Raw genomic sequence first — 57,671 nt, 5'->3', positions numbered from 1 at the left:
GGTATTTATCGGCATAAAAATGCTTGTTGGTCATTATTTTGAGGAGTGGGGATTTGATACCATACACTCGCTGTTTGTTATAGTGGGTATACTGGTAATAAGCGTAGTGGCTTCGTTACTATTCCCAAAAAAGCAGGAAGCCTATAAATAACAAATGCCTCCCGGTGTTCAGGAGGCATCTGCAAAAAAAGGAATATATACCGGTTACGGTACCGAATCAATAATTACAACTTTAATGGTTGATGATGCCGGGCGTGGAGGCTCCGGTGCAGTTGAAGCATCTGCATCATAATATTGCGCCACAAGCTGTATACCACCTGTAAAGGTTACGTATGAGTAAGTGATCTGATCGTACAGAAATGGTACTTGCTCATAACCATCGCCTTCACGGTTCATGTAAACCAATACACCACCATTTTCCTGAATATAGCTGTCTATTTCAGGCATATCTAAATTTACGTACCATGTATTACGAGCTTCATCATACTGCCATGATGCTGCTGTTACCGGGAATACTACGGTTTGGTTGGGCTGTATAACCTGGGTTACCTCTTTACGGCATGATGATGCCAGCAAAACAACTCCAAGTAATAGCGCGAGTGTCAAAATTCTTTTCATATTGTAATGTGTTTATATGGGTAAGAACAAATTAAGCCCGAAAGGTTTAACATAATTTTTGGCAAATTTTATTTGTAGTGTTTAAGTGGATGTATATCTTTATAACTAAATAATTAGTTGTATGCGTTTCTGGCTGTTTATCATATTATTTTTTCCGCTGAGTGGTGTCGCCCAAAATAAGATAATTGGTCGCGTGCTTAATGCTCCCGATAACAAGCCGATTGAAAAGGCGACTGTATTATTGAACAACACAACCATTGGCAACGCGAGCGCTGCCGATGGTAAATTTATATTGTATGATGTTAACGGCGGTAAGTACGAAATTGTAGTATCGGCAGTGGGGTATGAAACTTATACGGGTAGCATTTTTATGGAGAATACGGATGTTGATGTAAAGGACATTAAGCTGATATCCAAATCAATTGTACTTAACGAGGTTAATGTAAGGCCCGATGCCGCCTGGTTTGCCAAGTTCGATATCTTTAAAAAGGAATTTTTAGGCTCATCAAAACTGGCCTCAAAATGTAAGATACTCAACCCGGAAATACTCGATCTGGATTATACCAACAATGGCCGGGTACTTAGGGGTACAACGGATGATTTCCTGATCATTGAAAACCCGGAGTTGGGTTATAACATCAAGTATCTGCTAAAGGAATTTATCAGGGATACACGTAATGGTTTGGTGTTTTATGCCGGTTCAACACTATTGCAGGAGATGAAGGGCACAGCCTCGCAAAAACGAAAATGGAAAAAGAACCGCCAAAAAGCTTACGAGGGCTCGCAGGTGCATTTTTTACGATCGGCCATTGGCAACCGTTTGGCCGATGAGCGTTTTGAGGTACTGCGCCTGGTGCGCGATACCTCAAAGGGCAGCGGGTTTTTAAGCCGCACGCAATACCTGGTAAAACAGCCGTTGAACGTAACCGATTACATCAGGCATACTGATGTGCGCACCCTGTTTGCCATGCAATTTAAGGACTGCCTGTACGTGATGTATAAACGCCGCCGCAATTCGGAGTCGGACAGGCTGAGCATGAACCTTAAGGATGCGCCCCGGCACGAGGCATCTGTTATTAATATTATAGGCGACTTTGCCGCTTTTGACTTGAATGGCGTTATTACCGACCCCCACAGCGTTATTAATGAGGGGGCATGGGCCAAGCAACGAATAGCCGAATTATTGCCTGTAAATTATCAGCCGCCTAATGATAATTAAACGGTATGTTTTTATGCTGATTTTGATTTATTTAATTTCTCATTATCAGGGCTTTTGCATATCTTTATATCCTCTAAGTAATGAAACGATTTGTAAAATACTTCTTTTATCTGGCGGTGGCTTTTTTAAGCCTGCTGTTGTGCGTGGTTTTTTACCGCGACCATCCTGATGTTCAGGCAGTATTTTATATACCGGCGGTAAATGTGCTGCTGTATTCGCTCATTGCTGATAACCTTTTCCCCTACAAAAACGTTAGCGACCGCAAGCGCATGATACAGCGCACCCGTCAGGAATTTTAATTAAAAAATCCTTCGTTTTTTTATTGCCCTTTTATTTTCGGATGGTTTTTGCGTCGCGCGAATCAATTGCAGTATTTGCGTATGGCATCGTAAGCTTCTTTCAAGCCCAGCTCGCCCGATTTGCTGAGGTCAAGGCAACCGCTTTCTTTTTCCTTTTGCGATATGCGCGCCAAACCACGCAGATAGTAGGCTTGCTTATCGCGGTCGTTATAGCTTAAGGCGGTGTTATAATCGGTAATGGCATCGGCATAATTACGCAAACGTGCTTTAGCCTCGCCACGACGAATGTAGGCTTGTTTCAGGTTATCCTGCAAGCGTAAGGCCTCGGTATAATCCTGTATAGCCCCGCGCGAATCCTTCAGTGCGAATTTAGCAACGCCCCTTTGTAAATGCGCCGAAGCATTTTGTGAGTTCAGATCAATAGCGGTATTACAATCCTTTACCGCGGCTATCGAGTCGCGCAGGTTTAGGCGTGCCTTTGATCGTTCTATGTAAATGTTCTCGTTTTGTGGTTCAATTTTAAATGCGGTATTAAAATCATCGAAGCAACCGGCGGTATCGGCCAGCAGGCTTTTTACTATGCCGCGCATCATGTAAGCCTTAATATTGCGAGGGGCTTTCTCAATGGCTAAGCTATAATAATCCAATGCGCCCTGATATTCTTTCTGCTCCATTTTGGCACCGCCAAGCAGCAGGTAATTCTCCGGTGCAGGGTTTAGCTGTATGGCATGGTTAAGGTCAACCCATCCGCCTTCGCTGTCACGGTCGCGCAGCTTTTCTAAACCACGGTTACCGTAGGCCTCGGCAAAATTACTATCAAGCGCAATGGCTCTGTCAAAATCAAGGAATGCCACACGTGAGCCATCCAGATGGCTGCGGGTAATACCACGTTGCAGGTAAAAGAATTTGTTTTTTGGATTAATAGCCAAGCCTGCATTGTACAGTTTAATGGCACCGTTATAATCGCTCAGCTTATCTTTAGCGATGCCGAGGTTCAGTATGGCCGGCTCATTTTTAGGGTTAAGCTCAAGCGCCTTTTCATAATCGAGCATGGCCGCTTTGTTATTGCCTGCACCGGCCTTGGCATCGCCACGCTTGGTATAAATATCGGTACGGCCGGGGTTAATGGCCAGCACCTTGTCGTAATCCTTTATGGCTTCAGCATACTGGCCCATATCGGCTTTAAGGTCGGCGCGGGTATTGTATGCGGTTTCGCTTTGCGGGTTAAGTTCAAGTGCTTTTTTAATATCCTCTAAAGCGGCCGTAGTATCCTGCATGTAATACTTAGCCTTGCCGCGCAGCGCGAAAAGGTTATCATTTTTCGGGCTGAATATTAGTCCGCTATCGGCATCCATCACAGCGGCCTCATAACGCTGACTATCCACATGCAGGTAAGCACGATTCAAATAAGCATCGGCATATTTGGGGTTAAGGCGGATAGCACGGTTAATATCTTCCATTGCCGAATCAGCCTCGCTCATGTTTTTATAAGCTATACCACGATACAAGTACAACTCGGCATTAACCGGGTTAAGCTCAATGGCCTTGGTATAATCGGCAATAGCGCCTTTATTGTCTGATGTATTGCTGCGGGCATTGCCCAGGTAATGATACAGGTCGGTAAGCTTTGGGTTAAGCTTAATGGCCATGTTGTAATCATCAATAGCACCCTTATTGTCGTTAATATTGCTTTTAGCGTTACCACGATAATAAAAAGCTTCGGAGTTGCGAGGGTTAAGTTGCAGGGCCTTATCAAAATCAGCTATCGCTCCCTTAAAATCGGCCAGGTTGCTCTTTGAATTGGCACGATAGTAATACACATCGGCATTACGGGGATTCAATTTGATGGATTGCGTATAATCAGCCACGGCACCATTAAAATCACGAATGTTGGCACGGGCTACGCCACGATACTCAAAAAGCTCGTACTTTTTAGGGTTAAGGCCGATGGCTCTTGTAAAATCAGTAATAGCGCCGTTATTGTCGCCCACGTTCAGTTTGGCATTGGCGCGGTAGTGAAAAATATCGGCATTGCGGCTGTTTTGCAGCACGGCCCTGTCAAAATCGGCAATGGCATCCTTATATTGTTTAAGGTTGCTTTTGGCGTTGGCCCGGTAAAAGTAAGCGTTCGGGTAATCGGCCTTTAGTTCTATAACGGCTGTAAAATCATCTATCGCGCCCTTAAAGTTTTGCATGTTGCCGTTGGCGTTGCCACGGTAAAAATAGGCGGTAATGTTTTTAGGATTAGCCTCAATAGCCTTGGTAAATTCATCAACCGCGCCCTGCTGGTTACCGGCATTGGCCTTGGCATTGCCACGCTGCACATAAGCCTCGCTTGTTTGAGCGAACGCGAACGGGGCATACACGAACATTAACAGCAATAAAAAGTATCTCATATATAATGCAAAACCTGTTTAGGTGATACAATAGTCTTAAAAAATTCCGAATTCATCCATCATCCAGCTACTTAAATAAGTAAATAGGGATGGGGGTACCTCATGCGCCAGCTCAGGATAAACAAACACTTTAGGGTTCGATTTTATATTGTTGAGCATGGTGTATTCATTGTATGGCGGTGCCAGGTTATCCAGCAAACTCACCCCGATCAGCGCCTTGCAATCCAGCTTTCCCGAAAAATTCTTCAGGTCATAATAATCCAGATTATCCAGCAGCTTATTCATGGGTATGTATTTGTTTTTGCTGTAGGTAACAATGGCGCTCATTGGCCAATCGGGATTACCTTGTAAAGCCCTGAAATCGCAAAAAACCGGGTTATTGGCCGAGCATAACTTAACCCGTTTATCCAAACTACAGGTAACTATGCTCAAATACCCACCCATACTACCGCCCGAGCAGATGATGTTGGTTGAGTCCAGCTCAGGCCTTGAGCATATAAAATCAACCGCGCGTATGCAATCCATAATGGCGCCGCGGTATATGTATTTCTTTTTGTTCTCGATGTCAGTTGTCAGGTAGCCATCCTTGGTAGGGTGTACAATATCCCTGCTATTGCCCTGCCCGCGTACGTTGAAAGAGAGTATAGCCAGTTCAGAATTACCGAAGATGGGCTTAACACCAATACCGCCATAGCCCGGTAATACCAGCCACACCGGTAGTTTTTTACCGGGTTTAAGGTTTTTAGGCATGGTTAACCAGCCACGCACCTTCAGGTTGCCTAATGATTGCGCCTCAACCAAATAAACATTGGTACCGCCCTGTGCCATGGCAGGCTGCTCGGTTATTTTAAAGTTGGGCTTAACGGCATTCAGTTCCGCCCTCGCATCCGACCAAAAATCGTCAAAATCAACGGGGCGTTGTGCTGTCGATTTTATTTGTTTGGCGTTAAAGCCAAAAACACGGCGCAGGGTATCATCATACTCGGTAACATTGATCATGAACGCTACCTTGTAAAAGCCCGGATCTTTTTGCTGTGGCAGCGTAAATGAATACTTGCCGTTGCCATGCTTGCCAATTTTAACCGGCATTGATTTGGAGCCGAGCTCCTTATCCTTCAAATCGGTGATCAGGTAGCTTACTGTGCCCTCCTGTACTACATTGTATGAGTTATGGATCTTTAGCTCGTACTCAATTTTGTCGCCGGGCTGAAAAAGGCCTTCTTTCTTTTTAGGTAATGCCTCAAAGGTGAACTCGCCCTCTTGTTCGGGGCCTTCCTGTTCTTCGTCATGCTGTTGCTGCAAAAAACTGTTTACAGCGCAAAAGGCCTGTGTTGCCACAAGCATTAAAACGGCGGTAAAAAGTATTTTGAGTTTGTGCATGTTAAAACTTAGTAATTACTGATAACGAAAACGTAGTGCCCTTACCGGTTGAACGGCCAAGCAAAAACTGATTAACGCCCGCAAAGAACGATAATTTAGGGTTAACGATATAGGCATAGCTGAACGAACCTTGCGTGTACGAAAAATCTTTGTTCAGCACCAGGTTTTGATCCAGTGTTTTGTTGATACTGGTTGAGTAATTACCCGATACGCCTACCGCTACCTGGTTATGTTTATCAAAATTAAGGCCGAAAGCACCGGTGTAGCGTACCTGGAATGGGCCGGCGTTTTGAAAATACTGGCGACCGCCCACCTCGGCATTGATATAATAATTCTTTGAGCCGATCTTCCCGCTGCCCGAACCTATGGCCCTAACCTCGGCACCGCCTGATGAAAAGCCCAGCCCGGTGCTGCTATAAAGCGGCGCTATGGCCATGCCCTGTATAGCGAAGTAATATTTAAAGTTGATGTTGGTAAGATAGTAACGAACGCCAAACTCCATATCGCCCAGGCCTTGCGATGTTACCGAGGGCATATCCTGCTGCTTAAATTCGTTGATGATGTAGGGTAACGATACCACACCGGTAAGCCTGCGGCTGATGCCATACTCGCCGTAAAGTGATAACGAGCGCGACTCGAAATATCCGCCCTGATCATAGCTGCCCAGCTTGCCGCTCTTATCCCACAGTTGCGATGCCCTGAAATAACTTGCCGTTACCGATACCAGGTAGTTACCCTTTTTTACCGGCCAGCCACCGGCCAGCACTGTGCCGGGTAATGCTGCTACTATAAATGCTATGGCTATTTTGTAAAGTATCTTCATGTTATATGTAAAATGTTATCGTAAATAGTTTGCGTGGTGTTTACCGTAGTAAGGCAACTTCATTGAGGCGGCCAAGGCAGCGCCGTAACCCTGCCCGGTGTTGCGGCCGGTTACTATATAAAAGCCACTTAAATTCATGGTGAAGCGTTTTGAGAACGAATGGCCATAACCCGCTGTAACCCGCTGGTAAGCGTAATTGCGAGCGGCAAATGCGTTAAGGGTAAGCCCCTTATCATCGCTTTGCGAGTAGATGCCGCCGTAACCAAAGTTCAGCTGGTTTACATCATCAAGTTTAAAACCCAGCAGGCCATCCCAGGTTAACTGGCGCGGGGCATTGTTGCCAAAGTATTGCCCGCCACCCAAATCAACATTGTAATAAGTTTTTTTACCCAATGGCCCCGAGTTTGATAGTTTGGCTATCATGCCGGTATTTCCTAAGCCAAAGGTTTTTACATCAGAGTTTTTATATAAAGGAGCCACGCCGCCCACATACAAAGTAATGTAGTTGGCATAATTAAAATGCTTAAGCACACCGCTCAAACCCAGTTGCAAGTCGCCGGCGCCACTTTGATGAAAGGTGCCGTATTGGTTGGTGGTGGTTTGGTACGATGCAGGCAGGGTGACTATCAGATCCAATCCCCGGTTAAGGCCGTAAGCGGCATACACACCCAATGATTGCGCCTGAAAGCTGCCATCAATATTTTCAAGCTTACCCGCGTTGTTCCAGCCCTTATCAGCCTTGTAGAACGATATTGTGGTTGATATTACGTAATGCCTTTTGCCCACCGGCCAGCCCGCCCTCGCCGGGATGGCCTGCACCAGTGTTACAAGCAACGCGCTTAAAAGTATGTGTATATTAACTCTCATTTATGGTTCAGGTGTTATGGCAGTAAAAAATATTCGCGCAGCCATTGGTATTGAAAACGGTAGTAATTACCGTCAACCTCGTGGCCTTTGTCGGGGGTTATCCAAAGCTCCTTTTTTTGTGTGCCCAGCTTGTTGTACATGGCAATACTGCAACTTGGCGGACAAAGCTCATCCAGCAAACCAATACCCATCAGCACCGGGCAACGCACCATCGGCGCAAAGTTCAGCGGATCAAAATAATCCCAGGTTTTGAATAGCCGCTGCTCGGTAAAACCTGTTTTTTGGCCTACATAATTATTCATGAACCAAACCGGGGTTTGCACGTTAGGATGCATGGTTTTTGATATGCGCACCGCGTTATGTATATCGCTATACAGTGGCACTTCGGTAGTAACCAGCTTTATACGTTTATCTAAAGCGGCTGTAACTACAGCTAAAGCGCCGCCCTGGCTACCACCGTCAATAGAGATGCGCGAGGTATCCAAACCCATATCAGCATGCGATGCAATGAAGTCGACACCACGCAGGCAATCCATATATACCGCGCGGTATACGTAGCTGTTACGATCGCCAATGTTGTACAGGTTGTATTGTATGCCCTTGGTGTTAATGGCATCCTTGCTGTTGCCGTTGCCGCGCACGTTTATTGAGAATACAGCAAAGTCATCCTCCATCATGCTTGGCTCCATAGTTACCAGGTAACCCGGCACACGGTAGCGTACAGGCAATTTTTTAGGGCGATTTTTAGGCATGGTAAGCCAGCCGCGTATCAGCGCGTTGTTCCACGATCGCATTTCAACCAGGTACACGGTGATCTTCGGGGTCGATAGATCCTTACGCTCCAATACACGATATTTTGGGACGATCTTGCTCAGCGAATCGCGGGTTTTTTGCCAGAATGATACAAAATCAGCAGGGCGGTTATTCTCCGTTACTATCTGATCGGGCTTTACACCGAATACCCGGCGCACGGTATCATCATAAAACGAAAGATTGAAACGGAAGCTCAGCTCGTAAAAGCCGGGTGTTTTGGCGGGAATATTAAAGCTGAGTTTTTTGCTGCCACCGGCGCCTATTTTTACTTTAACAGAATCGGTAAAAACATGCTTGCCATAATCGGTTTTAAGCTCGTAGCTTACCTGGCCTTCCTGTACTTGTTTGTAGGTGCTTTTTACTTTTATATCGTAGGCTATTTCAGCCGGATCATTGAATACCGCGGTTTTTATCTTAGGCTTGATATCCAAAAATACTTCGCCTTCTTCCTCGCCTGATTCTTCGTGCCCATCGGTTTGGCAAAATGCCTGCGCAGGTATGGTCGCGCTGATGCACAAAGCAAAAATAAAAGCTAAAAATTTATTCATTTCAGGCTCAGATATTCAATAGTTGTAATTCGTTATTAGAGTGCGCAATTATCAGCTAAGTATATTTTTACCCAAAACAGGGAAAAAATTACACAGTACCCCATATTGTAGAGCCACAACAAAGGCTTATAAATGTTACTCTGCCTGCTAAAACAGGTTCGCAATCACCTTTTATGTGCGCTTTAAATATTAAGTATTAATTAACCGCTATTTGCGTTGATTGGTAAAATGCAAATTCAGTACCATTAATGCCCATAATTTGTACCTATAACTGTGAAATACCTGCGGATAATGGGCTATAAAGAAAAAACGGTGCGAGAAAATTTCCCGCACCGTGTATGTAATTTAAGCTATTGTTTCGGCATTAACCTTTTGCCGGGCTTCCTGAGCGGAGGCTACCATGTTTTGCAGGGCCGTTTTGGTTTCGGGCCATTTGCGGGTTTTCAGGCCGCAATCGGGGTTAACCCAAAGGTTTCGTGCGGGTAACAGCTCGGCGGCTTTTTCAAGCAGGGCAACCATTTCGGCCGTGGTAGGTACACGTGGCGAATGTATATCGTATACACCAGGGCCTATCTCATTAGGGTACTTAAAGTTGGCGAATGCTTCCAACAGTTCCATTTGCGAGCGTGAGGTTTCAATGGTGATCACATCGGCATCCATAGCGGCAATGTGTTCAATAATATCATTAAATTCGCTATAGCACATGTGGGTATGTATCTGCGTTTCATCGGCCACACCACTTGCCGATATACGGAATGCCTTAACCGCCCAATCAAGGTAAGCGGCGCGGTTGGCTTTGCGCAGCGGTAAACCCTCGCGTATGGCCGGTTCATCAATTTGTATTATGCCGATACCGTTTTGCTCCAATGCTACCACCTCATCGCGTATAGCCAGGGCTATCTGGTTGGTAGTAACCTCACGCGGCTGATCATCACGCACAAACGACCATTGCAGTATCGTCACCGGGCCGGTGAGCATGCCTTTCATTAGCTTATCAGTTTGCGCGGCGGCAAAGCTGCTCCACCTAACCGTCATATCCACCGGGCGACTAACATCGCCATAAATTACCGGGGGCTTAACGCAGCGGCTGCCATAGCTTTGTACCCAACCGTTTTTGGTAAAGGCAAAGCCATCTAACTGCTCGCCGAAGTATTCCACCATGTCGTTACGCTCAAACTCGCCGTGTACCAGTACATCAATGCCAATTTCTTCCTGCCAGCGTATGGCATCAATAGTGGCTTTTTCAATGGCTTGCTCATATTCGGTATGGCTTAGTTCGCGTTTTTTAAATTTAGCACGCAGCTGGCGTATGTCTTCGGTTTGCGGGAACGAGCCTATGGTAGTTGTAGGGAAGGCGGGTAGTTTAAAACGCTGATGCTGTAATTGCTGACGGGTGGTAAATTCGCTTACGCGCTTATCGTCGGCATCGCTTAGCCCGGCAATACGTTGTTTTACGACAGGCTTGTGTACACGTGTTGATGAACGCCGCGCCTCGATAGATTGTTGGTTGGCTTGCAGATATTGCTGATCATCGTTACCGGTAGCTATGGCTTTAAGTTCTTTGATCTCGTTCAGTTTCTGCCCGGCAAAACTCATCCAGTTTTTAAGACCGTAATCAAGTTCTGTTTCCAGGTCGAGATCAACCGGGGAATGCAGCAGTGAGCACGATGGCGTTATAATAATACGCTCGGCACCGATAGCCGCTGTAGCCTTCTCTATCAGTTCCAACGAAGTTTTGTAATCATTTTTCCAGATGTTGCGACCATCAACCACACCCAGCGATAGTTTTAGGCGTTCGGGCAGTTGCGCTAATACGGCATCCAGCTGTTGCGGCGCGCGTACCAGATCAACGTGGAGGGCGGCTACCGGCAGGTTTACCGCCAGCGAAGTATTATCAAGCAAGGCATCAAAGTAAGTTGCTACCAGTATGTTTACCCCGCTAACGCGATTGCTTATCCATTTATAGGCATACTCAATGGCTTCCTTTTCTTTTACCGACAGATCAAGCGCCAGTACCGGCTCATCTATCTGTACCCACTCCGCACCCTGTTGCTTAAGGCGGTTAATAATGTCAACATATACAGGCGCCAGTTTTTTAATGAGGTCGATACGTTCAAAACGGCTGCCTTTTTCCTTGCCTAACAACAGGTAAGTTACGGGGCCTATCAATACGGGCTTGGCCTTGCTGCCCAAAAACTGGCGGGCTTGCTGATACTCGGCAAACAGTTTTTCAGAAAATATACGAAACTCCTGTGCCTGTGTAAACTCCGGTACCAGGTAATGATAATTGGTATCAAACCACTTGGTCATTTCAAGGGCGGTAATATCCAGCCCGTTTTGCTGGTAACCACGAGCCATGGCAAAGTACAGGTCGGTTTCGGTATTGGTTTTAACCTCGGTAAGTACAGGGGCAAAGCGCTCGGGTATTGCGCCCAAAAGCAGGCTCATATCCAGTACCTGATCGTACAAACTAAAATCGTTACAAGGTACCAGGTCGATACCGGCATCCAGCTGGGTTTGCCAGTTATCCTCTCGGATAGTTTTCGCGGCCTGGTTCAATTCATTCAGGTCGATTTTGCCGGCCCAGTAATTCTCACAGGCTTTTTTGAGTTGACGGCGGCTACCAATTCGCGGGTAGCCAAGATTTTGCGTTAGCATGTCTTTTAAAAAATTAATTAAATAAATCTGTTAAAAGCGCTTTAGCCCAGCTTCGCAAAGCGATCACGATAAGAAAAAAAAGGAAATGAGATATGGGCACGACAGTACAGGGCGAGCCAAACCAATACAGGCGGGCTGTTTACATGTACATCAATACCTGATCAAATTGCTTCAAATCGCGAAAGCATTGTCAATTCGGTAACAGGCAGGTCTCCTGGCTTGTAACATTTTTGCCGCCCTTCCCGCCTTTATGGCAGTGGGCATAGTATGGCAAAAACCTTTGAACGTTACTTACAGTTGCGCGACAGCCCGTGATTTTCACACGGTTCCCTATTAATTTAGCATTTGTAAAACCCGTACCGGTTTGATGAAGATAAGTAAAGAACTTGCAGCGGCTAAAGTAAGCAATATAAGTTTAAGTTGCCCTACGCATCAGCAGCAATAGCCCGATAAGGCAAAATGTATTAGCGTGAGCCTGCTTTTACAAATGCCTCAAACTTGAGGGTATGGCTATCATCAGTAAAGGATTTGCCGCCATCAGTGCTGATGGCCGGGTTGGCACCGGGCAGGTTAACCATGTCGCCCAATGCTACTCCATAACAACCCGTTGTTGCGGCCGAGCTTAACACAATAACCAGCTTTGAATTCCTGGCAACCTTAATATTGGGATTTACAACGATCCGTTTAGCCGACCAGCCAATGTCGCCATCTTTTAGTGCTTTGGTAAATAATGCATCTCCGCTTGGATGGCCATCTTTATCCGCTTTGTAAACAGATAAATTCAGGTCAGCATCAGGATTGTTGTTTTTAAAGGCAATTACCGTTAGGCGTGTTAATGTGCCAGCCCAATATGCTTTGAATCTCTGAGCGCGTTGCTTTACGCCTGCTATATCACAAGTCAGGCTATAACTCTCGCTACCCGATCTGCTACCACGAACAATCAGCTTGCCCTTGCCGTTTACCGGTCTTGGGTACGCGTAAGTTTCCAGGCAATTTAGTGGCTTAATAGCGCCATCATCGGTAAAGCTTAGGGGTGCCCAGTAGTAATTGGCAAGCGCCTCGTTTTTGGCGGCATTGTTCCACAGGTCGCTGCCATACAGGTAAACCGTTTCGGAATTTATTTTGATGGTTGATACAAATGATGGCTGCCCGCCGCATGAATTATCGCTGATCTTGATCCCCTCAGACCAAGGCCCCAGCGGAGATTTTGCCGTTTTATATGAAGTACCCGTGCCCGAGCAATAGCCACAATTCGGGTCGGAGTATACTATGTAGTAAGTGCCCTTGCGTTTAAACATGCCCGGGGCTTCGGTGCGACCTTTGGTAACGGCCTTTATGTGTTCGCCGGTACCGGTCAGGTAATCATCGCTCAGCTTTTCTATCACAATGGTGCCATCGGTACGCCAGTCGGTGTAGGCAAGGTAGGCGGTGCCGTCGTCATCAATAAAAGTATCATGGTCGCCATTGTTTAAGCCGGCGGCAGGCATGGTGCTGTTAACGGCCAGTTTAGGCTCGGCTACTTCGGTGAAAGGGCCCACCGGGGTTTTGCTGGTAAATACACGGTAGCCAACCACGTTATCATAAACGTTTATCCACAATACGTATAATTTGGTACGCTTGTTATAAACCACATGCGGCCTGAAACAGCCATATGTTTTACCATCGCAGCGCGATTGCCATACCTCGGTTTTGGCATTGAATAAATAACCACGGTCGGTCCAGTTATTCATATCGGTTGATGAGTATACCTTGAAGCCGCAAAATGGCGCGCCCTTGTTGCCCCATTGAAAGCCGCAATCGTAACTGGTGCCGTACAGGAAATACTGCCCGTCAAAATAAGCTATTTCTCCATCGTGCGCGTCAACGGCATCGCCGGTGGTACTGAAACGGATAAGCTGGCGACCCTTGCTGTCAAAATTCTTTATTATTTGCGCGGAGGCCGGTTTAATTATCACTGTTAATATAAAAATGGCGAACAGTAATTTTAAAAGTGAGATGGTTTTGTTTGGCATAATTGATGGTTTTGGCGATGGCTTGGTTTGCTAAAAGCAATTATAACACTTTTATTACTGATTTATGCCTGAACTAAAAGGTATTATGGTTTGGTGGTTTTGCCCGAAAAATTATATCTTGCTGCCAACCAATTGAAAAACTATGCGAAAAGCTATCCTCCTTGTGTTGTGGCTGTGTCCACTATTGCTTAATGCTCAAACTGCTGTAAATTTTTCCGGATTCAATAAATCAGGGCCGGTAAAGGCTGTGGTGAATAATCAGGTGTTAACGGTTAACTGGCCTGTTGGTGGTAACGAAAAAGGTCAGCTACTGATCGATCTGCGCCAGGGCTCACCATTACTTAAAAGTTTGCAGGTAAGCCAAAACAAAGTTTACAAGGAGGTAGGCAGCGCGCTCGATCCGGCATTTGTACTCACCGTAGGCAAACGCGACCTGATATCACAAAACGGCTGGAACATATTTTTTGATAAGGTGCCGCAAAAGCCGCATCAATCATACCCCGTAAAGTTTGAAAAGAGCAGCAGCAGTGTACGCACCGCGGGTTCACGTACGGTGATCAGGCTGGGTAAGGTGAGCGCCGCGTCATTTAACGGCGCGTTAGAGATAACCCTTTATAATGGCTCGCCACTGATAAACGTAGCCGCGGTTATTTCAACACCGGTAGATTCGACCGCTATATTGTATGATGCCGGTTTGGTTAGTAAAACCCCGTCATGGAAAGGCATGGCATGGTCATCAACTGATGATAAATTGCAAACGGCCAACGTTGCTGCGGGTGATGCCAGCCAAAACCTCGCTGTAAAATATCGCACCATAATAGGGGAGGGCAAGGCCGGTAACCTGGCTGTTTTCCCGGCACCGCACCAATATTTTTATCCGCTGGATGAAGCCTTTAACCTTAAGTTTGTTTGGTATGGCAACAATTACCGCGATATGCTGCCCGGCTACGGCCTCGGTATAAGGCAGGAGCTGGAGGGCGATAAACGCTTTGTGCCCTGGTTTAATGCGCCGCCTAATACGCAGCAACGCCTAAACTTCTTCTGTCTGCTAAGTGCAGGCTCTCCGCAGGATGCCTTAACGGCGGTTAAAAAATTCACCCATAATGATGTTTACCCAAAATTGCCGGGCTATAAAACGCTGTCGAGCCATTTCCATAACGAGTATGTGATGGGCGTTATCCGCAAGGGTAAGCCGGTGCCCGATAGCCCTAACTTTGTTAAGGTGTTCCGCAAAACAGGTATCGATATTATCCATTTGGGTGAGTTCCATTACACGGCACACCCCAAAGGCCCGGATAGTTTACGCTTGCCCGAGCTGAAGGCCCTGCATGATATGTGCGCCCGTTTTTCGGACAGTAAATTCCTGCTGCTGCCCGGCGAGGAACCTAACGAGTTTTTGGGCGGCCACTGGTTGTCGTTCTTCCCTAAGCCGGTGTATTGGGTAATGTCGCGCAAGGCCAATGAGCCATTTGTGAGCGAGGTGCCCGGCTATGGCAAGGTGTATCATATAGGTGATAAGGATGATATGCTGAAGCTGATGGAAGCCGAGAACGGACTGATGTGGACAGCACACCCGCGCACCAAAGGTTCAACCGGATACCCGGATAAGTACAAGGATGAAAAATTCTTCCTGTCTGATCATTTTATGGGCGGTGCCTGGAAGCATATACCGGCCGATCTGTCGCAGCCACGCATAGGCCAGCGGGTGTTTGAACTGCTGGATGATATGAACAACTGGGGACTGAAAAAACACATCATTGCCGAAGCCGATCTGTTTACCGTAGAGCCGGAAAACGAGATGTATGCCCACCTCAACGTAAACTACCTGAAAATGGATAAGCTGCCCGATTATAAGCAAGGCTGGCAGCCGGTACTTGATGATATTAAGCAGGGCAAGTTCTTTACTTCAACAGGCGAGATCATGTTGCCGGTGTTTAACATCAACGGCAAACAATCGGGCGAAACCTTAACCTTGCCAGCCAATGGTAAAGTAGTAGTAAACGCGCAGGTGAACTGGACATTCCCGCTCAGCTTTGCCGAAGTTATATCGGGCGATGGCAGCAAGGTATACCGCCACCGTATAGAATTGAACAGCACTCAGGCCTTCGGCAACAAAACATTTAGCTGGCCGGTTGACCTTAAAGGTCGCAAATGGGTAAGGCTTGAAGTGTGGGATGCCGCCGTTAACGGTGCCTTTACGCAAACCATCTATTTGCAATAAAGTACACTTTTTTACAAAAAACTATTTGAAGTAAGCATAGGTTAATGATATTTGCAGGTGCCCGCCGGGCATCTGCAAATAAACCAATTATGCACAACTTACCAGGCATTCCTTTACATACGCTGCCGTCTATCCAATTTATGGCGACGGATACAAGCACTGCTTTTGGTGAGCATAGCCCCGACCATCGTATTGATTTTTATGCCATGGTTTGGTTTCAGGAGGATGCCGGTACCCATTATATAGATTTTAAGCCCTATCCCATAAAAAAGGATATGGTGTATATGATAGGGCGCAACCAGGTACATTCCATACCCTCGTTAGAGTTACCCAGGGCTAAGAATATCGTTTTCTCGGCGGAGTTTCTGCATCGTATTGAGGAGCCTTATTTGCGGCAGCTGTTTCTGCCTTTTAATGATAATGGCATACAGATACCGCCTGATATGTTGGATGCCTTTAGCCAGCTGTTCAATTTGATATTGCTGGAATATCGCGGCGAAGCCGATAGCAACCTGCTGTTAACTTATACTACCGCGCTGTTTACCCACCTGTATCGTTTTACCCAAAACGCCCCGGCGCTCACTGCCGAGGATGATGCCCGCATGATCAAATTGGTGCAATTAATTGAGGAACATTACCGTGAAAACAAGCCTGCCGATTTTTACGCCGATAAGTTAGGCCTCACCGCTAAACGGGTGAACGAGATACTGCGCTTTCGTGCCGGGCTCACCATTAACCGCCTGCGCGACCAAATGCTGCTGATAGAGGCCAAGCGCGAGTTGTTCCATCGCCAGCACTCTATAAAGGAGATAGCTTACAACCTCGGTTTTTCTGATCAATCATACTTCGCGCGTTTCTTCAAGAAACATACCGGCATCAGTCCCGATCAATTCAGGGAAAAAGATAGCCTGGAATTCATAAAGTAGAATCACCCCCGTTTCATGTTCAAATAGTGCTGATCATCTTCCTGATTGTGCGGCACTTTCAGCCTTTATTAGCGCAACTTTGTAAACGCATTTAAGTTGTTATAATAAAGTTTTTTATAACATGAAAAGATTAGAAGATAAGGTGGCCGTAATTACCGGTGGAGCCGGTTCAATTGGCCTGGCCACCGCGCGTAAGTTTTTGGCAAATGGTGCTAAGGTTGTTTTGGTTGATCTGCAAGAAGAAGGCCTGCAAAATGCCGTTACCGAGTTAGGCGGTAACGATAATGTAAGCTACGTAGTTGCCGATGTTACCAAAAGCGCCGACGTGCAGAATTATGTTGAACAAACAATAGCCCGATTGGGCAAAATTGATATATTCTTCAATAATGCTGGTATTGAAGGTGTTGTTAAACCCATTGCCGAATACCCTGAAGAGATGTTTGATAGGGTTATAGCTGTGAATGTGAAGGGTGTTTGGCTGGGTTGCAAACACGTATTGCCGGTTATGAGTGATGGTGGCAGCATTATCATCACCTCATCAGTAGCGGGTGTTATTGGTAGCCCCGGCACCAGCCCGTACAATACCAGTAAGCATGCGGTTATAGGCACTATGCGCAGTGTGGCTATTGAGGCCGCTCCACGCAAGATCAGGGTGAACACGGTTAACCCAAGCGCGGTTGACAACCGCATGATGCGCTCTTTAGAAGATGGTTTTGGCCACGGCGATGGCACATCGGCAAAAAAGGAACTGGAGAAAACCATTCCGTTTGGCCGTTATGCCCAGCCCGATGAAATTGCCGATATGGTGGTATTCCTCGCGTCAGACGAGAGCCGCTTTGTATCAGGCACCGTTAACCTGGTTGATGGCGCATCGCAGGCTTAACAAAACTTATACATCTAAAATTATACTATAAAACATGGAACGTTTAAAAGATAGGGTTATCATCATCACCGGGGCAGCAATGGGGCTTGGCTACGCCAGCGCGCTCGAAGCGGCTAAGAATGGTGCCTTGTTAACCCTTGTTGATTATAATGCCGAACTGCTTGAAAAAGCTAAGGCTACTATACTGGAGCAATATCCGCAAACTAAAATAATTACCGCCGTTGCCGATGTATCAAGCGAGGCCGCGGTTAAACAATATGTTGATGATACCGTGAACGAGTATGGTCGTATTGATGGCTTTTACAATAATGCCGGTATTGAAGGCCGCCAGGCTCCTTTGGTTGAGTATGATCTGGATGTGTTTAAAAAGGTAGTTGATATTAACCTGATGGGTGTTTACTATGGCTTGAAATACATCATCCCCGTGATGCAGAAACAGGAGTACGGTCGTATTGTTAACGTAGCTTCGGTAGGCGGCATCAGGGGCGTGATGAACCAAACCGCTTATGTGGCTACCAAGCACGCGGTATCGGGCATTACCAAAAACGCCGCGCTTGAGTATGGCCGTTACGGTATACAAACCAATGCCATTGCACCGGGCGCTATACTTACCCCAATGGTTGCCGAGGCATTTAAACAGGTTAACCCGACTGATCCTAAACAGGCCGAAACGGTATATGCGCAAGCCAACCCAACCAAGCGTTTGGGTCTGCCCGAAGAAGTAGGCAAGCTGGTAACGTTTTTACTAAGTGAGGATTGCAGCTATGTAAACGGCCAGATCATCGCTATTGACGGTGGTCAGTCAAACTCATACGGTAACGTATAACTAAAATTTGTCCGTAGCCCCTATTTATATATATATAGAAAAAGGCCTCGCAATTGCGGGCCTTTTTTGCTTTATAACAGATGGGTGTGTTAATAGATTTTAACTATGACCTGCTGTGGCGGCATCAAATACACGGCAAAAATTGCCTCCGCCTATCTTGCCTATTTCCTCGGCGGTAAAGCCTGTTTTCAATAGGGCATCCACCACAACATAGTAAAAGCCGGCTTTCTGATTTTCCCATGCTTCATTAGTGCGTTCGCCCGCCCGCTTTCGGTTGGGCTCACCACCGGGTTTTTTGTCGGGCGGAGGACTTTCAGGGCGCTGACCAGGGGGAGGGGGGCCACCCTGCGGACCCGGCCCACCGGGGCCGGGGCCAAAACCGCTCGCTGCTTTTGAGCGATAAGCCGGTGTAAGTTTAGTATCGGTACCAATGCAAACATGATCAATACCGGCTACGTTAACCATCGCTTTTATATTTTGGGCAAACTCCAATGGTGTATCAGCCAGGTGTGTCCATACGCCTATCACACCTCCGGCATTAGCAACTGTTTTAGCATTCTCTTTGCTGATCAGCCTTGGGCGCATCATGCGGGCCATATTTGGGTTTTGGCCTAACTGCGTATCAAGCCCTGTGTGCGATATAAGCACAGGCTTGGTAGTAACCTTAAGTGCCGCGGCCACGGTATCCGCGCTGGCATGTGCCAGATCAACCAAAATACCCAAACGGTTACATTCCCTGATCACATCAGCCCCAAACTTGGTAAGGCCGCCTAAATTGGGTGGGTTGGTGTAAACATCGCCTAACGGAACTGAGGCATCACTATCGTGCAGTAAACCGAGGTGGCGTAGGCCATGTTTATAAGCCACCTCAACCCGATCCAAATGTCCTTCCAAAAAATGACATCCCTCAATGGATTGTATCACAGTAGGCTGATGCTTTTTATGTGCGGTCTTGATGTCGGCAAAGTTCAGCGCGCGCTTAATGTGATTTTTAGCCAATTGCTTGTCCATAACTGATAGCCCGTTCAAAAAACGCTCGTAAGCCTGGCCGGGTTTATCTAAGCGCTGATAATCGAGCGCGAAGGTCATGCAGATGGCTGACAATCCAGAGCGTTTCATTTCGCCGGAAATATCAATATCAGGCCCCGGTAATTCTGCTGTTATCAACGGTACATCAATATGGTTATGTGTATCGATACCGATGGTGGCGGCTACAATAGCGGCTACCCTGGGGTCAATATCATCAGTAGCCCAGGCTGCAAACGGATTAAGAGCCACAAAGGCACCGGTACCGGCAATGGTGGTCAGGAAATTACGCCGCGACCATATTTTTTGAGTACTCATAATTGTAATGTTGGTGTGTTATACAATTATAACCATAAGCACTAATATAAATTTACGGTATCGACCATATGCTATATAGAGTCGACCAATAGGTGTTTTTGTTTAAATAAAAGGGAGAAGGGGAATCGAAAACTATACTCTTTACATCAGGAGTAAACAAAAAAAGCAGCTCTGTTATTTTTCCCAGAACTGCTCTTTCATCATCGTAAATTATAACGAGTAACCGCCATCAACCGCAATGGCTTGCCCGGTTACGTGTGGTGCCGATGCCAGGTAAACGGCCAGCTGACCCATATCTTCGGGCGTTTGAGCCTCGCCTTGTGGCAGCAGATCCTGCTGGTTACGCTCCCAAGATTGTTCTTCGGTTTCGCCATCACGGGCGTAAGCTTTTGACAGGCCTGTATCGCCACGCCACATGCCTGTGCCCACAATACCCGGACAAAGCGCGTTCACCGTAATGCCCTCCTTGGCAACCTCTTTAGCTAATGAGTTGGTAAAGCCCACCACCGCGAATTTTGAGGCACTGTAAGCAGCTAACAACTGCATGCCCGATTTACCGGCTATTGATGCTACGTTAATAATACGGCCATGCTTTTTAGGCAGCATAACCTCTAACTCGGCTTTGCAGCATAAAAACACGCCCTTGGCATTTACATCCATAATGCGGTCCCATTCTTCAGGTTCCATCTCAACTGTTTTGTGGATGCCAATTACACCGGCGTTGTTCACGGCAATGTCTAACGTGCCGAAGTCGGCGGTTACCTTTTGTACTACGCCTTGTACTTTGCTGTAGTCGGTTACGTCAACCTGGTAGGTGATAACCTTTGCACCGGCCTGTTCAACCAGACTTTTTGTTTCGGCTAAAAATTCAATGCTGACATCGGCCAGCGCTACACTCGCGCCTGCTTTTGCCAAACTTACTGCAATACCCTGGCCAATGCCTCTGCCGGCACCGGTCACTAATGCTACTTTTCCATTTAATGTATTTTCCATTGTATAAGCATTTAATGTTTAAACACATATACAATAGCATTAAAAGGAATAAAGTTTTTCTAAATTGAATAATTATTCAATTTAGAAAAATATCACTGTTTTATTGCCGACCAGTACAGCGAAAAGCTGTTTTCGATAAGAATTTCATCAAAGGTTTCGAGCCCCATGTGTACCGCGGCCGATACCTCATGCCCAAAACCATGCAACAAATAGATGAAGTAATTGGTGGGTACAGGTTTGATCAGGCCGATGCTTTGGCCTTGTTCCAAAATTTGGGTCAAGGGTAAAAACATGGCATCGGTAGTTTGCTGCATATCATGGTTTTTTACCGCGTATGGCGAAAAGTAATACTGATCCTGAAAAATCCACTCCTCACGGTAGGCTTGCAGGTAGTGCATGTAGTTTAAAAATACCTTACGCAGGTTAACATCAACAGCATCATCAAAGGCGATATCGTCATACAAGCGTTCCTCGTACCGGCTGAGGGTTTGTTTGTAGATCTCGTTAATGAGCACCACCTTGCTGCTGTAATAAGTATATACCGAGCCGGTAGCAATGCCCGCCGCCTGGGCAATGTTGGCCATGGTTAGCCCGGCCAAACCAACCCGCGAGGTTAGCGATATGGTAGCCTGGTATATCTTACTGTTTTTTATATCGTCCTTAACCCGCATTTATATGTACCGCATTTTTATGCAATATATTTTATTTGGCGATATAACCGCAAACCTATCAAACTAAAAATGGCAACCTCAATATATTTAAGTTGCCATTTTTTTATGCTGATCATCCCAGTTAGATGCCTTTATCGGGCTTAAAATCAAGCGAGATAGAGTTCATGCAAAAGCGTTTGTAGGTGGGTGGCGGGCCATCGTCAAAAATATGCCCCAGGTGCGAATCGCAACGGTCGCAGCGTACCTCAGTGCGTTTCATGCCGTAAGTATTATCCTCTACGTATATCACACTGTTTTTGCGTACAGGCTCAAAAAAGCTGGGCCAGCCGCACTCGCTCGCAAATTTAGCATCCGACCGGAATAGCTTATTGCCGCACACCGCGCAATAGTAGGTGCCTTTGGCATTGCTGTTCCAGTATTTGCCGGTAAAGGCACGTTCGGTATTGGCTTCGCGGGCTACCTTGTACAACTCGGTAGGGAGTATCTTTTTCCACTCGGCATTGCTCACTTTTATGCGGCGAATGTCGGTATTTGAGTAATATGGGTTTTTAGCATTCTTGTTATCATTCGCATTTTGCGCGCTCACCCTCAAGCCCGATGCAAACAGTATAACCGAAAGAAATAAAATGAATTTATACCTCATGATGCAAAGTTAATTTAGTTTTTAATTGCCGGTGATAGCAGGTAACAGATACCTGGCCCGATCACATATTAATCAACGAAAAACTTATACCAACGGATGTTTGCCTGTATACATTTGAGGCTTGCATGACAATAGCTTATTACTTAACCAGCAAGTAGTAATTACACCTATGGCGGATGCGGGCATATTTAACGCCATTCAACTCACCCGGCGCGGCCTCAAACTTATCCTGCCTGATGATGTATAAACCTTTAATCGGCGCGTAAAAGCGGGCTTCGCCATTGGTATCCAATGTTAATTCCTTCTCCCAGTTATCAGGATTAAATACCCTTAGTTGTGTGCCGGCAGGAGCAGGCTTATTTCGGTTGAAAGCTTTAATGGTCACAAAGCCATCCTTCAGTTCACTGATCATATCAAAAGCTTGCAAGGGCATTGTTACAACAGGTTGTTCGCCCGCTACCTGGTACGCTGCGCACAGGTAATCTACCGGCCTGATGTTCTCTCCGCCTGATGCGGAGCGATCAACCACCGGGTGCTTATCATTCATGCCGATAATGCGGTAGGTGCCTTTAATTTTGGGGGTGAATGTTCCCTGCCAGCTATCCTTTTGCATGGTAAGCGTCAGACTTTCCTTTTTTCCTTCCGGATCAATGATCCAAAATTTAAAATCGCCTGTAAGTTTTAGCTCCGTGCCGGTATCGCGTTGTCTGATGCCTTTATCATCCATACTGCCATAGCACAGAATCACTGTTACAGGCTGACCGGGTTTACCGTTGCCTTTTACCTCCAGCCAGTAAGCGCTTGCTGAGGCCATTTTGCCTGTAAGCATCAGCAAAGCAAGTATTAATAATTTAGTGATACGCATATACATCTTTTAAATACCAAGAGGCTGCCTTATGGGGCAACCTCCTGGTGCCATAGCTTGTTACAGCATGGCTATATTAATTATTTTATGTTAGAATTTAAGGGCAACACTACCTATAAACTGAGCCGGTGCCTGTGGCGTTAACCTAACCGACCATGTTTTTTCGTTAGTCAGGTTGTTCACTTTAAAGCTTACACGGTATTTAGGGTTGTCGTAAAATAACGTGGCATCAAATATAGTGTACGCAGGGATAGTGATCTTGGTGGTTTGGGTATTGGTATGGAATGATTTACTGCCATAGTTACCACCAAAACCGGCACCAAAGCCATGCAGGTTACCTTCAGGTAAACGGTAGCTCATCCAAAAGTTGATCATTTGATCAGGGCCTGATAAACCCGGACGTAAACCATCTACCGATGGATCGGCATTGGTGTATTTGCTGTAGTTATAAGCATAACCCGCAACTATATTAAAGCCGGTGAAAGGATTGGCCGTAACATCAACCTCAACACCACGGCTTAACTGTGTACCATCCTGAATAGAATAGCCGTTAAGCGTTTCGTTCGGGTCATCGCGCAATATATCTTTTACCTTGATATCATAGTAGCTTACCGTTGCTGATAAACGATGATCAAACAGATCAGACTTAGCACCAAACTCTAATTGATTAGCATGCTCAGGCTTAAAGGCGCTGCCATCAGCCGATTGACCGCTGCGGTTAAAGAAACCACTCATGTAGTTACCAAATAACGATAGCTGATCTTTACTTACCTCGTATACCAAACCCATTTTGTGCGATATAGAAGTTTGCTTGTATGGGCCTACTGATATACCGTTAGCGCCCAGGCCACCGGCGGTTTGGCCTGTATTTACGTTGTATACGCCCAGGTATTGGTAACGGTCAACCCTGATACTGGCCATGGCTAATAAATTATCGGTCAGGTTAAACACGTCCGACACGTAGGCCGAGTAGGTATTGTCGCGGTTTTTTTCCTTACGTGGAGTACCGCCACGACTGGCTAACGAGTCGATCTTGAAGCGGCTGATGCGGTATGAAGTAGATGGGTTAAGGAAATTGATATCAGGTGCGTTTACTGATACACGGTCAAAATCGTTAAAGTTGTTATAAAAATCCAAACCAACTACCATACGGTTGCGAAACTGGCCTATCTTGAAATCGCCAACGAAGTTTTGCTGCACATCGGTAGCTATAAAGTTGGTGTTACCCACAATTACCTGCGGACGGATGGTGCTATCGGTACGGCCGGCCAGTGCGGTTATATAACCATTAATGGTTGAGCGTGCACGTGAAATGATAGTTTGCGAGGTCCACTCATCAGATATTTTGTAGTTGGCCTGCGCAAAAATGTTCATCATTTGGGTTGAGTAAGTGAGGTCATTGCTCAGGAAGGTTCTGTTGTACGGGAAGCCCATATTAGCAACCGATACATTTTTTGTATTACCCGTAAACGGATTAAAACGTACTACTGATGTACCTTTTTCCTGGCTAAACTCAACATCTAACAGTATTGATAAACGGTCAGTTACCTGGTACGAGAAACTTGGCGCAATGGTCAGGTTATTGGTAAAGCCCAGATCCTGGAAAGTTTTTTGGTGCGTAGTGGCCGCGTTCAGACGAAACAGGGCGGTTTTATCAGTATTAACCGGAGTGTTTACATCAACCGTAAGACGGTTAAGGTTCCAGCTACCGGTGCTGAATGATACCTCGCCACCAAAATCGTTATAAGGTTTTTTGGTTACACGATTATACAAACCACCGTAGCTGCTTGAAATACTTGTACCGAACAGTGTGGTCGACGGGCCTTTGATAGCCTCGATACGCTCCAGATTTACCGGATCGATAGTTGAAAAGGCTGCACCGGCAACACCGTTACGGGCGTTAGGCTCGGTTTCAAAACCACGTGAGCGGAAGGTTACCCTGCCCTGGTTGGCTATCATTGGTACACCTGCTCCGGGTACGTTTTTTGAAATGCTACCCAGGTCAATAGCTACCTGCTCCTGCATCAACTCCTTTGATACAGAGTTATAAACCTGCGGATTCTCCAGGTTTTTAAGCGGAAGGCGTGCTACATAACGGCTCTCTTTTTTGGAGAACTTGTTGGTATTGGCCGCGATGTTAACCTCCTGCAAGGCCTGTACGTTCTCTTTAGGTAGCTGATAGTCTGAAGTAACGGTTTGTCCGGCTGCTACGGTAACATCCATAATATGCTCGGGCGCGCCAAGTACCTGTACTTTAAGGTGGTAATTGCCCGGGGCTACATTGTAAAAATGATAGATACCTTTTTCGTCGGTTAGCGTACCTTTTTTGTTTTCGATAAGGGTTACTGAAGCTGCGGCGTAGGGCTGACCATCAACCAGTAGAATTTTACCGGTTATGGTGCCGGTGTTTTGGGCATAAGCCAATTGCGATACAATTGTTAATACCAGTATTAAACAATAGTGTAAATGTTTCATCATGGTGTGTTAAAAAAGTAGGGTGAAAAACGCTGCGAATATACGTACTATTTAAATTAAGTCTAAATAAGATTTAAAATTTAACACACGATTTAGCAAGCAAGCCTAAGCAGAGATTAAGTATAAGGGAGGATAGAATTAATGATTTAAGTATCGCTAAGAGATAGCGGTAACACGAACCCTACGTATCAGCAGAAAGAACACCGATGATGCGGCTGTGATGTAGCAAGCACGGGCAATGAGTTTCAGATAATATTTATTGCCATCAAACAGTTGCGGTAATAGGCTGTACAATTGAGTTACATGTGCTATGCGGAACATAAAAGCCGTAAAACCACAGGTAGCAATAGCATATACAGGAATAGAAAGCAGCAGACCGGTTTTTGATAACCCCTTTGCCTGATTCAGGTAAAACAATGTGCCTGCTAAAAAGCACAAATATGCTATACATGGTGCAATAGTTTCCGTCATAACCGCGATGATAGTCTACAATTCTGTAGAAATATTGGAATATTACACACAAAATGTTAATTGCTGTTTAGCTCAGCATTAAATTGTAATAATGATGGGTGAATTATCAACCTTTCCGTTTCCACAGGCGACCGGTATAATCCAGTTCTTCCAGTCCCAAAACTACTTTTTGTCCCGATTCAAACTTGAAAACAGGTTCAAAGGTGTCCGACAGAAAATCCACCATTTTTTGCTCGCTGAAAAACCAGCAGGGGTATGAGGCATCGTAAAAGGCAGGCGGTACTTTTTGTACGGTCAGCCGGTCATCGGGCTCATTGATGTAGGCGGTACGGTCTATCAGCAGATACGGTATCTCGCTGCGCTTTATTTGTTCGAGCAGTTCATAAGGCTTTTCAAGGTATTGCAGCGAGCTGGAGAATAAAGCCAGTTGAGGGTTCGATTTGCCCAAGGCCTCATCAAGCGAATAGTAGAAATGCAGGTGCTCATCCTCAAAATTAAGCCGGCCCTCGTCAACAAACATCTTTTGTTCGATCAGGTTCCACTGCAAATGTTCAAGGTGCTTTAAAAAAGGATAATTCTGCCTGTATGATGTACCCAGCGAACCGCCGTAATCTATCAAGCTTAAGCTATTATTGTTTTGCGATGCTATCCACAACAAGGCCGATAGCAAGGGGTAAAACAACTCAACATGATCAGTAGCTATACCATCGCGCTCGTAACTGGCCTGGCCGTTCTTTACTTTGATGGCGGCGGCTTTAACCCGTTCAAATATGGCATCGGCATTGTAGCCTGTGGTATTTTTCATGGCCTCCTGCCAGTTGGGGTAGCGGCCATGCCATCCGTATTTAAAACTATAACGAACTACGCGTTTAACAATGGCAGGTATAAATTCTCCTTTTTTTAAGGGCATACGGGTATCGGCTGGGTGAATATTGTTTGTAATTAACGAAATACCCGGCTTTTAAGTTTCGTATAAAGAGCATTTGTAGCCGAAACGTTTTGTTATCAGATGCAATAAAGTTAATTAAATAATAGGTAAGAATTTGAAGTTCAGGTTTATTGATTGTGTGTAATATGCACACTTAGTACACAGTATGCTTAAATATTGGCTTCAAAAATACTTGTCGGCTAAATTTGGGCGTTGATTATACGTCTGAACACTGCTTACCTATGCTTAAACACATAATAAAAGGCTTTAAACAGTCGGTTGAACTTAAAAGAAGAATCAAGCGTCGCCATAGTATTTTTTGGCAGGATGAATTAGCCGAGGATATACGTAACATACCCATGAACGAGGCCGACCATCTGCATAAATGGCAGGATGGCGATAACTGGCAACGCAAACTAAGCAACAAGTTTAACGCGCGCGAATTTGCCAAGATGAACGGCTGCAAGGTGCCCGATCTGTACTGGAAAGGATCGGATATTGACGCGTTCGATTTTTCGACCCTGCCCCCGCATTACGTCATCAGACCAACCATTGGGCATAGTTCAAAAATGGTGTTCGTTATGGCCGAAGGCAAAAACCTTTTTGACAGCAAGGAGTACACACCCGAGCAAATAAAACAAGTTTTGAGGGATGAGGTAGCCAACAACGGCAAGCTTGAGTTTTTAATAGAAGAATTTTTAAAGAACGAGAAGAACGAGTACGGCATACTTACCGACTTTAAATTCTTTTGCTTTAACGGCGAAATAGCCACCATTATGGTGATCAACAGGCTGAGCCCGAATACCGGTTTCGCCAGTTTTTATGATGAGCATTGGAACCGCATGGAAATGATGCAGTTGAACTATCCGCAAGCCGAAACACAACAAGCCCCTGCATGCCTGGCCGATATGGTAACCTGCGTAAAAAACCTGAGCAGGGCTTACGGTATTTTTGTACGTATTGATTTTTATGCCACCTACAAAGGCTGCGTTTTCGGCGAATTTACCCCAACGCCATCAATGGGTACCAAGTTTACCCGCCACGGCAAAAAGCGCCTGCTAAGCTATTGGGATAACTATTGTAAAGGGCAGATATAATCCCGATTAATCAACGGCAGGCGTTAAATGCTGCACACCATCAGCCCCGGCAATTACGGCAGCGGTTGCCATTTTGTAGAACAGGGAATGGTCAATTATGCCCGGCCACATCTTTATATTGTTCAGAGTGGTTAGTTCGGGCAGGTTGTTAAAGTATACATCCAGCAATAACGCGCCTCTGCTGTTTTGGGCAAATTGGTTGTCATTATTTGTTCGTACGGTGATGGATCTTATATCAAAATGCTGATTCAATGAATTGCTTACAGCGGTAAGTACAGTGGGCAGTACCTCAACGGTTAGCGAATATTGAGTGTTGAGGTTTTGCGTTAATTTGGCGGCATCGCCCAATAAAATAAACTCCTTAGCCATACCGGCCAGCATCTTTTCATCAGTATGAATACCGGCGCCGCTTTTCAGGGCGTTGAGGTAATTGTCCAGTTGGTCGCAGCCGTCAAAGTAAATATCAATGGTATCAATACTACCTGCATCTATAAGCGCTAACCCATGCTGCTTTATCCGGTCTGCGGTATCGGTGCTTGATGATACGAAGCGCAACGTTGCCGCTAAAGCAGCATCGGCAGCCAAAGTGTCAACCAAAAACGCGATGGTATTACCGGCACCTAAGCCTATCGCCTGGTTGGGTTTTACCAGTTTTGCCGCCGCTGCCGCCGCTTGCTCTTTATAATTCATACGGTGGAATTTGTTGTCCGCTAAATATAGCAAGCTGTTTTAATAAATCCGGATGGTGTTGTCCACCACCCGGATTTTAATAATGTCACAATTAGTTTTGGCCTTTCAGCGATGCCATATCGATCACGAAACGGTATTTAACATCGCCTTTAAGCAGACGCTCATACGCTTCGTTGATGTTTTGCATATCGATCATCTCAATATCGGCAACAATATTGTGCTTGCCGCAGAAATCAAGCATTTCCTGGGTTTCTTTAATTCCGCCAATGGCCGATCCCGCGAAGCTTTTACGACCCACGATCAGGCTGAATGCCGAAACCGGCAGCGGATGCTCAGGAGCGCCAACCAAGGCCAGCGAACCATCAACGCGCAGCAGGCGCAAGTAGGCATTTACATCATGCTCGGCAGATACGGCATCGAGCATAAAGTGTAGCTTGCCTTTGAAGGCTGCCATCTGCTCGGCATCTTTTGATAATACTACCTCATCAGCACCAAGACGCTTAGCTTCCGCGAATTTAGATTCGGAAGTGGTGAACGCCACAACATGCGCGCCCATAGCTTTGGCTATCTTGATAGCCATGTGGCCAAGGCCGCCAATACCAACCACGCCTACCTTTTTACCCGGGCCAACCTGCCAGTGGTGCAGCGGCGAATAGGTAGTGATACCCGCACACAGCAAGGGCGCAGCAGCGGCAAGGTCAAGGTTTTCGGGGATGCGTAAAACGTAGTTTTCGTCAACCACAATACTTTCAGAGTAGCCGCCAAAGGTTGGGCTATCTTTTAAATGCGTATCGGGCGCGTTGTAAGTACCTGTCATGCCCGGCTCGCAGTATTGCTCCAGGTCGTCTTTGCAATACTCGCACTCGCGACACGAATCAACAATGCAGCCAACGCCAACCATGTCGCCTACCTTGAATTTACTGACATGGCCGCCTACGCTTTTTACCTTGCCCACAATTTCGTGACCGGGTACGCATGGGTACATAGTTGGTCCCCATTCGCTGCGGGCGGTGTGCAGGTCAGAGTGGCAAACGCCGCAAAACAGAATGTCGATCTCCACATCGTGCGGAGTGGTTTTTCTGCGTTTAATATTTAATTGTTCTAATTGAGCGTCGGCGGCTTCATTGCCAAACGCTTTTACTTCAGTTGTTTCTACCATTGTTGATTGATGTGTTTTTTTACCGATGGTTATTTAATTGATCTTTGTTAATAATTGTTTGTTTTTTACTTCGCAGCTGCTACATGGTCATTTTAAAAATGCAGATCGAGCACTACAGATTCTGTATTTGTAAAGTATGGAAAGAAGGGTAGCGTGTTTACCAGTTCTTTCACTTTACCCTCATCTGTTTCATTAAAAACGAGGATGGCGCCCGTGCGGTCAGGTTTAGCAAACAGGTGTTCGAGTATGCCTTGTTCTTTCCATTTTCCAATCTGTGCCATCTCTTGCGATAGCAGTTCCTCAAGGTTGTCAACTCCCTCAAAATTTTCGGTAATGGTTACTTGTGTTACTTTTTTCATGGGTAGTGTAGTTGTTGTTTAAGCGGTATAGCCGGGTTGTTTATATAGAATTTCTTTACGAGCCATTATATCATCAGGGTAAACCTTGCCAAACCATTCCTGGTAAGTGAAATCCTCAATAGTTACCGAGTACGATTCATCGCCATACCCAATAACCTTTTGAGCGGCCTTTACTACCTCTGCGGCTAATTGCTGTTTTTGCTCCTCGGTTTTACCTTCTAAAAGCTTTATTTCAAAATGTGGCATGGCTGTTATTTTTGATATTGTTGGTCGCTTACTTTTTCCATCCAGGTCACTACCTCGCTGTTCACTTCCTCCTGTATGGCAATATGGCTCATGGCTTTATTGGCCGATGCGCCGTGCCAGTGCTTTTCGTTCGGCTCAAAGTATATTACATCTCCGGGCTGTATCTCCTGCACGGCCTCACCCTCTTTTTGTACCCAGCCCAGGCCCGATACCACAATAAGCGTTTGCCCTGCCGGATGCGTATGCCAGGCGGTACGCGCACCCGGCTCAAATGTTACCAATGCGCCCGCAGCCTTAGTAGCTTCTTTTTTTCCGAATAAGGGATCGATCCTCACATCGCCGGTAAACCAGGCCTCGGGGCCTTTGGCGGATGGCTGTGCGCCGTTCTTTAATATTTGCATGATGTGTTTGCTCTTTTAAATTGAATAAATATTGAACTATATTGTTTTGGCAGGCACATGGTATTGCCCACCTTACATACAGGCCATGGATAACCTGTCGAAAATGCTTTTCATAAATACAAAGGTCGGCATGGTGATGCTTTACCTGTTTATGAAAATCAAACCAATAGTTATGAAAATCAAACCTCGGCGGCGCGCAGTGCTGTGGGGTTGGTGCCGGTTAGCCTTTTAAAGTAGTTATTAAAGTAGCTTGGATACTCAAAACCAAGGGCATAAGCAATGTCGGCAATGTTCCAGTCGGTGTGTTGTAAAAGGGCACAGGCTTCCTGAATAATACGTTCAGCAATATGGTTGGTGGTTGACCGGCCTGTGGCTTCCTTCACCATACGGTTAAGGTAATTTACGTGGATGGATAGATAGCCGGCATAATCCTGCGCGGTTTTTAAGCCTATGGGTTTATCCGGACTTTCAACCGGAAACTGGCGCTCCAGCAGTTCAAGAAACACGGCCGTTATACGCGATGCCGCGTTTTTATGCTGATCAAAATTTTCAGACGGTTGCAGCTTCATCGCCTCGTGCAAAATAAGGTTGATGTAGTTGCGTATCAGGTCATCCTTATGTGTATAGTCGCTTTGCTGCTCCTCTATCATTCGTTGAAAAAGCGAATTCAGAAACAAGCGCTGCTCATTGGTAATATTCAGTATCGGTGTGCCGCCGATCTTAAAAAATGGCGAATGCTGCAATACATCATTACGGTCAGACGCTTTCAAGAAATCCTCCGAAAAAAGAACCGTATAGCCAACATAAGTTCGAGATAATGTTTCCCATGAGTAGGGTACATGCGGGTTGCCGAAGAAAAGCACCGTGCCTTCGGCCTCAAAGCTACGGTCGGCATAATGGATAGCGCTTTTGCCTGTGGTGAGGCATATCTTATAAAAATCCTTGCGGCTGTAAGTGCGCGTAGCGCAACCATCGCTCTCTATCTGAAAAACATTAAACCCTCGAAGCTTAAGCTCGGTATTAAAGTCAGAAACTGAACGTATGATCTTGCTATCCATAATTCAAAGTTAAGAAAATCAAAACAAAACAGTGTTTAACTTTATATTCGATAAACGGTTCTTTTACTTACTGCCTAACTATTTAACATTGACTTTAACTGTTGTTTATGGATTCTTGATAGATTAGGCCGTGTTTTTTAATTGATTGTTACTGTATCTGTTTGATATTGAGATGGGTATTGATTAGTTACAGATGGCGCAGTATTTATTTTGCGCCATAGTAAACAAATAGCCCGGTTTTACCGTAAAAGAGCATGTGCAACCGATTGTTAAAGGGGCAAAAAAAATCCTTTGACCACTCGCTGTTCAAAGGATTACTATTGATTAAATGATTAAAAATTGCTTGTCTTTACTTCCCCAAGTCAAGACGCAATAAATGTACAAATAAGTATTTGATTTGTAATCGAATAATTATTTGTTGAATAAAAATATTTACAACTGCAATGGGTTTTAAATGGCGCATTGAATTTGTGATTTTTTTTATTTCTGTTATCCAGGGCTCTTGAATGGATAGTGACTTTGTACCAGTTTGCTTAGGTTGCTGATTGGTTAGTCGCTCTTTCAAATTTACAAAGCTAAAGTCGTTTACTGGCTCTGGCTCCAAAAGAGTCTTTTGTATATTAAGATACTGTTCTGTAATCTTCCATTAAGAAGTGAAGCATTAGCATGCTTCGGGTTAACCATTGGTTTCTCAGTGATCCAGAAATTGTTTTTCAGAAAAACATCTGTATTAAGTGTAGTATTCTTGCTGTAGTATATTATTCTAATGATTACAGGATAGGAGCAATCTGATTTCGCTCGTCTTGTATCTAATAAGATTTTGTAGGTAACCATAATTCGGGGTTTGGGTCACCTCATGCGCTAACATTGCGCAAACATTCTGAAAGGATAAAGGCATCTCGCAAAATCTTCATTCAACAAAAAAGCCTTCCAGATAATTCTGAAAGGCTTTTTTTGTGGGAGCAACAGGATTCGAACCTGTGACCCTCTGCTTGTAAGGCGTAAAATATATTGTTTCCGATAGTTTCCGATAATTTCCGTTAGTTGTTATAATGCTGATAGATAGATATTTGAGTTTCATTTGATTTCTTTTAGCTGCCTTTTACAGTTACCTTTGCGATGAAAACGCATTGAAAAAAATCGAACCTGAAATTAAAAGCATTATTAAAACATGCATGTACATCCAAGAATTATTCTTGCCAATCATGAAAAAAAGCAAGGTAAGTTTGCAATTAAAGTGAGGATATGTTTTCAAAGAAAAACTACAGACTACAAAACGGGTCTGTCATTAACAAAGGAAGAATTTGAGAAAGCGAATTTACCCAACCCTCCCAGGTCTCATAGGGGCATCAGATTAAAATTAGATACAATCATTGCTAAAGCAAACGACGTTGTAGCCAATTTAGAAAACTTTTCTGTTCAAAAGTTTAAAGACGGTTTTTACGGCGCAAAAAGAGAGGCATTTAATGTGTATCATATTTTTGACGAATTCATAAACATGAAAATTAACGAGGGATGTTACAAGACATCAGTAAATTATACTACAGCTTTAAATTCCTTTAAAGATTTCAGGTCAAAATTAAGTTTTTATGATGTAGATGTCACGTTTCTTAATAAATATCACAGATGGATGATTGATATAAAAGGTAACTCTGAAACTACTGTGAGCATTTATTGCCGAGCATTGAGGGCAATTGTAAACTATGCAATCAGTAAGAAATATTTAAAAAGTGACTTTGATTATCCATTTAATAAGTATAAATATCAAATTCCTGGAGGTAGAAAAGCCAAAAAAGCTCTATCTGCTTTAGCGCTCGAAGCAATTTTTAATCATCGGCCTATTCCGTATTCTTTGGAAGATAGAGCAAAGGATTTTTGGCTTTTAAGTTACATGTGTAATGGCATGAATGTAAATGACATTATAAGATTAAAAGTATCGAACATTGACGGCAATATGATAAGATATCACCGAGGAAAAACATTTCGAACTTCACAATCTAATAGGCCATTAATATCTATCAGTTTGGAGGAAGAAATACTTGTTATTCTTAACAAATGGGGTAATTTAAATCAAGAGCCTGATGACTATATTTTTGACATTCTGGAAAAAACTGATAAAACAGAGGAATTAATAACAAAAAAAAAGGAGCTATTTACAGACAGCTTAAATAAATACTTCAAGCGTGTCTGTAGAAATTTGCAATTTGAAAATCCCAAAATAACAATGATATATGCTCGACATACTGCTGCAACTATGTTAAAAAAAGCAAATGTTCCCATATTCCAAATTCAAGAATCTTTAGGACATACAAAGCCAGAAACAACTAAGAATTATTTGGGAGATTTTGATGATGAATCGAAGGTTGAATTGACTAAAACACTAACGGGGTTTACGAGAAGAGCTTAAATTGATGTGATATTAGATTGCGTAAGAGCTTGTGAAATTACAGAGGATTGAATTATTAGGTAATTAATAATTTAATCCCTGTATTCAATGAGTTTTTCGTTGAGAATATTCCAATTGGGCATATGTTTAGATATCTCTGCCCAATATTCCTTCGAATGATTTTTAATTTTTGTATGTGCTAACTCGTGAACTATAACATAATCGATTATCGAGAATGGCAGTTTAATAACATTAATATTGATTACAATATTATTTTCTTTTGTACAACTACCCCAACGTTTATCTAAAAATAGATATTTAAGTTTATTATAAGATAGTCTGGTTGTATTTGACCATTTGCGTATTCGTGGAGTAATTTTGTCAATCGCTTTAGACTTATAAAACTGTTGAATAGTTTTTTTTAATTCAACTTGAATATCTATGGAAGGGTTGATGGTAAACTTAAATTTGGAATGGTTGAAATCTAAAATTACACCTTTAACATTAGCATCTTTAATAACCTCAGCATAATACTTCCTGCCAAGGTAGGGTATACGTGAACCGGTGACGATTTCGTCAGAATGAATTTGTTTAACCAGTTCAAGCTTATTCAGTATCCACCGCGCTTTTTTTAATATCATTTGGTCGGCCTTATAAAGGGGTACGGCTTTACCCTTCAAAATTACACCCAAATCTTTTTGTACGCTGATATAATGCGATTTAAGCCCTTCCTTTTCTTCGATGGTATACTGAATGGTATTATTGCCGTAAACTACGTCAGGCATGTTTATTTCGCTTTAAAACCTCAATTATTTCTTTAGCTTTCACCTTGGCGGAGGCGCGGTCAATCTTGTTCTTTAAAACTGAGATGATTTTTTTCTCGATCTCATATAATACCATTCCTTTCGCTTCCCACCCAATAATTCCCATTTCGCCGGTTGTACTATCAAATAACGCATTCGTAGCTGCCTCAGCATCTTCGGCACCATAAATAATTTTCATGGTGTTGTATACAGCAACCTGCTGCTCGGTTATAAAGCCTTTGGAAACACCTTCCCGTTGTTCGTTGACAATTGCATCCTGAATGTCAGCGAACGCCTTCAATAGGGTTATTCGCGTTATTCGGTCTTCTTTACGTTCTTTTAGTAATTGCTCTAACCGTTCCGACAAAGGCCGGTAAAAATCCGGATTTTTCTCAAGGCCAACCTTAATAACATGTATAAGGTTGTTACGCATTTTTAGCTCCTTTGTGGCCGGGGAGGCATTTAATATCTCCTCTTTGAACTTATCTTTATCAATGATAGATACCGGTTCATTAAGTAACGACTCAATGCCTTCCGACTTCAAAAACGTATCAATCAATGTTTGAAGCATCTGGCTCTCGTCCTTAGTGACCTTTAAATCTTCATCGTCAGGGTAAGCGTTCTTTGCCCTTAGCTTTATCTCATTATACAGTTTGAAGTCATCTAAAAATTTCATAGCCTTGACGTCCGGCAACACTACAGCAACCGACTTATTAAATTGCTTTAACAGCTCTTTAAACTTATCTCGCTTGTCTATCGGTTCAATGTAACGAAGGGCTTCGTCAACGTATTGGCTGCGGTCAATAAGTCTATCGGCTTTTAGTGGTCTGAAAAAATCTACGAGCTTATTATGGTTAAGTTCAAGCTTAGGGTATTCTTCGTTAATATTTTTTAGGATATCGTTTGGACGGATGTCGCCAGAAAATATCTCCAATGCTTGAATTAAGAAAGCAGAAATACCATAATAATCAACTATGTATCCTGCTGCCTTACCTTTTCTGCTGCGGTTAACACGTGCTATAGCTTGTAACAGGTTATGCTCCTTTAATGCCTTATCCAGATATAAGCAGGAAGCAATAGGTGCATCATATCCAGTAAGCAACATGTCAGATACTATCAAGATGGCGGTATTATCAAACTTCTTCTTACCTGATTTTTCAACTTCTGTAACATTGCCAAAGGGCAATTTATAATCTTCGGTGACTTGTTTAATATCGTCTGGGGCTACTACCCAAACTGGTTGGGTGTCGTGCGGGTGGTTTTTATTCCATTCAACTGTTTTGTAGTACTCTTCGGCTATTTCGTCGGTTTTAGGTGAACCAATGCTCACCACAACCTTAGTATCAAAATCATGGTACCCCTCAGCTCTTAGTAATTCAAAAGTTTGCTTGTAATGTATCGCACCAAACCTACCATCGCAAACCAACATTGCTTTGTTACCATTGCTATATATTTTTTCCCGAAAATGATTGATGATATGCTTGCTTATCTCATTTATTCGACTCGCTGAGAACTGGTAAGTTTTCAGTGCCTTTTCTTTCAGTAGCTCTTGCTTCTCTTCCGATTCGTGTCCGAACTTTTCGTGAAACTCAGCATCCAGTTCATCTTTCTTTACATCAAGTTTGGCTGTGCCCTCATCATATAGTAACTCAACCGTAGCACCGTCTGCTACTGCTTCTTTTATGGTGTAAGTGTCCAAATAATCACCACCATAGAACTCGCCTAACGTGCTTTTATCGTCCTTAGAAATTGGTGTGCCGGTAAAAGCGACAAACTTAGCGTGGGGCAGCACAGAGCGCATAAACGACGCAAGAAATGAGTATTGAGAACGGTGCGCTTCGTCAACCAAGACATATAGGTTCTTTTTATCAGACAGCTCTTCCAGTTTTATTTCTTCCCGTTCAACCTCTTCCCATCGGCCATCCTTAGCAACCTTAGTGATTTTAAATAGCACGTTGTTACTAATATGCTTTTCAACCCTTAGTCGTTCTTCTTCGGCCTCTGTTTGGTCAGAGGTGTTGGTAGCATCCTTATCAACCTCCTGGAATTTTTGGATGGTAGTGGTAATGATACCTCCATAGTCATTTCTCAATATCCTATCCAGATTCCTAACTGAAGTAGCTTGCCTAACGTTCTTGAGTCCAATATTCCTGAACGTTCCTGTTATCTGCACATCTAAATCCTTGCGGTCAGTCATTACTATTACCGTAGGATTCTCAAAGCCGTATTCTGGTGCCTGTAGTTTACGGGTAATATATGCCATAGTGATAGATTTACCACTTCCTTGGGTGTGCCAGACTACGCCGCCTTGCCCCTTCTGTAATCTCCATATCGTGTTGTTTGTAGCCCTGATTTGCTGATAACGGGGTAGCTTTTTAATTATCCTCCCTTCATCAATTTCAAAAATGACGAAGTGCCGGATAATATCCAGTAACCTTTCTTTACGGAACAGGTTGTAAATGAGTTTATCTTGCTCGGTGATTATGCCAGCGACTTCCTCTTGGGGTTTAAGCCGATAGACAGAATAAAAGGCGGCAGGTGAGTTAATCGCGCCATATTTCCCACCGACCTCCCAAATGGCCGCGCATATTTGATTGTAATAAAATAGCTTCTCCGAGTTGCGCTGATAAAAATCTAAATCGCTATAGGCATTTTCAAATGCATTATGGGAGGTTGGTGACTTACATTCGATAACCGCCACCGGAAGGCCATTAACATAAACTACCAAGTCTGGTACTGAATGCCGGGATATTCCATGAAATTTTAATTGATTGACAACTAAAAAATCATTTTCTTGAATTCCTCCCGCATCGTATTCAATGTACTTGACTGGAATAAATTCCTCTTTGCCGTTTATTACTTGTCTGACTGAAAAAGTAGCTCCTTTTAAAAGCTGCCAAAAATTATGATTAATTTCTACAAGGGATGCGCCTTGAGCCTCGGTAATTTTATCGTAGGCCTTTTGTAAGTTAAAGTCGTCAATCCAAGGGTTGAGACGTTTAATGGATTGGAGTAATCGACTTCTTAATATTATTTCTGAGAGAGTATTGTGCTCAAATAAATCTCGGCCATTCAAATGGCTGTAACCAAGTCGTTTAAATAGCTTTAATGAGGGAATCTCACTCTTAAAGTACTCTAAGCGTTGATTCATTTCTCCTTCCCGTTTAAAATTGAGATTAATATGGGTTTTTCACATTGTTCTTTGTTGAAATATACATAAAAGTTCGATGATATTTTTACAATGTTTGGATACTCGGTTAATAGTTCAATAACGTTTAGAGTATTAAACGCTTTTTTACCAACGTAATAAATAATTAAAGCACCCACTGATGGCTCTTTCATGAAATGATAATGCTTTTCATCGCAACCATTTAAGTACTCTATTAATTGGTTTAGGTCATGAGTAATGTTGCTTAAGTCATTTACTTTTAATTCCAATATTGCTGAAAGGTCATTTGTTGATTTGTACAACACGATATCATACCTACATTGTGCAGAATATTGTTCAGATAGGACTAAATCGTATTGAGTGCTACAATTAGTTAAATAAGGGTATAAAGTTTTGTGAAATCCGTGTTCTTTCTCATTTATGTATGTGTTTTTGTTGGATTTACCACTTTGAATATCAGATTTTCTAAAGGATTCTAAGTCGTTGTATACGTTCAAAAGATAATACTGATTTTTTATCAGATTTGAAACTTCATCAACATTTAGTGTCGTCTTCCAGATTTCCTCAATGTCATCTCTTACTATTTTGGAAGGCATCAGCTGGTGTTCGTCTAATAGATTTCGGTACAGTAGTAACGACTCGTAAGTCACAGTGTCTATTATTGTAAGTGGGGATACATTAGGATTAAAGCTTTCGAGTTCGTTCCAGAAATCTTTTTGGAAATACTCATAAATTTCGTGTTTAATTTGAAAATAGGGTGTTGTTGCGCTATAGATTTCTTCCGTTACGTTATTTTGAATCTCATCTATTAATGCCGAATCTATCATTCCAAATGAGTATGATGAATTGTCATTAACTTGCTTCAAAAATTTCACCAGCCCTATAAGATTCAAAGCAAGTACTTTAACTTTAGAATTAGTTATGTTATTAGTTAACGTTTCCCTTGAGTAGTTGTTGAAAAATATGGTAAGCAGCCGAACTTCATGGAGAACAGCATATATGTTTTTTACTCTTTTAATAATTAACATGTTATGAAGAACGCAAAGCATGTCCTTGCCTTTTTCTTCAATTTGATGCTGTTTATAATTTCTGGTTTTTTTTGCGAAAAGAAAAACCTCGTTGATTAGTATTTCATATGCAATTTTTAAAGCATCCCAGTGATTATCCCGTGATAATAAAAATAATGCATCAGATAATCTGTTATCAATAGTATTATCCATTACAATTTCACTCTTAGTTTTCCTGTCAGAAGCTGTTGGACTATGCCTGTTTTCAAATTTTGATATAATAGTTTTTTATTCTTAAGTAAATCAATTTTGTCATCTACTACATTTAAGATTTCCGCAATTTGGATTTGCTCACTCATTGAAGGCAGCATAATTTTATATTTTTTAAAATAATCCAGTCCTATTGTCTTGATAGTAGAGCCAACTGCAACTCTTTCAAACAGGGGTTTGTTGAATTGTAAATGATAATATAAATACCAGTTGTTAAGTTTTTCTGAGCATGTCCATGTTAAAAAGTGTTGGCTCACCGCCATATCCTCCTTCATTACTGCACTTTTTCCTATGCCTGCATCTCTTGATAGCAATACTGTTCCTGTGGGATGAATTACAGCTGACGAGTTCTTTATACCCAATTGCGAGATTTTGTTTTTCGTTTCTGAAATCCATCTGTTATCCAATTTGCTGGAATCAGCCAATGAAATCCACTTAATATTCCCGTGATAGTATGCTGTGAAGCTTTTGTTTGGAGTATGCCCGCTACCTCTTTTCGCGACATCTTCTAAAAATACTAATTCTGATTTACTTGATAGCTGTTGATTTTCAGAGTTGACAGTTTGTCTATATTGCTCATCTTTTGAAAAGAATTTTGCCATCAAACTATTCTTAAGTTGTATTAGTTGGTCGATATTAGAGGTTATAGTATCCAGTTTATCACTGGCCACTAAGATGATTTTTGCAATTTTTTTCTGTTCGGCAAAAGATGGTAGATAAACGGAAAGGTTAGACAAACTATAACCATACAAATGTACTATGGTTGAACCTTGCGCCAAATTTGCAATCTGTTTCTTCCTAATCTCTGTCAAAAAATAAGCGAGAAATACATTATCATACTTTTTTGTTTTTTTGTCCCTCAGAATATTTATATCTCCTCCCAATCTAACATCATCAACAATTATAGCTGAAGCAATAGCGATATCCAGTGGACTTGTCGTCGTTGATGCGGGTATTAATATATCGTTTGGTTCGGAAAAGACTCCAGAATTTGCATCAGTCCGTGATTTGATTTTTGTTATAACTCTGCCATAGTTAGTATAAAGTTCGCCGTATAAAACACAAGAAGACTTTCCATTTTCTGCCAATTCATTTTTTGAAAGGCCTTTTCCTTTTAAAAAAGTTACAATTTCTCCTAACTTTACAATTTCCCAGCCTTTAGGTAAGTTGGATTCTGACATATTCAAATTTTAACTATATCCCTAATTCAGTTAAATAATTACTTAATTTTGCATCGATTAGCTTCTCTTCTGTCTCTAAAGCTTTAATTTTACTAATAACATCTCTAAGGTCAATAGATTCGGACTGTTGGTGCGTATCAATATATCTGCTTATGTTAAGGTTATAATTAAAATCTGCAATTTGTACAAAATCTACTAATCGCGAATATTTGATTGGGGCTTCGCTTTGTAAAATATTATCAGATAAATATTGGTCATATGTTTGAACAATATTACTTATATGCTCTTCTTCCAATGTGTTTTGACTACTATTTTCTTTGTACTCCCTACTGGCATCGATTATTATGATATGATTTTTTAAATGCGACGGCTTGCATTTGTTAATAATCCAAATTGAAGCAGGTATTCCTGTGTTATAGAACAAAGCAGAGGGTAATCCAACTATGCCTTCAATTAAATCTTCCTTTATGAGTCTCTCTCTTATAGCACCTTCTGCTCCGCCTCTAAAAAGCGTACCGTGTGGCAATATGACGCCGGCTTTACCGTCTTGTTTTAATGATGCTATCATGTGTTGGAGAAACGCTAAATCTGCATAGCTACGTGGCGGTATGCCATATCTAAATCTGCCGTGTCTATCAATTACTTCCTTATTATAATTGGGAGATAGCTTTTTTTCTCTACCATTTTTGTCAAGTTGTACCTCTCTGTTTGCCTCAATAGTTCCCCACCATGCATCTTGTGAAAATGGTGGATTTGCAATAACTCTGTCGAAGAGCATCAGGCTATCATTTTCCAAATGTTGAGGATTAGTTAATGTATCACCCTTACGTAAATCAGCCTCAACAAAATTGTGTAATATCATGTTCATTTTACCAATAGCCCAGGTGCCGACATTTTTTTCTTGCCCATACAGTGAAACGTTAATGTTGTTACCGACTTTTCCATCAGGTAATTGGGCTATATATTTGGCGGACTCAATCAACATGCCTCCACTTCCGCAAGTGGGGTCATATATTTTGTTCTTAGGTTGAGGTTTTATCAATCGAACTATCGTTTTAACAACTCCTTGCGGAGAATAAAACTCACCTCCCTTTTTACCCGCATCGTCAGCGAATTGTTTTATTAAATATTCATAAGCACTACCCAAAATGTCCGGAGTAAATAAATCACTATTAGATAATGAATGTAAATTAAAGTGCCGTATTAAACGTTGTAAAACCTCATCACTTAACCGGTCTTTATCTCCAAACTTAGTAGTTGTAAGGACTCCTTCCAGATAAAGCGAATTTTCACGCTCTATCGATGCAAATGCTTTGTCCAATACTGTACCTATATTTTCAGTGGCTTTTTTTAATTCAGACCATTGGGCTTCTCTTGGTAATTTAATAAAGGGCTCGTTTTCGGCTTCTTCTCGGCTAACTCCCTCTAATTGCATAATGTTCTTTACTTCTTCTTCATAAACATCGTTTGCGCGTTTAATAAATAGCAAGCCAAATATGTAATTTTTAAAATCTGAGCTATCTATACTTCCCCTCAGTATGTTCGCCGAATCCCAAAGCCAAGACTCCAGTTTATCTAAAGTTAATTTTGACATTATAAATGTTGTTTTTGAACACAAACTTGTAAAGGTAATCTAAATTATCAAAATGAAATTTCTTATGCCTTTTTGAGAATTGAAGAAGTTAGATGGCAAATTGATACATTATTAACAATAATTTTAGAGTTGAACAGAAACTGACCAAATTTGAGAATCGCAGGTTTTAATGACTACACTTGTGATAAAATATCGGGATGTTTATTTTTTAAATTTTTTTTCAACATACGCTTTCGCACCTTTTGAAAAAACTTTTCCATTAAATCGATTACCAAAAAAAACTTGATATCGCTTAATTAGCTCCTTAACTTGTTGGTCTCTGCTGGATTTACCGTAGCTAACAACTTCAATTTTTGCGTTTCGCCTGACCATCCTCGATAACATTTGTCTCATTTCGAAATCTGCATATGGTAAAGAGTAACCGATAAAAACTATTTTTGAAGCTTCAGAAATCTCTATAGCCGCGTTTTGCCAAATAACTTTATATTGTGGATTGGAAAAATCTTTAATAAAAGTAGGCATAATTGAATTTGACACTAATTGATGCGCCTCTGATGGCTCAAAATTAGTGTCACAATGTCTGCAATTGCTTGGTGTATTAAACGACTGCATTCCTATTTTTTCATCGAATTTGACATACAGTCTATGACAATTAGGGCACTGTAGCCAGTTAAGCGAACCATGTAATTTAATCAATTTAACATTAAATCCGCCTTTTCCCAACATTTCAAGGCCAGGTAAAATGGTTTCATCATTTTTTTCATAGGAACTTATATGACAACAGTAATCCACAACTGCTTGATTTAAAAAATTATGGTTTATGTAATTTTTTATGGAATTGTCTAATAAAATATCCCAATTAGTGCTAATAACACTTATTAAATCTACTTTTTTATAATTATAATTTTTTCTTTTTGAGGAAACCTCTACCAAGTATTTAGCAAATACATCAATGTATTCTTTGTCGGCGGCCTGTAATACATGTTGAAGTGTAGTCCCTATCAAATAGTAGATTAGTTTTCGTATCTCAACTATTTCTTTGTTGCCTAAGTTCCGGTAGGATATGTTGTCAAGTAAACATCTATCTAAAGGTGTAAATAAATCTTCCAATGGTACTTTCTCATGTAACTCATCGGGAATTAGCATAGTTTCTTTAAGGAAAAGTCTGAATTTTTCTACTGAACCCTTTTTGAAAACATGAATATTCTCTGCATACAGTTTGAATATATTCTTGACTAAATTTTCTTGTGAAGGAGCTTTGGCATCCATAGAAAATCCTGCTCCTAAAACGTAAACCGTTTTTTTCATACGTTATGATTTGGAAAAAAAAATGTTTTAATTTTTTTTATGCTTATCAGCATAGTTCATTGAAACCAAAGGTTTGAGAGCAGATTCTTATCTAAGAAAAGAAGTAGATAGGCTACGGTCTGTCCCGATTAGCTTCCTGAAGCAATTTTCTTAATTAATAATTTAGGATTTGTCGTTAAGCGATAAAACAAACTCTGTAAGATTTCGAGTTTTAGAAACCAGTTTCAAATCTTGCTTATCATCTTTATCAAAGTCTGCTTTTTCAATTATTTCTATGCACCTGTTAAAAGCCAATAGGGAAGTGGCATCATCGCTCAAGATTTTTAAGAGTTGCTCGCAATATTTCTCAATTTTTCGCCCATTATTTAATGCTGGAAGGGTTTCCTTTTCAAATAGAATTCGGAACAACATAAGTATGTGGAATCTCACTTTTTTATAACCAGAATCAATTGTGCGTTTACGGAAATGACTTTCAAGTTTGTAATAAGCAAATGAACTTGTGTAGTAAGGTGCATAAGCGTGGTCATGTATAAATATTTGATGTTTACCTTCATTTAACCTACGTACTATCAACCCGAAAAAACTTGTTACGTTATGGGGTTCATTTAAAAACATAGCCGCAAAAGATTTTATTTGATTAGGAACGGTTATGATTTTTGCTTTGGCCACCGAATTATCATTATTATATTGTTTAGCTCTACGTTCGTAATATAATCTATCATCACCATGATTTGCATTGAAATATTGTTCTAAACCTCTTTGAAATTCAGTGAGCGCAGCAAGTTGTTCTTTTTTGATTGGGGTCTGGTTATTGGTCGCGAGAGTTATTCGAGTTTTAACATCGTCATCATTGGTGGCAATTAATTTTATTGGTATTTGTACCTTTTCTATAAATTCACTATCTCTACTATTATAGAGAACATTGCTCGATTGACATCCATTTACGATTTGATAATCGAAAATTGTGAATTTGTCACCAGTTGGAGATATCGAACTTGCTACGATTGTTACGCCGTTATTTAAGACACTAAAAATTTCTGAATCTGGACTGTTAAGTGTTTTTAAAATCCCGCCATTGACGTCATTATTTTCACCTTGAAAATCTCTTACATTGTCTTCAAAAACATTTAATAAGTTACCTTCATCATCTGAAACGATTTTTCTAAACTCCTCAAAAGGCAATAATCCAATATATGCTTGAGATACGCCATTAATTGGAGGCATTGTAATTCTGTTAGAAAAATTTATCGTAGTACTAATGGATTCTTTTGTCTTTCTGTACGCGCTGGCAAGTTCTCTTGCTCCATAAGGCGTAATTGCTACACTATTAAATAAGTTTTTTTGCTCTAAATTATTTCGGCCAGTGTTGATTATCGCAAGAAGGTTAGCATCATCAGACCATTTTCCCGTTGTTACATAAAATAGCTTTAGGGTAGGGTTATCACGAAATCTTGGAGCTTTGCCGTATAGGTAATCAGATATCTCTGCGAATCGCTGTATATCAAGATTGCGAACTAATTGCGGATGGTCTTCGAAAAAATCGTTTACGCCGAATATGAAGTTGTTGATAGCGCTTCCGTCGAAATTTGATGACGTCTTTGCCTGTATGAACAAGTATGTAATTTCTAACGAACTATTAGTTTCTAATAAATCATTAATTTCATCGGTAGATTCAATTAGTTGCCCATTTACGATTATGGCTATGCCGTCAATACCGGTGTCATTTCCATCACCAACCATTATTGAACTAATATCAAAAGTCTTTGAGTATTCATTTGAAATTATTGAATAATTAACCAATTTTTCGAAATCTTTTGAGTCACCCTCAGATGTTAATTCTTGGTTTATTAGTAATTCTGTAATAAGACTTTTTGTGATTTTATCCATAATGATAAGGTATATTGAAAATTATTGAATTGACAAGTTAAGTACAAAATTCTGTAATTTTTAATTCGAATGAATAATGTACCAAATATAATTTAGCCAACATGGCTTACATTAATTCATGATTTGTTATTACCAAGCTATTAAAATTTAAAATAAAGGAAGCGTCCTTGATTGATGCACGGAAACGGTAAGTAATAAAGCAATACACCTCACTAATCAGAGATAAAGGCAATTTTAGCATATTATTTTACATCAATAAATTTACCAATATTTATATTAAAATTCCATTTATACATTTTTATACCAACAAACAATGGCCTGCCTCGAAATATCTAATTTCCAGTAAATTAGAGGGTTGAATCATGACCTTGAGCAAATTTGAGCAGTATTATATATCTATTACAAATTGAACTAAGACTTATTGCGAGATGGAAAAAGTAATCCAAGAGCTTTTCAAGGCTATTCCTCAGTTTCTAATCAGTTTTTTTACTCTTATCGGTTCCCCCCGACAATTTCCAATTAATAAGTTGCCTAAAAATGAGAACGAGAAATTAAGTCGCTTGACAGAGGCTCTAACATTTGTTATGATTGCTTATGTAATAATCGTTTTATTAAGTGCTCTCAAAAAAGGACATCTAAAGCTTGAAATGATAGAAATCGGAACTAATGCTGTAGTTATTTTGATAAGAATCACATTCAGTGGATTTGCCTTTTATTTAGGTTGGTTAACATTTGGAACTAAACAAGCATTTATAAAATATTTTATAATTTATAGCTACCAATTTGGGTTAGTGTTTTTACTCTACTCTATAGGAGGAGTAATATCAGACGGATTTATAAAAACCTTTGATTTAGAATTGTTTAAGAAACTGATTGAAATAAAAGAAACGAAAAAATGGGATTCACATATTTTAGAAAACAATGTGTTTATAGTAGGACTAACAATCGACCTTTTAACCATAATTATGTGTAGTATTTGGACTTTATGTAGCTGGGGCGCTTATCGAATAATCAATAATGTTAGTAGGTTAAAAAGTCTTGTAATCTTATTTGTAACAGGAATTTACAGCTGGTTAGCTGTAGGATTAGGAATGCTTGTGATATCTGGCCTCAGTTATACATCAAAATAGCTTTGTTGTTATTAATAAATTGTATTATAGGTAATTAACTATAATAGCTACCAACGGTAGATAGAATGTATCGATTAAAGATGAGCTAATAGTAATTGTCCTTTTTTATATTCCTTTTCAAATAATCTGTCCTGATTAACGCAGGTGAATATTCTATTAATCAATTTAAATCGTACTGCATTAACGACTGACATTTTGGGTTTGCCCTCATCAACTTTTCTGACATAATAAGCTTTGATTTCAGGGTCGAAGCGCATCGCACCAAGCGCACATATATGTAGTAATGCTTTCACTTTTTTATTAGCGATTTGAGAGACCCTTGCTTTTTGCGTTACCAAGCCTGATTCTTTTCTAAAAGGTGCAACACCAGCATAACAGGCAAATTTTTTTGCTGTACGTATATCTAAAAATTCGTTGGTTCGAATGATTACTTGAACAGCAGTAACAGTACCTATGCAGGGCACTGAAGTGATTATACTATGTAAACGATTTAACTTTTCATCTTTTTTTATCAACTCAAGGATACGTAAATCAACGTTTTCTATATCTAATTTTACTGCATCCAAACTTCTTTTACAAAGAAGAATGCTCTCGGAAAGGACTCCTTTATTTACAAAGCTACGCTGCTCATTTAAAGGTGTTTTTAAAGCCGATTGAAGACCAATTAATCTAAACCTAAGAGATGTCAGATGTGCAAGCTGTTGTATTTCTTTCCGTCTTGGAGTCCACAATTTTAGTTCGTCCCTGTTTTTATATGCATATTGCGCAATACGAATAGCATCTATCTTGTCATACTTACCTCTTATATTACCTAAAGAATTGCGTATGTGAAGGGCATTCTCTTGAACTATGTGTGCTTTAAATTTCTTTAGTGTTGTTAATATATGATTGCAGTAAAGCCCGGTATTTTCCATGCAAAACACAGTTCTACTTATCATTAGTCTGGGAAGTAACTTCAGTTCACTCACCACCAATGCAATTGCATCAGTTGAATTGGAAACCTCTTTATGTAAAACGAATTTTCCGGAATGCAACACTGCAAAATCGAGTTCGTTGCGTGATACATCGATGCCTATAAAATAAGTGAACTTCTTATCCTTAATAACCATTGCCTCAGCTTAAGAAATAAGTAACGACAGGTTTTTATATTTTGCTTTAGGTCTTTAACCTCAGATAAACTGTAATTCGATATCCTGTCGTAAAGTTTATAAAATAGCAGGGTTTTATTTCCATCATTAGGGCTTGCTCCTTGAAGGTCGATAAAGCACCTGCCATTAATTGTTATAAAACGGCTTATTATTAGTCTTCTGTTAGGACGTTACCCTAATTCTACGGATGATACATTCAGCCGTTTTATATATTCTTAATATGGTTTTTGGCTTGTGTTGGTAATTACATCTGGGGTTATGTCATTCATTTAACGGGGATAATTCTTCCAACACTCGCCAAAAACATTTTTTTAAACTTCAGGCAATATTCAATTGTGTATTGTTAGTAAAACTTTTAAAATTGATGTAGGGTATCCTATTATGCAAGTAAGATTTGGTTTACCCGAATTTAAATTTCATAGAATTTTAAGTTTTAGGGTTTAAAGCTTTATAATATAAACCACCTTAAAATATGGAGGAATATTACTTTCCGGGTTTGTTTTAAATGTATGCGTATGACGGCCAGGAGCTTCTGCATCATTTCCTTTTTCAATACCCCCTAAATCATTTTGTTGGTCAGTGGTACCTGTATGAAAATGCTCCGCTTGTCCACCGATTGTGGACAACTCCTTAGCATCAGCCGCAGCTAAAATGAAACGGTTTCGTAAATCAGGAGTACCGTCTCTACCATCGCATATCGCCCATCCATCTGGAATTTGATTTTCTAATTCCTTATCCGGAGAATTACTTTTTATAATATTTTGTATATTAATAGGATTATATGCTATGATTGTTCCTTTCGGTACTCCAAAAGGGGATGCGGCCTTCTCCCCCGGATATGGCAACATCATTGTATAAATCTTAGGAAACTCATTTGGATTAATTAATGGCCTAAATGAAGTAGCTTTGAATGCAACAGCTGTGGGATATAATTTTATTTTACCACTATTTAAGCCGTCGAAGAAATCACGAATTTGAGGAAACGTTGTAAGATAAAATATTGATGAGTTTCCACCTGCGTCTATTGCTGCATTAATAGTTATGTCTTGATTAGAGAAAAAGCTTTCCATCGCCGCATCAATATTAGCTCTAACGGCTAAATTGCGGAAGTATGCAGAAAATTGTGTTTTAACTGATTCGGAAGTAGTTTTAATAGAGCCAAAAATTGATATTGAATATCCATAAGTTATCGAGTTGATATAATGAGTTCCAAATTGATTTACAAATCTGTCATAACGAACCGCCTCGTCATTAAGCGATTCAATGTCTTTTAGCGATTTTAATTGTGAATTCTTAATATTTAAATCTTTGATATCTTGACCTCTAAGAATTCTACTTGTTGCGTCAAATATTATCAACTTGCCCTCATTACGTTTTTGTCTTACAAAAGATAAACTTGCTCCATATGACGCAAAGCCAGCTTTAACACCAAATTTAGCTTGCAGCATAAAGGCAAGAAAATCTTCATTTTCATTTTCATAGTAGTTGATAACTTCTTTTTTCCTTGCTTCGTCGTAATCAATAGGTTTAGTTGTGTCTGCTTTCAATCTTACTCCATAAAGGTTTGCTAAAGCTTCATGCTCATTTACATCAAGTAAATCTTTATTCATTGCTATTGGGTCATTGGGGTTTTCTAAATTCACCCCTTTGCCAATTTTAACCGCAGAGCCATAATCTATTGGTATATCATCAATTTCAATGTTAGTTTTAGAACTGTAATACGTATTGTAACGTTGAGAAATTGAATTAGCTATGGAATCATCCAAATTAACGCTGCTCGTATTTCCTTTACAGGCCGTTAATAAAATACTAATAACTAATATGTTGACTAAAGATTTTAGTGAATAAATCAATTTCATTTTCTGCTTTTTATTAGCTCTTTCAAAAAAATATATCTTCTTTTTTGAAAGTTCAAAAATCGAAGGCAAATCTCATATAGCTATTGGTAGTCATTTTCACAAGTATTAGCAAGTGTTAGTTTTTGACTAATCAAAATCGCTAAACTGTGGTGTGTGGCATTATTAATCATAATAAAAATGAACACGAAATTTTCATGAATACTTAATTGATTTAAGTATAAAATGTATTACTTTTATTGTGTGATTATTTTTACAACATGAAAATTAAATACGATAGGGTTTCTACATTACAGCAATCAGGTAATAGGTTTGCTCTGGATAATGAAATCTATGATAAAAAATTTTTCGATACCATATCAGGTAGTGTTCCATTCAAAGAGCGTCTTGAGGCCAAAGAATTAGTAAAGCTTGTTGAATCGGGTTTAATTAAAGAATTAGTTACGGAAGAATTTTCACGCCTCGGTAGAAACACCGGTGATGTTATTAATGTGCTTTCATGGCTTGATGAAAAAGGTGTGAACGTCAAGATAAAAAATTTAGGCATTGAATCTCGGCCTAATGGGAAAACCAATCCGATATGGAAATTAATATCAGCTACCATGTCATCATTATACGAGTTGGAGCTTGAGAACATAAAAGAGAGAACCAGAGCTGGCCGTATTGTATATGTTCAAAAAGGTGGAAAATTGGGCAGACCAAAAGGTGCTACAGAAAGTGAAAAAGAATTCTTAGAGAAAGATTCTTCGAAAAGGATAATCAAAGAACTAAAAAAGGGTAAACCTGTACGTGATATAAGTAGTATTCTCAGTGTTTCGACCAGAACTATAATGAAAGTAAAAAAACTCATCTAAAATGACCACGCACCAGCTCGCTCATTTATTACTGCTACAAAAGGATATACCTGTTGTAATTCAATCATCTGAAGACTCAAGCATAGCTAATTTTGTCCAAGGCGCGCATCTTTATCAAAATGAAGATTCTCCTTTTGAATATTGCTTGTTAATTTCATCCAAAGGAGCTTTAGTTCAACCTAATGAGATAGATGTAAATGATTAGTGTTCCGTCATTAAAAATCATTTAAACTTATTAAAAGCACTTGATGCAATCATTGAAATTCTCATTGTAATCAACGATAAAAATACATCTAATGGTAAATGGAAAAAGTACAAGTGAAACACGTTTTTCATTAACCATCCAAAGAAGAAAACCAAAATAATCGCTGCAATTATGTTTGACGGAGAGTTTAAGCCAAGCCATTCAGATGTGCTTTTCTTAGGTTTAACACCATCAAATTCATCATTTCTGTAACGGCGACCTGTCCGATGCTTTGAATAATATCGGTTGTATACATCTATAGTAGTAATAAGAATCGTTAGAGGAATCACCCAATAAGCAAAAGGAAATAAAGAATTCGGATTAAAAAAGCTTCCTATTAACAAGATAATTATTATTGAAAGAACGAAATCTTTAATCAAGTAAACAATAATTTTTTGATATAAAGGTGTTTCATTACTTATACGGTTCCAGCGCTCTAATGACCCTTTATCATAGTCAGCTTTAGCTTGATGATAATCAAAAGGATTGTCCGGCTTATTGAAGGGTTTTCCTTCAAGTCCATCTTGATAATCATTTCGCCCAATCATCTCTGTTTATTTTTAGTGTATTTGAAATTACATTTAATAAACTGAATTTCAAAATGTTAAAGCTTTTTAATGCAAGTGGATTAATTAAAATATGATTATCTTTACCCAAAAAAATCAATTCGTTACCAGCACATAGTTTTTTGCAGAATTTATTAGTTTTTGTAAAATTTAAAAAATTATACAAAACGCTGAATTTCAGTAAAATATAGCTTGTTTTTTGAATTTATAATACTTTACAAAAGTTGCCTTTTTTTGTTTTATAAGGCCCTTTTTTTGTTACTAAACAGTCCTTACAATTTTATTTGAAAAACTCTATGATTTCGACACCTAATGCGTTTGATAGATTAGATATAGTAGATACCTGTGGGTCAAGTTTAGCGTTTTCAATTTTGAAGATTTGAGATTTTTCCATCTCGGCCAATGTTGCTAAGTCTTGCATCGATAAATTTTTTTCAGTCCTTAACCTTCTCAAATTGAGTCCCACAGTTTTGGTTATGGCCTTTTTATCGAACATCACCAAAAGTGTCACTGATATAATTTATATTCGTGGTCTAATAAGACCACGAAACATGTTTAACAACCTTCTATCACATTTCTTAATCACTTTAAATATTCAACGAATCTTTCTAACGATTGCAATAACACTTACTATGGTAAGTTGCAATCCATTTAAAAAGGATGATTTGGTCGGAAAGAAACTTTATTTATTCAAAAGGGTAGAAGACCAACCATTTATTGCTCAATTTGAGCTTGATTTTAAGACCGAGGAGAACGTTTCTTTTAAGTGGTTATGTTGTTATCAACCAAAGGTCGTAAGTAAAAATAATGAAGCCAATGCTGTTTTTATTCGTGCATTGAAGCAGCTTTCAAATACAGGATTAGACTACACTTTCCATGACGGAGTATTAAATATCCCAAATAGTAACCTTGTTAATCTAAAACTAACTGAAAGTAAAGATTACTATGTTTCCGACAGTGGTGATATATTCTATAAAAAATCCATTTTAACTTTGTCACAGTCAGAAAAATTAATCAGGTTACAAAAGAATATTATAGACTACAGAGGTGATATTGAAAAAGATTTACTGAATAATGAAATTGTGGTTGATGATATCATAAAACTGGACTAATACTATTTTTAAGGTTCCAATAGATATCAGACAATCGTGTTGTGTACTTAGGAGTTAATGTTACTTGCCTCATTCATGATTAAAACCTTGCTGTGCCAAACGAATGGTATCACTATCACTCATACGATTTTTCTAACTATCGTAAAATAAAATTTTTTTATTTACCACGTTTGCTGTAAGTCGCTTTCGGATATTCTAATACAGTCAAAATCTTTTTAGAGGTTTACTTTTCTATCTATCTCCGACAAAAAAACAAAAGCCCCTAACACTCGCTGTCTCGGGGCTTCCAAATTCTTTCTTAAAAAAGGCTCAAAACACTCGCTGCTTAAAACCTGTATCCTTAATATGCTTGAAGGCAAAACCTTCGCTACTAAAATAATAATTGTTCTTAAAAAATAAAGACTTTAAGCACTCGCTGCTCAAAGCCTCAAACTATTACAATTCTGAATGACTGCTAATAAATAATGTTGCTCATAATCACACAAACACTCATCATCTTATTAAAACAACCATCATTGGAACAACCTACTTGGCAATTAAGTTTTACTGTGAAATAAAAAAGCCCCTACACTCGCTGCCGGGGCTTTCCAATTGCTTGTATCTTACACCATCACAAATGCAAACTGCGCTTGTGATAAATTCTAATGCTAATTTAATAATTTATTTTTTAGAAAAATATCGGAGGTAGACGTTACTTTTACGCTGTGAATGAGGTAATCAACATCCCTCTATAACAATCAGAAATGCCTCATTAATTTGGGGCTTTCTTATTTTTCAGCATCCTAAAAGTTTTCAATCTGCTTGAAAAGTATGATGATGAACCGGATACAATTGTCTTGACCCACTAATTAAAAAAGGCTCAAAGCACTCGCTGCTCAAAGCCTTTTCCTAATTTGCTTGAAGGTGACCCCTTCACTCATAAAATTACTTAAAAGTTTTTCATTCACAAGCGTCAAAGGCAAATACAACGTATGGCTATAGATAACTAAAAACCCTTAGCTGTTTTAAGGCTAAGGGCTATATTACACATATTACATTATACGTGCTAACAGGGCTTTTACAAAGAATATCCCCGAATACCCACCTATCCGGGGATGAAAAAAAATGAATCTATTATCTGATTAATCTGATATACGAATAAATAAATTTCAAGGTTACGTAAAAAACAAAAAAGCCCTGCAACAATCGCTGTTAAGGGCTTCATACCAAAACTTTGATAGGCTCTTACTATCAAATATTAAATAAATAGCCTCTAAATTACTTTATTAGTTCGATTTTCCTCGAACGAACAATTATAAATTAGAACTAAAAGGTTTTACAAAACTCCAATTGTGGGCATTGAAAATTGTAAAATTGCTCTCTTGAGAGCATCATTTTAAAAAGGTTACAAGAAGTTATCAACATTATTTAGAATATCTCAATGATAATAAACATCGATTGCGAAAATAAAAACTGAATAATTTAGCTTCAAATGCTCCCTGTACTGGTTATTATTAAATTTTTGTTTGATTTGAGTTCTTAACATTTTGATATGATTTTCAAGTTTACGCAATACACACAACTTTGAAAATATGAGAATTATACTGTTCCTTTGCATCGCCTTCTGAGAAACTCCTTTACATCTAACACCCACATTTACATTTTACTTTTAAAACATTATAAAGATGGACAATAGTCATAACGGGCAGCTTGTAGAGTATGCTGTAAGAAAGAGAGGGATTAGCTTAACTGATTTATCTATTGAGTTGGGCGTTAACAGAAGAACCATTTACAATTGGTTTGATACCCCATTTTTAAAGAAGAATATCATATACCGCATAGGTGTTGCAGTCAATCACGATTTTTCTGTTGAGTTTCCTCAATACTTCGCTTCTGAGATGTTTAGCAGCGATAAAATACGTACTGCTCAAAACAACGGAATTGTTAGCATTAATCAGCCTGATTGGAAAGATAAGTACATTGACCTGCTTGAAAAGTATAACCAGATACTTGCTTCAATGCACACCAGAGTTTAAAAAATAAAAGCCCCTTTACAATTTATGTATGGGGCTTCTATAAAAAACTAATTTTATAATATGAAACTCAAAGATATATTGATATCTGAGTATTATTTGATGCGCTGTTAACCATAATTGGGTCAAAAAATAGAAGCCCCAAAACACTCGCTGCTTGGGGCATCAAACCTAAACCTTATCACATAACAGCGGAGGGTTCCGCTTTACATTAATGCAAATATAAGATAAAATATGCTAAACCTTTAGCAGCATTTTTAGCACATCACTTGTACACAATAAAATCTCTGGATTGCGTCGGCTTCCAAACAGTAAAATTCAAATCAGCTTTTCGTTCTCTTATAGCCCTGATGTACTTTTCTGTAATATTTTGAATTTCCTTGAACCGTTCATTAAAATCATCGCTATCTGATACGGTAAATTTAAAAACCCACCCATCAAGTTCCAGTATATCAGATATAGCAGAGGGCAACTCTTGTTTGAGGTAAACCAGTACCATTCGTAAATAATCGCTCATTTCAATTTATTAGGTCAACAAAATTATCGATTGTTACAGTATCAAAAAATGGTGTACAGCAAAATGTGTAAAAAATACACTAACGAAATTCTAAAGAGTATTCTCTCACACTCAGATAATGTTTTTCAATTACTTAGCAGCATAGTAAGCTATCACCCTTTCATAAAATGATTGTAACTTACTTTGAATGATGTTTAGCTTTTTAAATCTGGCTTCCACCCCTTCCAGCGGATTCTTTAACTGAACCCGTTTGAATAAAGGATGGTCATTATAAGACCTCTGGTATTTTTCAAGAATTCTTCCGGGGTATACCACTGCTTTTGTTCCGGGTCGTAAACCCAAGCTTTCATATTTGTTGCAGCATCAAAAATCTTTTGCGCTGTAATCATTTGGGCTTTTTCCCGCTTTAACTGTTCATGCTCCCTTACAGATTCAGCCATATCCTGTGCTTGCTTTGCTTTCAATTCAGCATCCGTGTATATGCGTGGTTCGGTCATCTTAATTCAAAATACCCAGCAAATTTGCTAACTATTTTAGTATTTTACGTAATTTTATAAGATTTAGAACTATTTGAAATTTATGCCGTTACTCCATTAAAGAATATGGAAAGATTAAGTATACATCACGACGGAAAAGAAAAAGGCTTTGATGTTAAGGAAATCACCACGGATAGCGATTCTGAAAGAAGATTTGAAATTACTGATATATTCTCCCGGTTTATAATTTTCAAATCAGAAAATAAATGGCAACAAGAAACATCCGTACCGTTAGACCCTACAATTCTTACATTGGTAGGCAGTGTTATAGAATCGCATTACCAACTTAATCAATAATTATTTCTTCTTAAACGCATCCAGCACGGTTGGAATCAACTGTGCTATCAGGCGCAATATCTTAGCTATTTTCATTATCTGATTTTTTAAATTTAGTATTTAGCAGTTCTGCTATCTCATCCTTTAAGGCTGCGCCTAATTTGGTATTGGTGATTTTTGAAATATTTTCAATATTGGATTTAAACTCTATTAAGGTGATATAGTAGCCCACCATATGAGTTAATATCAGGCTGATAGCTGAAAACAACACCGTATCAACCTGAAAAGCCAGTATCATTGCCAGACTGTAAAATGAACTTATAGACCGTTAATGATAGTTTGGATGCTGATATATATTCTTTGCATTTTAATGCCTTTGTAACGCCTGTAACGAGGTCACAAGCAGCAATAGATATATGTATATGCCTTACGGGAGCGCTTTAGCTTTTTGCCATAATCATAGCCCTGCCCTTACTATATTCTTCAATAGGCTGCATAGTTCGGGCGGTTTCGTGAAACACGGTAGCCAGCATATAAGCGATATATCGGGTATCAATAATTCCAGCCTCACTGGTAGCTGATAGAATAGCATTTAAGCCATCAACTTGTGATTGTTTAAGCGCACCGTTAAAAAGGTTTTTACGAATCGAAGCAAAGAATTTATCAGTATTCACCCCCATCAATAATAGGGTGATGTGAGTATTAAAGTGCCGTTTAATAGCTTTTAGGACAGTTTATTACTCACATTTTGCTCCGCTGTATACAATCTGCATTAAAACATTTATTTGTTCCTATCCTCTCGTTCTAATTGATATATTTGAGTACCAGTTAAACCCAAATGACACTAAAACAGCCTTATGGCTTGCCCGACAATGCTTGGATAATTAAAGCACTCGCTAACAAATTAATTTGGTGGAAATCAATTCCACCGGAAAAGATAGATGAATTAGAATCGCATTTAATATTATGGCTAATCGTTATCGTGATGGTAATCGGTGGTATAATGTATATCGTGACTGATGATGATTCATTGCTACGGTCACTTGATGGTAAAGATATTTTAACTATCTATATAAAGAACTAAACCATTAACTACATCAAGTGAAATTTGATATCCTTAAGTTTTTGCGGTGGATTATCGCCTTACCTTTTTCGATTATCATTGCCCTGTTCGTTGTAGTTATTACAAGCGATTTCATGTACACCTTTCATACTGGTGTACATGATGATATTGTTGCTGCTATAATGGGTGCCCTGTTAAGTGCGATTGGTGGATTTACTGCCGCGATTTCAACAATCATAATAGTTCCCAAACCAAAAAAGTTTGGTGCTATTGGCTGCATAATTATTGCAACTGTAGTTATCGGTGTACAATTATATTTTAAGCTGACAGACAGCTTGCCAGTTGAAGTTCAAAATGATAATTACTTCCCTGCTCCACTTTTAGGGATTTATTTAGGTGCAGGTTTAGCATATTATTTAGGTTACAAAAAATTCAGGTATAACTACTGGGCAGTCAAAATACCTGATTAAATTGTTTTCTAAATAAAAGTTTATATTAATCTTGATGACTTGAAACATTTATCAGCTTCCCTAAACTGATTGACGGCTAATATAAAATCTCAACATGCTGTAAAATCTTCATTGGTGATAAACTTCTGAATTTCGACTTTAGTTTTTCATTGCAAACCGACCATCAACTGTTACCAATATCAAATACATTCATGCTAAATACCTAACTCCTTTCATTGTAAATCTCCTTTAAAAAACTCAGGCCTTTTACTATTAAACCATACACCCACAACATTTTCCTTTTTGGTTGTTTAACAATATATTAATCAGAAAGAAATGTCTTTGGAATATAGAATTGGAGAGCTGGAGCACTTAGTAAATGATTTGCAAGTTCACCATAATTACCATGTAACC

54 protein-coding genes and 1 riboswitch (1 of these 55 only partly in view) are annotated in these 57,671 nt (G+C 40.6%); of the genes, 17 read left to right on the top strand and 37 right to left on the bottom strand.

What is annotated here, in order from left to right:
- Nucleotides 1-151, top strand: the 3' end of a protein-coding gene (locus IM792_RS09415; protein ID WP_194101602.1) for a TerC/Alx family metal homeostasis membrane protein. The gene continues 902 nt to the left of window position 1, outside the view; only the last 151 of its 1,053 coding nucleotides appear in the window; the start codon falls outside the window, past its left edge; it ends in the stop codon at nt 149-151.
- Between the two features lie 53 nt (nt 152-204).
- Here the strand turns inward: IM792_RS09415 and IM792_RS09410 are convergent, their stop codons facing one another.
- Complete coding sequence (locus IM792_RS09410; protein ID WP_194101601.1) at nt 205-618, bottom strand: hypothetical protein; 414 nt, start codon at nt 616-618, stop codon at nt 205-207.
- A 121-nt stretch (nt 619-739) separates the two neighbouring features.
- Here IM792_RS09410 and IM792_RS09405 point away from each other — a divergent pair, with 121 nt between their 5' ends.
- Complete coding sequence (locus IM792_RS09405; protein WP_194101600.1) at nt 740-1,837, top strand: carboxypeptidase-like regulatory domain-containing protein; 1,098 nt, start codon at nt 740-742, stop codon at nt 1,835-1,837.
- Nucleotides 1,838-1,917: 80 nt separating this feature from the next.
- A complete protein-coding gene (locus tag IM792_RS09400; protein ID WP_194101599.1) occupies nt 1,918-2,136 on the top strand; it encodes a hypothetical protein in 219 nt (72 codons plus the stop codon).
- 62 nt (nt 2,137-2,198) lie between these two features.
- On the opposite strand, the gene IM792_RS09395 is transcribed toward IM792_RS09400, so the two are convergent.
- The 7 genes from IM792_RS09395 to IM792_RS09365 form a co-directional block, all read right to left on the bottom strand.
- The gene (locus IM792_RS09395; RefSeq protein ID WP_194101598.1) at nt 2,199-4,532 is read right to left on the bottom strand and encodes a tetratricopeptide repeat protein; all 2,334 of its coding nucleotides are present in this window, start codon (nt 4,530-4,532) and stop codon (nt 2,199-2,201) included.
- Between the two features lie 36 nt (nt 4,533-4,568).
- The gene (locus tag IM792_RS09390; RefSeq protein WP_194101597.1) at nt 4,569-5,912 is read right to left on the bottom strand and encodes an acetylxylan esterase; all 1,344 of its coding nucleotides are present in this window, start codon (nt 5,910-5,912) and stop codon (nt 4,569-4,571) included.
- A gap of 1 nt (nt 5,913) precedes the next feature.
- Nucleotides 5,914-6,735 carry a hypothetical protein gene (locus IM792_RS09385; RefSeq protein WP_194101596.1) on the bottom strand — a complete coding sequence of 274 codons (822 nt, stop codon included), beginning with the start codon at nt 6,733-6,735 and terminating at the stop codon, nt 5,914-5,916.
- A gap of 15 nt (nt 6,736-6,750) precedes the next feature.
- Nucleotides 6,751-7,602: a hypothetical protein gene (locus tag IM792_RS09380; RefSeq protein WP_194101595.1), complete on the bottom strand. Its 852-nt coding sequence runs from the start codon at nt 7,600-7,602 to the stop codon at nt 6,751-6,753.
- Between the two features lie 14 nt (nt 7,603-7,616).
- Nucleotides 7,617-8,963 carry an acetylxylan esterase gene (locus tag IM792_RS09375; RefSeq protein ID WP_194101594.1) on the bottom strand — a complete coding sequence of 449 codons (1,347 nt, stop codon included), beginning with the start codon at nt 8,961-8,963 and terminating at the stop codon, nt 7,617-7,619.
- Nucleotides 8,964-9,308: 345 nt separating this feature from the next.
- The gene (gene metE, locus IM792_RS09370; protein WP_194101593.1) at nt 9,309-11,621 is read right to left on the bottom strand and encodes a 5-methyltetrahydropteroyltriglutamate--homocysteine S-methyltransferase; all 2,313 of its coding nucleotides are present in this window, start codon (nt 11,619-11,621) and stop codon (nt 9,309-9,311) included.
- Nucleotides 11,622-11,807: 186 nt separating this feature from the next.
- Nucleotides 11,808-11,994: riboswitch (cobalamin riboswitch) on the bottom strand.
- A 91-nt stretch (nt 11,995-12,085) separates the two neighbouring features.
- Nucleotides 12,086-13,633, bottom strand: a complete 1,548-nt coding sequence (locus IM792_RS09365; RefSeq protein WP_194101592.1) for a family 43 glycosylhydrolase — start codon at nt 13,631-13,633, stop codon at nt 12,086-12,088.
- Nucleotides 13,634-13,775: 142 nt separating this feature from the next.
- Here IM792_RS09365 and IM792_RS09360 point away from each other — a divergent pair, with 142 nt between their 5' ends.
- From IM792_RS09360 to IM792_RS09345, 4 genes are all read left to right on the top strand, one after another.
- The gene (locus IM792_RS09360; protein WP_194101591.1) at nt 13,776-15,854 is read left to right on the top strand and encodes a hypothetical protein; all 2,079 of its coding nucleotides are present in this window, start codon (nt 13,776-13,778) and stop codon (nt 15,852-15,854) included.
- Nucleotides 15,855-15,943: 89 nt separating this feature from the next.
- The gene (locus IM792_RS09355) at nt 15,944-16,780 is read left to right on the top strand and encodes a helix-turn-helix domain-containing protein (protein ID WP_228085008.1); all 837 of its coding nucleotides are present in this window, start codon (nt 15,944-15,946) and stop codon (nt 16,778-16,780) included.
- A gap of 121 nt (nt 16,781-16,901) precedes the next feature.
- Nucleotides 16,902-17,663, top strand: a complete 762-nt coding sequence (locus IM792_RS09350) for an SDR family NAD(P)-dependent oxidoreductase (RefSeq protein ID WP_194101590.1) — start codon at nt 16,902-16,904, stop codon at nt 17,661-17,663.
- Nucleotides 17,664-17,697: 34 nt separating this feature from the next.
- The gene (locus IM792_RS09345; RefSeq protein WP_194101589.1) at nt 17,698-18,489 is read left to right on the top strand and encodes an SDR family oxidoreductase; all 792 of its coding nucleotides are present in this window, start codon (nt 17,698-17,700) and stop codon (nt 18,487-18,489) included.
- A 99-nt stretch (nt 18,490-18,588) separates the two neighbouring features.
- Here IM792_RS09345 and IM792_RS09340 read toward each other — a convergent pair whose 3' ends face one another.
- From IM792_RS09340 to IM792_RS09305, 8 genes are all read right to left on the bottom strand, one after another.
- A complete protein-coding gene (locus IM792_RS09340) occupies nt 18,589-19,833 on the bottom strand; it encodes a membrane dipeptidase (protein WP_228085007.1) in 1,245 nt (414 codons plus the stop codon).
- 210 nt (nt 19,834-20,043) lie between these two features.
- On the bottom strand, nt 20,044-20,826 hold the full coding sequence (locus IM792_RS09335) for an SDR family NAD(P)-dependent oxidoreductase (RefSeq protein WP_194101588.1): 783 nt from the start codon (nt 20,824-20,826) through the stop codon (nt 20,044-20,046).
- 92 nt (nt 20,827-20,918) lie between these two features.
- Complete coding sequence (locus IM792_RS09330) at nt 20,919-21,497, bottom strand: TetR/AcrR family transcriptional regulator (RefSeq protein ID WP_194101587.1); 579 nt, start codon at nt 21,495-21,497, stop codon at nt 20,919-20,921.
- 121 nt (nt 21,498-21,618) lie between these two features.
- Nucleotides 21,619-22,140 (bottom strand): peptide-methionine (R)-S-oxide reductase MsrB, encoded by a 522-nt coding sequence (gene msrB, locus IM792_RS09325; RefSeq protein ID WP_194101586.1) that lies wholly within the window; start codon nt 22,138-22,140, stop codon nt 21,619-21,621.
- A gap of 139 nt (nt 22,141-22,279) precedes the next feature.
- Nucleotides 22,280-23,005: a hypothetical protein gene (locus IM792_RS09320; RefSeq protein WP_194101585.1), complete on the bottom strand. Its 726-nt coding sequence runs from the start codon at nt 23,003-23,005 to the stop codon at nt 22,280-22,282.
- A 90-nt stretch (nt 23,006-23,095) separates the two neighbouring features.
- Nucleotides 23,096-25,483 carry a TonB-dependent receptor gene (locus IM792_RS09315; protein ID WP_228085006.1) on the bottom strand — a complete coding sequence of 796 codons (2,388 nt, stop codon included), beginning with the start codon at nt 25,481-25,483 and terminating at the stop codon, nt 23,096-23,098.
- A gap of 153 nt (nt 25,484-25,636) precedes the next feature.
- Nucleotides 25,637-25,951 carry a hypothetical protein gene (locus IM792_RS09310; protein WP_194101584.1) on the bottom strand — a complete coding sequence of 105 codons (315 nt, stop codon included), beginning with the start codon at nt 25,949-25,951 and terminating at the stop codon, nt 25,637-25,639.
- Nucleotides 25,952-26,057: 106 nt separating this feature from the next.
- Nucleotides 26,058-26,861, bottom strand: coding sequence for a methyltransferase, TIGR04325 family (locus IM792_RS09305; RefSeq protein ID WP_194101582.1), 804 nt, complete (start codon nt 26,859-26,861; stop codon nt 26,058-26,060).
- Between the two features lie 260 nt (nt 26,862-27,121).
- Here IM792_RS09305 and IM792_RS09300 point away from each other — a divergent pair, with 260 nt between their 5' ends.
- Entirely contained in the window at nt 27,122-27,976 is an 855-nt protein-coding gene (locus tag IM792_RS09300; protein WP_194101581.1) for an ATP-grasp fold amidoligase family protein, read from the top strand.
- A 6-nt stretch (nt 27,977-27,982) separates the two neighbouring features.
- On the opposite strand, the gene rpiA is transcribed toward IM792_RS09300, so the two are convergent.
- The 7 genes from rpiA to IM792_RS09265 all read right to left on the bottom strand — a co-directional run bounded on the left by rpiA (nt 27,983) and on the right by IM792_RS09265 (nt 32,493).
- The gene (gene rpiA, locus IM792_RS09295) at nt 27,983-28,666 is read right to left on the bottom strand and encodes a ribose 5-phosphate isomerase A (RefSeq protein WP_194101580.1); all 684 of its coding nucleotides are present in this window, start codon (nt 28,664-28,666) and stop codon (nt 27,983-27,985) included.
- A gap of 91 nt (nt 28,667-28,757) precedes the next feature.
- On the bottom strand, nt 28,758-29,825 hold the full coding sequence (locus IM792_RS09290) for an NAD(P)-dependent alcohol dehydrogenase (protein WP_194101579.1): 1,068 nt from the start codon (nt 29,823-29,825) through the stop codon (nt 28,758-28,760).
- Between the two features lie 92 nt (nt 29,826-29,917).
- Nucleotides 29,918-30,184 carry a muconolactone Delta-isomerase family protein gene (locus tag IM792_RS09285; protein WP_194101578.1) on the bottom strand — a complete coding sequence of 89 codons (267 nt, stop codon included), beginning with the start codon at nt 30,182-30,184 and terminating at the stop codon, nt 29,918-29,920.
- An 18-nt stretch (nt 30,185-30,202) separates the two neighbouring features.
- A complete protein-coding gene (locus IM792_RS09280; protein WP_194101577.1) occupies nt 30,203-30,430 on the bottom strand; it encodes a tautomerase family protein in 228 nt (75 codons plus the stop codon).
- A gap of 5 nt (nt 30,431-30,435) precedes the next feature.
- Nucleotides 30,436-30,831: a cupin domain-containing protein gene (locus IM792_RS09275; RefSeq protein WP_194101576.1), complete on the bottom strand. Its 396-nt coding sequence runs from the start codon at nt 30,829-30,831 to the stop codon at nt 30,436-30,438.
- A 179-nt stretch (nt 30,832-31,010) separates the two neighbouring features.
- Nucleotides 31,011-31,889: a helix-turn-helix domain-containing protein gene (locus tag IM792_RS09270; RefSeq protein ID WP_194101575.1), complete on the bottom strand. Its 879-nt coding sequence runs from the start codon at nt 31,887-31,889 to the stop codon at nt 31,011-31,013.
- A 349-nt stretch (nt 31,890-32,238) separates the two neighbouring features.
- On the bottom strand, nt 32,239-32,493 hold the full coding sequence (locus IM792_RS09265) for a hypothetical protein (RefSeq protein WP_194101574.1): 255 nt from the start codon (nt 32,491-32,493) through the stop codon (nt 32,239-32,241).
- A 567-nt stretch (nt 32,494-33,060) separates the two neighbouring features.
- Here IM792_RS09265 and IM792_RS09260 point away from each other — a divergent pair.
- Entirely contained in the window at nt 33,061-34,296 is a 1,236-nt protein-coding gene (locus IM792_RS09260; RefSeq protein ID WP_194101573.1) for a site-specific integrase, read from the top strand.
- 71 nt (nt 34,297-34,367) lie between these two features.
- On the opposite strand, the gene IM792_RS09255 is transcribed toward IM792_RS09260, so the two are convergent.
- The 7 genes from IM792_RS09255 to IM792_RS09225 form a co-directional block, all read right to left on the bottom strand.
- A complete protein-coding gene (locus IM792_RS09255) occupies nt 34,368-35,060 on the bottom strand; it encodes a YgjP-like metallopeptidase domain-containing protein (RefSeq protein WP_194101572.1) in 693 nt (230 codons plus the stop codon).
- Complete coding sequence (locus IM792_RS09250; protein WP_194101571.1) at nt 35,053-38,229, bottom strand: type I restriction endonuclease; 3,177 nt, start codon at nt 38,227-38,229, stop codon at nt 35,053-35,055. The genes IM792_RS09255 and IM792_RS09250 overlap by 8 nt, the downstream gene beginning before the upstream one ends.
- Nucleotides 38,226-39,467, bottom strand: a complete 1,242-nt coding sequence (locus IM792_RS09245; protein ID WP_194101570.1) for a hypothetical protein — start codon at nt 39,465-39,467, stop codon at nt 38,226-38,228. The genes IM792_RS09250 and IM792_RS09245 overlap by 4 nt, the downstream gene beginning before the upstream one ends.
- A complete protein-coding gene (locus IM792_RS09240; protein WP_194101569.1) occupies nt 39,467-40,705 on the bottom strand; it encodes a restriction endonuclease subunit S in 1,239 nt (412 codons plus the stop codon). The genes IM792_RS09245 and IM792_RS09240 overlap by 1 nt, the downstream gene beginning before the upstream one ends.
- Before the next feature lie 13 nt (nt 40,706-40,718).
- A complete protein-coding gene (locus IM792_RS09235) occupies nt 40,719-42,299 on the bottom strand; it encodes a class I SAM-dependent DNA methyltransferase (RefSeq protein WP_194101568.1) in 1,581 nt (526 codons plus the stop codon).
- Between the two features lie 201 nt (nt 42,300-42,500).
- Complete coding sequence (locus IM792_RS09230) at nt 42,501-43,607, bottom strand: hypothetical protein (RefSeq protein WP_194101567.1); 1,107 nt, start codon at nt 43,605-43,607, stop codon at nt 42,501-42,503.
- Nucleotides 43,608-43,769: 162 nt separating this feature from the next.
- On the bottom strand, nt 43,770-45,494 hold the full coding sequence (locus IM792_RS09225) for an AIPR family protein (RefSeq protein ID WP_194101566.1): 1,725 nt from the start codon (nt 45,492-45,494) through the stop codon (nt 43,770-43,772).
- A 428-nt stretch (nt 45,495-45,922) separates the two neighbouring features.
- On the opposite strand from IM792_RS09225, the gene IM792_RS09220 reads away from it, so the two are divergent.
- Nucleotides 45,923-46,624, top strand: a complete 702-nt coding sequence (locus tag IM792_RS09220; RefSeq protein ID WP_194101565.1) for a hypothetical protein — start codon at nt 45,923-45,925, stop codon at nt 46,622-46,624.
- A 74-nt stretch (nt 46,625-46,698) separates the two neighbouring features.
- On the opposite strand, the gene IM792_RS09215 is transcribed toward IM792_RS09220, so the two are convergent.
- Together IM792_RS09215 and IM792_RS09210 are read right to left on the bottom strand one after the other, a co-directional pair.
- On the bottom strand, nt 46,699-47,733 hold the full coding sequence (locus IM792_RS09215; RefSeq protein WP_194101564.1) for a transposase: 1,035 nt from the start codon (nt 47,731-47,733) through the stop codon (nt 46,699-46,701).
- Between the two features lie 479 nt (nt 47,734-48,212).
- Entirely contained in the window at nt 48,213-49,631 is a 1,419-nt protein-coding gene (locus IM792_RS09210) for an MAC/perforin domain-containing protein (RefSeq protein WP_194101563.1), read from the bottom strand.
- A gap of 257 nt (nt 49,632-49,888) precedes the next feature.
- Here IM792_RS09210 and IM792_RS09205 point away from each other — a divergent pair, with 257 nt between their 5' ends.
- Both IM792_RS09205 and IM792_RS09200 read left to right on the top strand, forming a co-directional pair.
- Nucleotides 49,889-50,482: a recombinase family protein gene (locus IM792_RS09205; protein ID WP_194101562.1), complete on the top strand. Its 594-nt coding sequence runs from the start codon at nt 49,889-49,891 to the stop codon at nt 50,480-50,482.
- 1 nt (nt 50,483) lies between these two features.
- On the top strand, nt 50,484-50,687 hold the full coding sequence (locus IM792_RS09200; protein ID WP_194101561.1) for a hypothetical protein: 204 nt from the start codon (nt 50,484-50,486) through the stop codon (nt 50,685-50,687).
- A 17-nt stretch (nt 50,688-50,704) separates the two neighbouring features.
- On the opposite strand, the gene IM792_RS09195 is transcribed toward IM792_RS09200, so the two are convergent.
- On the bottom strand, nt 50,705-51,274 hold the full coding sequence (locus IM792_RS09195) for a hypothetical protein (RefSeq protein ID WP_194101560.1): 570 nt from the start codon (nt 51,272-51,274) through the stop codon (nt 50,705-50,707).
- A 650-nt stretch (nt 51,275-51,924) separates the two neighbouring features.
- Here IM792_RS09195 and IM792_RS09185 point away from each other — a divergent pair.
- Nucleotides 51,925-52,404, top strand: coding sequence for a hypothetical protein (locus IM792_RS09185; RefSeq protein WP_194101558.1), 480 nt, complete (start codon nt 51,925-51,927; stop codon nt 52,402-52,404).
- 1,664 nt (nt 52,405-54,068) lie between these two features.
- A complete protein-coding gene (locus IM792_RS09180) occupies nt 54,069-54,419 on the top strand; it encodes a hypothetical protein (protein ID WP_194101557.1) in 351 nt (116 codons plus the stop codon).
- 262 nt (nt 54,420-54,681) lie between these two features.
- On the opposite strand, the gene IM792_RS09175 is transcribed toward IM792_RS09180, so the two are convergent.
- Together IM792_RS09175 and IM792_RS09170 are read right to left on the bottom strand one after the other, a co-directional pair.
- Nucleotides 54,682-54,933 carry a hypothetical protein gene (locus tag IM792_RS09175; protein WP_194101556.1) on the bottom strand — a complete coding sequence of 84 codons (252 nt, stop codon included), beginning with the start codon at nt 54,931-54,933 and terminating at the stop codon, nt 54,682-54,684.
- A gap of 236 nt (nt 54,934-55,169) precedes the next feature.
- Nucleotides 55,170-55,430 carry a hypothetical protein gene (locus IM792_RS09170; RefSeq protein WP_194101555.1) on the bottom strand — a complete coding sequence of 87 codons (261 nt, stop codon included), beginning with the start codon at nt 55,428-55,430 and terminating at the stop codon, nt 55,170-55,172.
- Between the two features lie 105 nt (nt 55,431-55,535).
- Between IM792_RS09170 and IM792_RS09165 the strand changes: the two genes are divergently transcribed.
- The gene (locus tag IM792_RS09165; RefSeq protein ID WP_194101554.1) at nt 55,536-55,766 is read left to right on the top strand and encodes a hypothetical protein; all 231 of its coding nucleotides are present in this window, start codon (nt 55,536-55,538) and stop codon (nt 55,764-55,766) included.
- Nucleotides 55,767-55,827: 61 nt separating this feature from the next.
- Here the strand turns inward: IM792_RS09165 and IM792_RS09160 are convergent, their stop codons facing one another.
- The gene (locus tag IM792_RS09160) at nt 55,828-56,043 is read right to left on the bottom strand and encodes a hypothetical protein (protein ID WP_194101553.1); all 216 of its coding nucleotides are present in this window, start codon (nt 56,041-56,043) and stop codon (nt 55,828-55,830) included.
- Nucleotides 56,044-56,185: 142 nt separating this feature from the next.
- Complete coding sequence (locus IM792_RS09155) at nt 56,186-56,425, bottom strand: hypothetical protein (protein ID WP_194101552.1); 240 nt, start codon at nt 56,423-56,425, stop codon at nt 56,186-56,188.
- Nucleotides 56,426-56,583: 158 nt separating this feature from the next.
- Here IM792_RS09155 and IM792_RS09150 point away from each other — a divergent pair, with 158 nt between their 5' ends.
- Together IM792_RS09150 and IM792_RS09145 are read left to right on the top strand one after the other, a co-directional pair.
- Complete coding sequence (locus tag IM792_RS09150) at nt 56,584-56,829, top strand: hypothetical protein (RefSeq protein ID WP_194101551.1); 246 nt, start codon at nt 56,584-56,586, stop codon at nt 56,827-56,829.
- A 17-nt stretch (nt 56,830-56,846) separates the two neighbouring features.
- Nucleotides 56,847-57,278 (top strand): hypothetical protein, encoded by a 432-nt coding sequence (locus tag IM792_RS09145; protein WP_194101550.1) that lies wholly within the window; start codon nt 56,847-56,849, stop codon nt 57,276-57,278.
- Nucleotides 57,279-57,671: the final 393 nt, after the last annotated feature.

The organism is Mucilaginibacter sp. JRF (assembly GCF_015223065.1).
GTDB lineage: Bacteria > Bacteroidota > Bacteroidia > Sphingobacteriales > Sphingobacteriaceae > Mucilaginibacter.
The sequence above is the reverse complement of the archived record's forward strand: the minus strand, read 5'-3'. Positions and strand labels throughout refer to the sequence as shown.

Coding starts and splice junctions, on each gene's coding strand:
- IM792_RS09185 (WP_194101558.1), top strand. CDS start 51,925: ATGGTAAGTTGCAATCCATTTAAAAAGGATGATTTGGTCGGAAAGAAA.
- IM792_RS09365 (WP_194101592.1), bottom strand. CDS start 13,633: ATGCCAAACAAAACCATCTCACTTTTAAAATTACTGTTCGCCATTTTT.
- IM792_RS09310 (WP_194101584.1), bottom strand. CDS start 25,951: ATGACGGAAACTATTGCACCATGTATAGCATATTTGTGCTTTTTAGCA.
- IM792_RS09175 (WP_194101556.1), bottom strand. CDS start 54,933: ATGAGCGATTATTTACGAATGGTACTGGTTTACCTCAAACAAGAGTTG.
- IM792_RS09300 (WP_194101581.1), top strand. CDS start 27,122: ATGCTTAAACACATAATAAAAGGCTTTAAACAGTCGGTTGAACTTAAA.
- IM792_RS09215 (WP_194101564.1), bottom strand. CDS start 47,733: ATGGTTATTAAGGATAAGAAGTTCACTTATTTTATAGGCATCGATGTA.
- IM792_RS09155 (WP_194101552.1), bottom strand. CDS start 56,425: ATGGGGGTGAATACTGATAAATTCTTTGCTTCGATTCGTAAAAACCTT.
- IM792_RS09395 (WP_194101598.1), bottom strand. CDS start 4,532: ATGAGATACTTTTTATTGCTGTTAATGTTCGTGTATGCCCCGTTCGCG.
- IM792_RS09385 (WP_194101596.1), bottom strand. CDS start 6,735: ATGAAGATACTTTACAAAATAGCCATAGCATTTATAGTAGCAGCATTA.
- IM792_RS09205 (WP_194101562.1), top strand. CDS start 49,889: ATGAAAATTAAATACGATAGGGTTTCTACATTACAGCAATCAGGTAAT.
- IM792_RS09245 (WP_194101570.1), bottom strand. CDS start 39,467: ATGGATAATACTATTGATAACAGATTATCTGATGCATTATTTTTATTA.
- IM792_RS09150 (WP_194101551.1), top strand. CDS start 56,584: ATGACACTAAAACAGCCTTATGGCTTGCCCGACAATGCTTGGATAATT.
- IM792_RS09405 (WP_194101600.1), top strand. CDS start 740: ATGCGTTTCTGGCTGTTTATCATATTATTTTTTCCGCTGAGTGGTGTC.
- IM792_RS09330 (WP_194101587.1), bottom strand. CDS start 21,497: ATGCGGGTTAAGGACGATATAAAAAACAGTAAGATATACCAGGCTACC.
- IM792_RS09290 (WP_194101579.1), bottom strand. CDS start 29,825: ATGGTAGAAACAACTGAAGTAAAAGCGTTTGGCAATGAAGCCGCCGAC.
- IM792_RS09200 (WP_194101561.1), top strand. CDS start 50,484: ATGACCACGCACCAGCTCGCTCATTTATTACTGCTACAAAAGGATATA.
- IM792_RS09220 (WP_194101565.1), top strand. CDS start 45,923: ATGGAAAAAGTAATCCAAGAGCTTTTCAAGGCTATTCCTCAGTTTCTA.
- msrB (WP_194101586.1), bottom strand. CDS start 22,140: ATGAGGTATAAATTCATTTTATTTCTTTCGGTTATACTGTTTGCATCG.
- IM792_RS09270 (WP_194101575.1), bottom strand. CDS start 31,889: ATGGATAGCAAGATCATACGTTCAGTTTCTGACTTTAATACCGAGCTT.
- IM792_RS09160 (WP_194101553.1), bottom strand. CDS start 56,043: ATGATACTGGCTTTTCAGGTTGATACGGTGTTGTTTTCAGCTATCAGC.
- IM792_RS09255 (WP_194101572.1), bottom strand. CDS start 35,060: ATGCCTGACGTAGTTTACGGCAATAATACCATTCAGTATACCATCGAA.
- IM792_RS09165 (WP_194101554.1), top strand. CDS start 55,536: ATGGAAAGATTAAGTATACATCACGACGGAAAAGAAAAAGGCTTTGAT.
- IM792_RS09340 (WP_228085007.1), bottom strand. CDS start 19,833: ATGAGTACTCAAAAAATATGGTCGCGGCGTAATTTCCTGACCACCATT.
- IM792_RS09250 (WP_194101571.1), bottom strand. CDS start 38,229: ATGAATCAACGCTTAGAGTACTTTAAGAGTGAGATTCCCTCATTAAAG.
- IM792_RS09285 (WP_194101578.1), bottom strand. CDS start 30,184: ATGAAAAAAGTAACACAAGTAACCATTACCGAAAATTTTGAGGGAGTT.
- IM792_RS09240 (WP_194101569.1), bottom strand. CDS start 40,705: ATGTCAGAATCCAACTTACCTAAAGGCTGGGAAATTGTAAAGTTAGGA.
- IM792_RS09320 (WP_194101585.1), bottom strand. CDS start 23,005: ATGCGTATCACTAAATTATTAATACTTGCTTTGCTGATGCTTACAGGC.
- IM792_RS09345 (WP_194101589.1), top strand. CDS start 17,698: ATGGAACGTTTAAAAGATAGGGTTATCATCATCACCGGGGCAGCAATG.
- IM792_RS09400 (WP_194101599.1), top strand. CDS start 1,918: ATGAAACGATTTGTAAAATACTTCTTTTATCTGGCGGTGGCTTTTTTA.
- IM792_RS09235 (WP_194101568.1), bottom strand. CDS start 42,299: ATGTCAAAATTAACTTTAGATAAACTGGAGTCTTGGCTTTGGGATTCG.
- metE (WP_194101593.1), bottom strand. CDS start 11,621: ATGCTAACGCAAAATCTTGGCTACCCGCGAATTGGTAGCCGCCGTCAA.
- IM792_RS09180 (WP_194101557.1), top strand. CDS start 54,069: ATGGACAATAGTCATAACGGGCAGCTTGTAGAGTATGCTGTAAGAAAG.
- IM792_RS09315 (WP_228085006.1), bottom strand. CDS start 25,483: ATGATGAAACATTTACACTATTGTTTAATACTGGTATTAACAATTGTA.
- IM792_RS09210 (WP_194101563.1), bottom strand. CDS start 49,631: ATGAAATTGATTTATTCACTAAAATCTTTAGTCAACATATTAGTTATT.
- IM792_RS09360 (WP_194101591.1), top strand. CDS start 13,776: ATGCGAAAAGCTATCCTCCTTGTGTTGTGGCTGTGTCCACTATTGCTT.
- IM792_RS09260 (WP_194101573.1), top strand. CDS start 33,061: ATGCATGTACATCCAAGAATTATTCTTGCCAATCATGAAAAAAAGCAA.
- IM792_RS09275 (WP_194101576.1), bottom strand. CDS start 30,831: ATGCAAATATTAAAGAACGGCGCACAGCCATCCGCCAAAGGCCCCGAG.
- IM792_RS09280 (WP_194101577.1), bottom strand. CDS start 30,430: ATGCCACATTTTGAAATAAAGCTTTTAGAAGGTAAAACCGAGGAGCAA.
- IM792_RS09410 (WP_194101601.1), bottom strand. CDS start 618: ATGAAAAGAATTTTGACACTCGCGCTATTACTTGGAGTTGTTTTGCTG.
- IM792_RS09230 (WP_194101567.1), bottom strand. CDS start 43,607: ATGAAAAAAACGGTTTACGTTTTAGGAGCAGGATTTTCTATGGATGCC.
- IM792_RS09335 (WP_194101588.1), bottom strand. CDS start 20,826: ATGGAAAATACATTAAATGGAAAAGTAGCATTAGTGACCGGTGCCGGC.
- IM792_RS09375 (WP_194101594.1), bottom strand. CDS start 8,963: ATGAATAAATTTTTAGCTTTTATTTTTGCTTTGTGCATCAGCGCGACC.
- IM792_RS09195 (WP_194101560.1), bottom strand. CDS start 51,274: ATGATTGGGCGAAATGATTATCAAGATGGACTTGAAGGAAAACCCTTC.
- IM792_RS09170 (WP_194101555.1), bottom strand. CDS start 55,430: ATGACCGAACCACGCATATACACGGATGCTGAATTGAAAGCAAAGCAA.
- IM792_RS09305 (WP_194101582.1), bottom strand. CDS start 26,861: ATGCCCTTAAAAAAAGGAGAATTTATACCTGCCATTGTTAAACGCGTA.
- rpiA (WP_194101580.1), bottom strand. CDS start 28,666: ATGAATTATAAAGAGCAAGCGGCGGCAGCGGCGGCAAAACTGGTAAAA.
- IM792_RS09390 (WP_194101597.1), bottom strand. CDS start 5,912: ATGCACAAACTCAAAATACTTTTTACCGCCGTTTTAATGCTTGTGGCA.
- IM792_RS09225 (WP_194101566.1), bottom strand. CDS start 45,494: ATGGATAAAATCACAAAAAGTCTTATTACAGAATTACTAATAAACCAA.
- IM792_RS09350 (WP_194101590.1), top strand. CDS start 16,902: ATGAAAAGATTAGAAGATAAGGTGGCCGTAATTACCGGTGGAGCCGGT.
- IM792_RS09380 (WP_194101595.1), bottom strand. CDS start 7,602: ATGAGAGTTAATATACACATACTTTTAAGCGCGTTGCTTGTAACACTG.
- IM792_RS09355 (WP_228085008.1), top strand. CDS start 15,944: ATGCACAACTTACCAGGCATTCCTTTACATACGCTGCCGTCTATCCAA.